This is a genomic window from Xanthomonas sp. NCPPB 4467, assembly GCF_041475665.2.
GTDB classification, from domain to species: Bacteria; Pseudomonadota; Gammaproteobacteria; order Xanthomonadales; family Xanthomonadaceae; genus Xanthomonas; species Xanthomonas dyei.
This window is the reverse complement of record NZ_CM191260.1, coordinates 1,093,237-1,150,907: the sequence shown is the minus strand read 5'-3', so window position 1 is coordinate 1,150,907 and position 57,671 is coordinate 1,093,237. Positions and strand designations below refer to the sequence as shown.

At 65.2% G+C, this 57,671-nt stretch carries 42 protein-coding genes, 2 pseudogenes and 1 riboswitch (2 of these 45 only partly in view); of the genes and pseudogenes, 11 read left to right on the top strand and 33 right to left on the bottom strand.

Features of this window, described 5'->3' with window-relative positions; genetic code table 11:
* Window positions 1–397 carry the 5' portion of a metal-dependent hydrolase gene (locus tag ACCQ06_RS04865; protein WP_316690556.1) on the bottom strand. It extends 704 nt beyond the left edge of the window, so 397 of the gene's 1,101 nt are visible here — the first part of the coding sequence; its start codon is at window positions 395–397; its stop codon lies off the left edge, out of view.
* Window positions 398–874: 477 nt separating this feature from the next.
* Between ACCQ06_RS04865 and ACCQ06_RS04860 the strand changes: the two genes are divergently transcribed.
* Window positions 875–1,360, top strand: a complete 486-nt coding sequence (locus ACCQ06_RS04860; RefSeq protein ID WP_316690552.1) for an OsmC family protein — start codon at window positions 875–877, stop codon at window positions 1,358–1,360.
* 357 nt (window positions 1,361–1,717) lie between these two features.
* Complete coding sequence (metK, locus tag ACCQ06_RS04855) at window positions 1,718–2,929, top strand: methionine adenosyltransferase (protein ID WP_104614888.1); 1,212 nt, start codon at window positions 1,718–1,720, stop codon at window positions 2,927–2,929.
* A 375-nt stretch (window positions 2,930–3,304) separates the two neighbouring features.
* Here the strand turns inward: metK and ACCQ06_RS04850 are convergent, their stop codons facing one another.
* The 8 genes from ACCQ06_RS04850 to ACCQ06_RS04815 form a co-directional block, all read right to left on the bottom strand.
* Window positions 3,305–4,834, bottom strand: coding sequence for a histidine-type phosphatase (locus ACCQ06_RS04850; protein ID WP_372365156.1), 1,530 nt, complete (start codon window positions 4,832–4,834; stop codon window positions 3,305–3,307).
* Entirely contained in the window at window positions 4,824–7,598 is a 2,775-nt protein-coding gene (locus ACCQ06_RS04845) for a TonB-dependent receptor (protein WP_316690547.1), read from the bottom strand. Before ACCQ06_RS04845 ends, ACCQ06_RS04850 begins: the two co-directional genes overlap by 11 nt.
* Before the next feature lie 573 nt (window positions 7,599–8,171).
* Window positions 8,172–9,377, bottom strand: a complete 1,206-nt coding sequence (locus tag ACCQ06_RS04840; RefSeq protein WP_481103660.1) for an OmpA family protein — start codon at window positions 9,375–9,377, stop codon at window positions 8,172–8,174.
* 360 nt (window positions 9,378–9,737) lie between these two features.
* Complete coding sequence (locus ACCQ06_RS04835; RefSeq protein ID WP_316692502.1) at window positions 9,738–11,732, bottom strand: esterase/lipase family protein; 1,995 nt, start codon at window positions 11,730–11,732, stop codon at window positions 9,738–9,740.
* Window positions 11,733–11,761: 29 nt separating this feature from the next.
* A complete protein-coding gene (locus ACCQ06_RS04830) occupies window positions 11,762–12,799 on the bottom strand; it encodes a DUF4105 domain-containing protein (protein ID WP_104614884.1) in 1,038 nt (345 codons plus the stop codon).
* Complete coding sequence (locus ACCQ06_RS04825) at window positions 12,796–13,368, bottom strand: TetR/AcrR family transcriptional regulator (RefSeq protein ID WP_104614883.1); 573 nt, start codon at window positions 13,366–13,368, stop codon at window positions 12,796–12,798. Before ACCQ06_RS04825 ends, ACCQ06_RS04830 begins: the two co-directional genes overlap by 4 nt.
* A gap of 80 nt (window positions 13,369–13,448) precedes the next feature.
* A complete protein-coding gene (ppc, locus tag ACCQ06_RS04820) occupies window positions 13,449–16,163 on the bottom strand; it encodes a phosphoenolpyruvate carboxylase (protein ID WP_316690545.1) in 2,715 nt (904 codons plus the stop codon).
* A 450-nt stretch (window positions 16,164–16,613) separates the two neighbouring features.
* Window positions 16,614–19,172: a S9 family peptidase gene (locus ACCQ06_RS04815; RefSeq protein ID WP_316690542.1), complete on the bottom strand. Its 2,559-nt coding sequence runs from the start codon at window positions 19,170–19,172 to the stop codon at window positions 16,614–16,616.
* Between the two features lie 180 nt (window positions 19,173–19,352).
* A riboswitch (S-adenosyl-L-homocysteine riboswitch) is annotated at window positions 19,353–19,467 on the top strand.
* Window positions 19,468–19,498: 31 nt separating this feature from the next.
* On the opposite strand from ACCQ06_RS04815, the gene ahcY reads away from it, so the two are divergent.
* Together ahcY and ACCQ06_RS04805 are read left to right on the top strand one after the other, a co-directional pair.
* Window positions 19,499–20,941, top strand: coding sequence for an adenosylhomocysteinase (ahcY, locus tag ACCQ06_RS04810; RefSeq protein ID WP_104614881.1), 1,443 nt, complete (start codon window positions 19,499–19,501; stop codon window positions 20,939–20,941).
* Between the two features lie 970 nt (window positions 20,942–21,911).
* A complete protein-coding gene (locus tag ACCQ06_RS04805; protein ID WP_316690540.1) occupies window positions 21,912–22,505 on the top strand; it encodes a porin family protein in 594 nt (197 codons plus the stop codon).
* 188 nt (window positions 22,506–22,693) lie between these two features.
* Here the strand turns inward: ACCQ06_RS04805 and ACCQ06_RS04800 are convergent, their stop codons facing one another.
* Window positions 22,694–23,251: a DUF3228 family protein gene (locus ACCQ06_RS04800; protein WP_316690538.1), complete on the bottom strand. Its 558-nt coding sequence runs from the start codon at window positions 23,249–23,251 to the stop codon at window positions 22,694–22,696.
* 58 nt (window positions 23,252–23,309) lie between these two features.
* Entirely contained in the window at window positions 23,310–23,855 is a 546-nt protein-coding gene (locus ACCQ06_RS04795; RefSeq protein ID WP_316690536.1) for a DUF2058 domain-containing protein, read from the bottom strand.
* 167 nt (window positions 23,856–24,022) lie between these two features.
* Between ACCQ06_RS04795 and ACCQ06_RS04790 the strand changes: the two genes are divergently transcribed.
* The 3 genes from ACCQ06_RS04790 to ACCQ06_RS04780 all read left to right on the top strand — a co-directional run bounded on the left by ACCQ06_RS04790 (window position 24,023) and on the right by ACCQ06_RS04780 (window position 28,902).
* The gene (locus tag ACCQ06_RS04790; RefSeq protein WP_316690534.1) at window positions 24,023–24,661 is read left to right on the top strand and encodes a hypothetical protein; all 639 of its coding nucleotides are present in this window, start codon (window positions 24,023–24,025) and stop codon (window positions 24,659–24,661) included.
* 571 nt (window positions 24,662–25,232) lie between these two features.
* Entirely contained in the window at window positions 25,233–26,603 is a 1,371-nt protein-coding gene (locus ACCQ06_RS04785; protein ID WP_316692501.1) for an alpha-amylase family protein, read from the top strand.
* A gap of 628 nt (window positions 26,604–27,231) precedes the next feature.
* Window positions 27,232–28,902: a histidine phosphatase family protein gene (locus tag ACCQ06_RS04780; RefSeq protein ID WP_316690533.1), complete on the top strand. Its 1,671-nt coding sequence runs from the start codon at window positions 27,232–27,234 to the stop codon at window positions 28,900–28,902.
* 144 nt (window positions 28,903–29,046) lie between these two features.
* Here ACCQ06_RS04780 and ACCQ06_RS04775 read toward each other — a convergent pair whose 3' ends face one another.
* Window positions 29,047–29,982 (bottom strand): Gfo/Idh/MocA family protein, encoded by a 936-nt coding sequence (locus ACCQ06_RS04775; protein WP_316690532.1) that lies wholly within the window; start codon window positions 29,980–29,982, stop codon window positions 29,047–29,049.
* A 368-nt stretch (window positions 29,983–30,350) separates the two neighbouring features.
* Between ACCQ06_RS04775 and ACCQ06_RS04770 the strand changes: the two are divergent.
* A pseudogene (locus tag ACCQ06_RS04770) lies at window positions 30,351–30,749 on the top strand (VOC family protein).
* Between the two features lie 92 nt (window positions 30,750–30,841).
* Here ACCQ06_RS04770 and ACCQ06_RS04765 read toward each other — a convergent pair.
* Window positions 30,842–31,819: an NAD(P)H-quinone oxidoreductase gene (locus ACCQ06_RS04765; RefSeq protein WP_316690531.1), complete on the bottom strand. Its 978-nt coding sequence runs from the start codon at window positions 31,817–31,819 to the stop codon at window positions 30,842–30,844.
* 131 nt (window positions 31,820–31,950) lie between these two features.
* The gene (locus ACCQ06_RS04760) at window positions 31,951–32,079 is read right to left on the bottom strand and encodes a hypothetical protein (RefSeq protein ID WP_267191093.1); all 129 of its coding nucleotides are present in this window, start codon (window positions 32,077–32,079) and stop codon (window positions 31,951–31,953) included.
* Between the two features lie 319 nt (window positions 32,080–32,398).
* Here ACCQ06_RS04760 and metF point away from each other — a divergent pair, with 319 nt between their 5' ends.
* Entirely contained in the window at window positions 32,399–33,226 is an 828-nt protein-coding gene (gene metF / locus ACCQ06_RS04755; RefSeq protein ID WP_104615852.1) for a methylenetetrahydrofolate reductase [NAD(P)H], read from the top strand.
* A 146-nt stretch (window positions 33,227–33,372) separates the two neighbouring features.
* Window positions 33,373–33,960 carry a hypothetical protein gene (locus ACCQ06_RS04750; protein ID WP_316690528.1) on the top strand — a complete coding sequence of 196 codons (588 nt, stop codon included), beginning with the start codon at window positions 33,373–33,375 and terminating at the stop codon, window positions 33,958–33,960.
* Between the two features lie 242 nt (window positions 33,961–34,202).
* Here ACCQ06_RS04750 and ACCQ06_RS04745 read toward each other — a convergent pair.
* From ACCQ06_RS04745 to ACCQ06_RS04725, 5 genes and pseudogenes are all read right to left on the bottom strand, one after another.
* A pseudogene (locus ACCQ06_RS04745) lies at window positions 34,203–34,487 on the bottom strand (P-loop nucleotide/nucleoside kinase family protein); the annotation flags it as partial.
* On the bottom strand, window positions 34,475–35,422 hold the full coding sequence (locus ACCQ06_RS04740) for a Nudix family hydrolase (protein WP_316690527.1): 948 nt from the start codon (window positions 35,420–35,422) through the stop codon (window positions 34,475–34,477). The pseudogene ACCQ06_RS04745 and the gene ACCQ06_RS04740, both read right to left, overlap by 13 nt.
* Before the next feature lie 128 nt (window positions 35,423–35,550).
* Window positions 35,551–35,916, bottom strand: a complete 366-nt coding sequence (locus ACCQ06_RS04735) for a VOC family protein (RefSeq protein WP_316690525.1) — start codon at window positions 35,914–35,916, stop codon at window positions 35,551–35,553.
* A 570-nt stretch (window positions 35,917–36,486) separates the two neighbouring features.
* Window positions 36,487–39,225 (bottom strand): preprotein translocase subunit SecA, encoded by a 2,739-nt coding sequence (gene secA / locus ACCQ06_RS04730; RefSeq protein WP_316690523.1) that lies wholly within the window; start codon window positions 39,223–39,225, stop codon window positions 36,487–36,489.
* 166 nt (window positions 39,226–39,391) lie between these two features.
* Window positions 39,392–40,336: a M23 family metallopeptidase gene (locus ACCQ06_RS04725; protein ID WP_104615847.1), complete on the bottom strand. Its 945-nt coding sequence runs from the start codon at window positions 40,334–40,336 to the stop codon at window positions 39,392–39,394.
* Between ACCQ06_RS04725 and ACCQ06_RS04720 the strand changes: the two genes are divergently transcribed.
* Window positions 40,337–40,783 carry a DciA family protein gene (locus ACCQ06_RS04720; protein WP_228324412.1) on the top strand — a complete coding sequence of 149 codons (447 nt, stop codon included), beginning with the start codon at window positions 40,337–40,339 and terminating at the stop codon, window positions 40,781–40,783.
* Window positions 40,784–41,107: 324 nt separating this feature from the next.
* On the opposite strand, the gene lpxC is transcribed toward ACCQ06_RS04720, so the two are convergent.
* The 14 genes from lpxC to rsmH form a co-directional block, all read right to left on the bottom strand.
* Window positions 41,108–42,019 carry a UDP-3-O-acyl-N-acetylglucosamine deacetylase gene (lpxC, locus tag ACCQ06_RS04715; protein WP_316690520.1) on the bottom strand — a complete coding sequence of 304 codons (912 nt, stop codon included), beginning with the start codon at window positions 42,017–42,019 and terminating at the stop codon, window positions 41,108–41,110.
* 230 nt (window positions 42,020–42,249) lie between these two features.
* Window positions 42,250–43,485: a cell division protein FtsZ gene (ftsZ, locus tag ACCQ06_RS04710; RefSeq protein ID WP_104615844.1), complete on the bottom strand. Its 1,236-nt coding sequence runs from the start codon at window positions 43,483–43,485 to the stop codon at window positions 42,250–42,252.
* 291 nt (window positions 43,486–43,776) lie between these two features.
* Window positions 43,777–45,012, bottom strand: a complete 1,236-nt coding sequence (gene ftsA / locus ACCQ06_RS04705; RefSeq protein WP_003485272.1) for a cell division protein FtsA — start codon at window positions 45,010–45,012, stop codon at window positions 43,777–43,779.
* Entirely contained in the window at window positions 45,009–45,866 is an 858-nt protein-coding gene (locus ACCQ06_RS04700; RefSeq protein ID WP_316690493.1) for a cell division protein FtsQ/DivIB, read from the bottom strand. Before ACCQ06_RS04700 ends, ftsA begins: the two co-directional genes overlap by 4 nt.
* Before the next feature lie 121 nt (window positions 45,867–45,987).
* A complete protein-coding gene (locus ACCQ06_RS04695; RefSeq protein ID WP_316690492.1) occupies window positions 45,988–47,043 on the bottom strand; it encodes a D-alanine--D-alanine ligase in 1,056 nt (351 codons plus the stop codon).
* Window positions 47,040–48,473, bottom strand: coding sequence for a UDP-N-acetylmuramate--L-alanine ligase (murC, locus tag ACCQ06_RS04690; RefSeq protein ID WP_104615842.1), 1,434 nt, complete (start codon window positions 48,471–48,473; stop codon window positions 47,040–47,042). The genes ACCQ06_RS04695 and murC overlap by 4 nt, the downstream gene beginning before the upstream one ends.
* Window positions 48,470–49,810: an undecaprenyldiphospho-muramoylpentapeptide beta-N-acetylglucosaminyltransferase gene (gene murG / locus ACCQ06_RS04685; protein WP_316690490.1), complete on the bottom strand. Its 1,341-nt coding sequence runs from the start codon at window positions 49,808–49,810 to the stop codon at window positions 48,470–48,472. Before murG ends, murC begins: the two co-directional genes overlap by 4 nt.
* A complete protein-coding gene (ftsW, locus tag ACCQ06_RS04680; protein ID WP_316690488.1) occupies window positions 49,807–51,186 on the bottom strand; it encodes a putative lipid II flippase FtsW in 1,380 nt (459 codons plus the stop codon). The genes murG and ftsW overlap by 4 nt, the downstream gene beginning before the upstream one ends.
* The gene (gene mraY, locus ACCQ06_RS04675) at window positions 51,186–52,271 is read right to left on the bottom strand and encodes a phospho-N-acetylmuramoyl-pentapeptide-transferase (protein WP_228324418.1); all 1,086 of its coding nucleotides are present in this window, start codon (window positions 52,269–52,271) and stop codon (window positions 51,186–51,188) included. Before mraY ends, ftsW begins: the two co-directional genes overlap by 1 nt.
* Window positions 52,261–53,787 (bottom strand): UDP-N-acetylmuramoyl-tripeptide--D-alanyl-D-alanine ligase, encoded by a 1,527-nt coding sequence (locus ACCQ06_RS04670; protein WP_228324419.1) that lies wholly within the window; start codon window positions 53,785–53,787, stop codon window positions 52,261–52,263. The genes mraY and ACCQ06_RS04670 overlap by 11 nt, the downstream gene beginning before the upstream one ends.
* Window positions 53,784–55,259 (bottom strand): UDP-N-acetylmuramoyl-L-alanyl-D-glutamate--2,6-diaminopimelate ligase, encoded by a 1,476-nt coding sequence (locus ACCQ06_RS04665; RefSeq protein WP_316692500.1) that lies wholly within the window; start codon window positions 55,257–55,259, stop codon window positions 53,784–53,786. Before ACCQ06_RS04665 ends, ACCQ06_RS04670 begins: the two co-directional genes overlap by 4 nt.
* A gap of 8 nt (window positions 55,260–55,267) precedes the next feature.
* Window positions 55,268–57,130 (bottom strand): peptidoglycan D,D-transpeptidase FtsI family protein, encoded by a 1,863-nt coding sequence (locus ACCQ06_RS04660; protein ID WP_316690485.1) that lies wholly within the window; start codon window positions 57,128–57,130, stop codon window positions 55,268–55,270.
* A 127-nt stretch (window positions 57,131–57,257) separates the two neighbouring features.
* On the bottom strand, window positions 57,258–57,521 hold the full coding sequence (gene ftsL / locus ACCQ06_RS04655; protein WP_005991913.1) for a cell division protein FtsL: 264 nt from the start codon (window positions 57,519–57,521) through the stop codon (window positions 57,258–57,260).
* On the bottom strand, window positions 57,518–57,671 hold the 3' end of the coding sequence (gene rsmH / locus ACCQ06_RS04650; RefSeq protein WP_316692499.1) for a 16S rRNA (cytosine(1402)-N(4))-methyltransferase RsmH. Its footprint extends 902 nt past the window's final position; only the last 154 of its 1,056 coding nucleotides appear in the window; its start codon lies beyond the right edge, outside the window; the stop codon is at window positions 57,518–57,520. Before rsmH ends, ftsL begins: the two co-directional genes overlap by 4 nt.

The window sequence follows — 57,671 nt, the reverse complement described above, 5'->3', positions numbered from 1 at the left end:
AGACGCTCGACCACATGGTCGGATGCGGCTGCAGCGGCCACCACAGCTGGGTGCCGTACACGGTGAAGGCGTCCAGCAGCGGATGGGTGATCAAGGCCAGCTGGATCGCCCAGAACCAGCGCGTGGGTGCGCTGGCCACGCGCCCGTTGCCGTAGCGCCGGAACAGCCACCAGATCAGCCAGCCGAGCAGCGGCAGCACGAACAGCGAATGGCTCACGCTGCGATGCACGGTCATCAGGGTGACCGGATCGTCGGTCAGCGACAGCAACGCCAGCGCATCGAGGTCGGGCAAGGTGCCAAGGGCCGCGCCAGCCAATAAGGCAGCGCGCCGCTGTCCGGGCGGCGCGATGGCGGCGGCGATCGCGCCACCAAGAACGATCTGGGTCAGGGAATCCATCGCCCGATGCTAGCAGGCCCGACATGCACGGATCGGCATCGCCCAACGCGCTTTCAGTCGGCACACAGCTGCCTCTGCGCGGGCCTGCATCGAAGATGCGCGCCGGGGCGACCAGCATCGCATCGCAGCAGCCGGCACGCTGCGCAGCTGCAGCGGATTGACGGGCGCGAGCGCGGCCTTGACGAGCGGGCGCCGTGTGTGGGGAACGCTACGCATCTGTCGCGGCAGATGCGTAACAAGTCCCTCGACCTGCTGCATGGCGACGCCGCGCAAGTGCCCCTCCTGCAACCTGGAGCAGACCGACAAAGAGCTGTCTCGGCGTAACGGCCAGCGCGACAGCAGCCTGCGCAACAAGGACCTGGCGCGGATGGTCCACCGTTGGGAAGTGCCGCCCCCGGGCGGAGGCCGAGGCGGTCGAGTCCCTTGTCAGCCAGGGTTGCAGGCCGCACTGTGCGCGCTCAGGCAAGGAGTGCGGCAATGCCAGACAAACAGCACCAGTACCGCGTGAAGGTCACCTGGACCGGCAACCAGGGCAGCGGCACCTCGGGGTATCGCGCCTACAGCCGCGACCACCGTATCGAGGCCAAGGGCAAGGCTAGTGTGATCGACGGCTCGTCAGACCCGGGCTTTCGCGGCGACCCGGCACGCTGGAACCCCGAAGACCTCCTGGTCGCCTCGCTGTCGGCCTGCCACAAGCTCTGGTATCTGGGGTTGTGCGCCGGTGCCGGCATCATCGTGCAGGCCTACGAGGACAATGCCGAAGGCGCCATGCTGGAGCAGGCCGATGGCGCCGGGCAATTCACCTCGGTGGTGCTGCGCCCGTTGGTGACCCTGGCGCCGGGCAGCGACCTCGATCAAGCCAGGGCGCTGCACCACACCGCGCATGAAAAGTGCTTCATCGCCCGCTCGATGAATTTCCCGGTCGGCCACGAACCCCAGCTGCAATTGGCCGAATCGACCTGAGCGGTGGGTTGCTCAAGGCTGTAGCGGTTCCTGTCGAGGGTAGATGCCCAACGCCGACCACAGCGTTTGCAGCGCGACACCGGTGCCGGCCAGATGTTCGAGCAGCTCGTGCAGTGGCAGACGCCCCCATTGCACGCCGTGCCGTCGCAGGGTCGGCACTGGCCGGCGGGGATCGGCATGCCTGGCTCGCGCATTGCCGCCTTTGCGCGATGCAGACACCTCACTGCCGGCTGCCGGGGCGTTTTGTCGGTCGCGCTTAACCCCACGGCATCGCGTTCAGGCGCACAATGCAACGGACACACGGGGCGTGTATCATCCGCAGCCATCTTTTCATCCGAATTAAGGGATATAAGCCTGATGTCCAGCTACCTGTTCACCTCCGAATCGGTCTCCGAAGGCCATCCGGACAAGATCGCCGACCAGATCTCCGACGCCGTGCTCGACGCCATCCTGGCCCAGGACAAGCGTGCCCGCGTGGCCTGCGAGACCATGGTCAAGACCGGTGTTGCGATCGTTGCCGGCGAAGTGACCACCAGCGCCTGGATCGACCTGGAAGCGCTGACCCGCAAGGTGATCCTGGACATCGGCTACAACAGCTCCGACGTCGGCTTCGACGGCGAGACCTGTGGCGTGCTCAACCTGATCGGCAAGCAGTCGCCGGACATCAACCAGGGCGTGGACCGCAAGAAGCCCGAAGAACAGGGTGCTGGCGACCAGGGCCTGATGTTCGGCTATGCCACCAACGAGACCGACAGCTACATGCCGGCGGCGATCCACCTGGCACACCGTCTGGTCGAGCAGCAGGCCAAGATCCGCAAGAAGAAGAACTCGGCGCTGTCCTGGCTGCGTCCGGATGCCAAGTCGCAGGTCACCCTGCGCTATGAAGACGGCGTGGCGACTGCGATCGACGCAGTGGTGCTGTCGACCCAGCACGACCCGGGCGTCAAGCAGAAAGACCTGATCGAAGCGGTGCGCGAGGAAATCCTCAAGCCGGTGCTGCCGGCCAAGTGGCTGCACAAGGGCACCAAGTTCCACATCAACCCGACCGGCAAGTTCGTGATCGGTGGCCCGGTGGGCGATTGCGGCCTGACCGGTCGCAAGATCATCGTCGACACCTACGGCGGCTGGGCCCGTCACGGTGGCGGCGCGTTCTCGGGCAAGGATCCGTCCAAGGTCGACCGCTCGGCTGCTTATGCCGCACGCTATGTGGCCAAGAACGTGGTGGCCGCCGGTCTGGCCGACCGTTGCGAAGTGCAGGTCTCCTACGCCATCGGCGTGGCCGAGCCGACCTCGATTTCGGTCACCACCTTCGGCACCGGCAAGATCGCCGACGAGCAGATCGAAAAGCTGATCCGCAAGCACTTCGACCTGCGTCCGTTCGGCATCCTCCAGATGCTCGACCTGATCCACCCGATGTACCAGCAGACCGCGTCTTACGGCCACTTCGGCCGCAAGCCGAAGGACTTCACCTACACCGACGGTGCCGGCGTGCAGCATTCCGCCACCTCGTTCTCGTGGGAAAAGACCGACCGCGCCGACGCCCTGCGCGCCGATGCGAAGCTGAAGTAAGCCGCCAAGCGCTTCGGAGCTTGAGTGTGTGTCGCAATGGGCCGCTGACGCGGCCCATTGCGTTTTAACGCCTGGCGCCAGCATCCGCCCATGCGGGGGCCGTCTCCCGGAGGGAGAGAGGATTCAAAGATCTTCTCCCCCCGGGAGAAGGGTTGGGTTGAGGGTACTGAGCGAAGCCGCGCTGCACGTTCATGAGGCTGCGCACGTCCCCTCATCCGCCCCTCCGGGGCACCTTCTCCCGAGGGGAGAAGGGATCAAAGCCCCTCTTCCTGCGGGAGAGGGGTTGGGGTGAGGGTGCGAGGCGAAGACCTCCTGTGCGGCATCGGTTGCTTCAGGCAGGAAGACGCGCTTCAAGCAGACGTCGCACTACCGCACCTACGGATCCAGCTTCAGCTGTTGCTCCAGCGCCTTTGCAAACGCCGGCAACGGGCATGCCATGCGCTGTTCGGAGGCGCAGACATCCAGGGTCAGCTCCTGTTGCAGCGGTGGGTGTGCCAGGTCCAGCGGTGCCAGGGTGCGCAGTTGATCCAGCGATTGCGCCAGGTAGCGGGCACGCACCACGCGCGTTCCGTCGGGTTGCCGCCACAGGCCGAGCAGCAACGCACCGCCCGGTGGTGGGTCGTCGGCGCCATAGCCGGGCAGATGGAAGTGCACGCCGAGCAGACTGCTCAGCGCGGCGATATGCGTGTCGCTGCCGACAAACAGCGACAGCGTGGGCGCGCGCGCATCATCAAAGCGTTGCAGCACTTCGCGTGCCAGCGGGGCGCCGGAGCGCTGGGCCATGTAGTGCGGGCGCGCGTAGATATCGAACAGCAGCGCGTGCAGGCGCGAGACCTGCGCCAGGCGTTCGGGGGTGGCGCGGCCCCAGCCGACCTGCGACAGCGGCAGGCCGTCGGCGTACTGCAGCAACAGCACCTCGCCGGTGCCGGAGGTCAGATCGATCGGCCCGCCTAGGGCTAGTCCACGCCCATTGGCCGATGGCGCCAGCGTGGACGGCATGCGCGCAAAGTCGCAGGGCGTGCGCGTGCAGCCCAGGATCTGCTGCATCGCCTGCAACTCGGCCGCATGGCCGTGCATCACTGCCGCAGGGCCGCCGGTCTGCTGCTGGATCGATGCCACTGCGGCTGCCGCATCGAATGGCACCGCGCCGGCTTCGATCGGCCGGAACAACGGGTCGTTGCTGCCCGCCTCGCGATGCCCGGCGACGATGCCGCAGCCGGGCGCCAGTGCATCGGCCAGCAAGGCACCGCTGTCGATGGTGCGCTGATCGGTATTGGCCCAGACCGACACACTCCCTGGCGCTGGGCATCCCGTGCGCGGCAGCAGGGCCTGCTGCGTCAACCATTGACGCAGATACGCGCCGCTCAATCGCACGGCCTTGCGCCCGCGCGGGGTGAGCAGGCTGGCCGGGGTGGACCACTGCGGCCAGCGTTGGTCGGCATACTGCGCCGCGGCCGCTTCGCCTTGCAGCGGCGCACGCACGCCGTGGCGGAACACTACGACCATGCGTTCCAGCTGCTCGCTCTGCCGATCTGCGGCGCTAGCGTGGCCGTGGACGCCAGTCTGCGATCGATCAGGCGCACTCCCTGGCGATGCGCTAAGCGACGGCGATGCGCAGCCACCCAACCCTGCCGCAAGCGCCAGCAACAAGCAGACACCTGTGATCGCAGGCGCGCGACCGCGACGCGGCCCCTGCGCTGCGCGCTGCGGAGGCGACGCGATCCCCATCGCATCGCCTCCGGCCTGTCCAGATGGCGCAGACATTGGCGGCGCCGTGTCGCCAGCCAACGTCACGCAGCGCAATGCGCCCTGCTTGGCGCTGTCGATCTGTCCCGCAGCGACGTTCTCGTGCCGCTGCACAGCCGCCGATACGCACCACCCTGCACGATCAGACTCAGAACACATATTTGGCGGTCACCAGGCTGGTCATACCCGAATCGACGATGTCGGAAATCGCCGTGGTGTCGTGCCCCACATGCGCCCAATAACTGTGCTGCTTGGTGAGGTTGGCAACCGACAGATCCACGCGCAGGTGATCGCTCGGCGCGTAGCCCAGATGCAGGTCCACGCGGGTGATCGGCTTGATCCACAGGTTGTCCCAGCGCGCGCCCTGGTTGAGATAGTCGTATACCGACACGTATTCGCCAGAGTAGTGGTAGCTCAGATTGACCGACCACGGCCCCTTTTCGTAGAAGACTTCGGCGTTGGCGAGCAGGTTCGGTGCATTCTGGATGCGTTCGTGCGCAAAGCCTGCTTCGCCCAGATCCACGCGCGTGGTCTGGCGGGTGACATTGGCGCCGATGCCGACGCCATCCAGCGGTGCGGGCAAGCCCTGGAAGGTCTGCCGCACGGCGGCTTCCATGCCCAGCACGCGGCCGTCGCCGCCGTTTTGCGGACGCACGAAGCGGGTGCTGGCACTGCCGCTTTCGCCGGCATTGGCCGCGTTGGAACCGCTCTCGTAGATGTAGTCGATCAGGCGCTTGTAATAGCCTGCCAGCATCGCATGGCCGCCCGCGTCGTTCTGCCATTCGCCGGACAGATCCACGTTGAGCGACTTGATCGGTTTCAGATCCGGGTTGCCTTCGGTGATGATGGTCTGGCCGTCGCTTGAAATATCCGTGGAGCGGCCACCGCCCAGCTGCACGAACGCTGGACGGGTGTAACTGGTCCACACCGAGCCGCGATACACCGCGCTGTCGCCCGCGGGCCGGTAGTTCACGAACACGCTCGGCAAGACCACGTTGTAACGCGTGTGGTTGTTGGCGAATGCGCCGACCTGCTCGGCCCCGTTGACGGCCGCCGGCTGCGCCCAGAACGTATTGGTGATTGCGGTATGTTCGAAGCGCACCCCCGGCAGGATTTCCCAATCGCCGGTACGCAGTGTCGCCATCGCATAGGCTGCGCTGACTGCCTCGGTGGCGCGCATGGTGTTGCAGTTGAGGTTGTTGACCGCCAGCTGCCCGCAACTATCGAAGCTGGCCGGCGTCAGCGTGCGTGCGATCAGGTCGTTGAGCGCGGCGTTGCTCAAGCGCACCGTGGGCAGTGCGTATTGCCCCGGATACACCGCATCGTAGCGCTGCGCGATCAACCCGGTGTCGCGCAACAAGGTGCCGTCGGTGTACTTGGCATTGGTCCAGTCGCGATCGGTGAAGCTGCGCGAGCTGTCGACATACTTCACGCCGAAGGCGATGCGGCTGAGCAGGCCGTCATCGAAATCGTAGCCCACATCGAACTTGCCGCCGCCCTTGTCCTGGCCGCTGTACTGTTTGGAAAGTTGACCGGTGCGGCGCGCGAACAGGCTTCCCACATCGGACGCCTGCGCCTGCATCGCCGGGGTCAGCAACGGGATCGGGAAGCCGTCGCCGTCGTAACTGATGAAGCGGTTGGCGCCGTAGGCGAAGTTGGTCGAGCTGTATTGATCGTTGCGTGCGGAAATTTCCACGTGATCCGGGCGATCGTTGTTGCCGGTGCCGTAGAAGATGTTCGGCGCGAACGTCCAATGCCCCAGCTGTTTTTCCGCACCCAGCTGGATGGTGGCAAGGTCTGCTTCTTCCGGGTTGGTTTCGTACCAGTAGCGCACTGCGACGCGATTGATCTGCGGCTGATACACACCACTGGTGCCGATCTGGGTGAAGCTGACATTGGCCGGCACGAACTGCGTGTACCCGGTGTTCTGCTCGGTCTTGGCGAAGGCGTAGGTCATGCGCGCATACAGATGCAGGCTGGGGTCCACACGCCAATCGAAGGCGGCATTGCCACCGTAGCGGCGGGTGTCGCCTTGCGAATACCCGATGTTGATGCCCGTGCTCTGCAGCACCTGCTGCGGGTCGCTCCCTGCGGCCAGATTGCCGCTGGCATCGGCACGCGCGAATTCCCAGGACCCATCGTTGCGCGCCGCCGAGGCGCCGGCCACTTCGCTGTTGACGAAATGACGTTCGTCGTAATACGCGCTGACCGCTACACCGAACTGCCCGGCATCGCCAAAACGTGCATGCCAATCGCCGGCGGCACCGCTTCCCAGTCCGGAATCGCCGTAATCGCGTGCGCGGCTTTCCATGCGTCCGCTCAGGGTCACGCTGCCGCCCTGGCGATCGGACGAGTCGAAGGCGCTGGGCGTGCGGTAGTCGATGGTGCCGCCGATCGCATCGCCATCCATGTCGGCGGTGGAGGTCTTGTTCAACACGATGGTCTGCAGCCCCGATGGCGGCAACAGACTCAATTGCACGCCACGGCTATACGGCATGCCCTGTGCCACGTTGATGCCATTGATCAGGTTGACGTTGTATTCGGCATTGAGACCGCGCACCGATGAAAACATGCCTTCGCCACGCGCCGCGCCATCGATGCCGCCGAAATACGACTGCCCGGTGTTGATCACATTGACGCCCGGCATCAGACCCAATGCTTCGGCCACGTTGTGCACCGCCGTGGTCTTGAGATCGTCGGCGGACAACACATTGACGGTGTTGGTTGCGGCCATCTGCATGTCGGTCGCGTTGTAACGGGTGGCGGCGACGGTGACCTTGTCCAACGTGGCCATTTCGCCTTGCGCAGGGGTTGCGGCAGCCTGTGCGGATTGCGCGGCAGCATGGCCGCAAAAAATCGACAACGACACGCACAAGGCCTGCGACAAGCGCGAAGGACGCAGCAACGAACAACGAGCGATCATGATCAAATCCGATGGGTGCAGCAACGCGCCATGGACTCAAGCCACAGCGGCGGCGCCACGATGTGTGAGAGAGCGACGTGGCCTGTGGCAGCGGACCTGCGTCACACCTGCAAGCAGGCGCCGCGCATGGTGGTGACGGCATATTTCAAAACCATGACGCACGCTACAGACATGACAAATGCGCGCAGCAAGCGCGCAAGTCGGCATAGTCGCTGGCGTATGGAAGCGCGGATCGCTGCCGGCATGCGCATACGGCTACTGGCGCGGGTGCACAGCCATCTTCGTAAAACGCGACATGACAGCGCATGCTGCCGAGGCGTCATGAATTGTCAGCGACGCCTGGCGCAGCAAGGCGCCTGCCGTGTTTGCAGACAGCGCCCGAAACGCGGTTGAAGGTGTCTGTGGGCAAAAGCGATCACGTCACGTGCTGGGTCGCGGCCGACACGACGATGACGTTACGACCACCCTGCGCGGCAGTGCGCGAAACCAGCATCGAGTGGCCGATGCCGATGCCGATGCCGATGCAACGCGCACGCCTAGCCGATATCGCTTACCTGATGCTGCAAGCCTCATTCACGAGCGTAAGAAGATTTCGACCCGCCGATTGAGCTGACGCCCCCCAGGATTGTCCTGCCCGTTGACGGTGTTGGGCGCCACCGGTTGCGATTCGCCATAGCCCTTTGCGCCGGCGCCCTGTGCGGCGCCGCGCGTGCGCAACGCGGCCAGTACCGCATTGGCCCGGCGCTCGGACAGCGCCTGGTTGTAGGCGTCATCGCCCTTGGCATCGGTGTGCCCGCGCACTTCCATCTCTTGGGTCGTCACCTTGCCGAGCGCGGCGGCCAGCGTGTCGAGCACGCGCGCGGCATCGGGCCGGATATCGGACTTGTCGAAGTCGAACAGGATGCGGTCGTTCAAGGTGATCAGATAGCCGCACGCTGCGCCGGGCGGGGCGAACTTTTGCAGCGGCGGAAAGCGGCCGGCCGGCGGTACTTTCGGCAGCGGCGGCATGCGCACTTCGCGCGGCGGGGTGCCGACCGTGCCGGTGCCGTCGCCGCGGTTCTGCACCAGACCATCCGGTCCGTTCCAGGTGCCGGAGCCATCGGCGTTGATGGTGACCAGGCCACGCGGGCCATTCCAGGTACCGCTGCCATCGCCGTGATTGTCGATCAGGCCGCTCTTGTCGCTGTTCCAGGTGCCTGCGCCCTTGCCATTCAAGCTGATCAAGCCGGCCGGGCCGTTGTAGGTGCCGCCGCCGTTGGACTGCACGTCGATGAGGGCGTCGTCGCCACCCTGCCCGGACGCGTTGATGGTGCCGCTGCCATCGGCATTGACATTGACCAGTCCGCCATCGAAGTTGGCGGTACCACTGCCGTCGGCCTTGAGGTTGAACAGGCCGCCGTCGCCGTTGCGCAGCAGGTTGCCGTTGGCGTCGACGCTGGTGATGCCGGCATCGTTGATCAGCGTGCCGCCATCGCCGCAGCGCGCAGGTGCGACGCTGATGCCTTCGATCGGGTCGAGGATGTCCTGCAGCGAAGCCTCCAGCGCGCGTTGCGCCGGAGTCACGCCGACGATCTCGGGGATGACGATGGTGGGGATGGCCGGAAACTCCGGCACGCTGTCATCCGCTGCTGCCGGCGCATCCGGCGCGCTCTTGGCCTGCGTCGACTGAGCTGCCGCTGGCGCAGGATCGGCAGCAGCGGCTGCATCCTTCGGACCTTCGGCACGGCCGCAACCGACCAATAACAGGGGCACCCACAGCACTGCCGACAGCTTGCGCATCGCCGCTTCCTTGTTCGAACCTGTACGAGACGTGCCTGATAGCACGAGCACGGTCAACAAGACGCCAAGGCTGGTACGGACGCTTGCCGAGGTAGCGGCGGCGCCAACGGCGAGTGCTTGCGCACGATTGCTGCGCCACCGAAGAGAGACCGACCGGGCAGTGGCACGGCAGCGCGACGAGCGACGACACAAGGATGTTGTCAGCGGGCTATCTGCTGGATGCAAGGCGGGCCGCAACCATCAAGCGTCAGTTGCGTCCGTCGCGCCCGTCACCAGGCACGGCGCGCGCATCTGCACTGCTGCTCCACTGCGTTTATCGGCGACTACCCGCAACGTGCAGCGATCACGCGTGTCGCAGCCTTACAACATCGCAGGTGTCGCCGCAGGCACGGACGATGAAACCTGCGCAGGCGCCTCGCCGGCCTCGGCCTGCAATTGCGCATGCAGGATGCGGCGAATCTCCAGAATCGCCTGCGGGGTTTCCTGCACGCTGTGCCAGGAAGTCACCACCAATTCGGACGCAGCGCCGTCCAGATGCGCGCTGCGATAGGGCACCAGTCCATCGTCGGACTCGGCCAGCGGCACCTGCGGTTTTTCGCGGCCGATGATGGTGTGGTACCGCACCTGTGGCGAGATCGGCAGATCCATCGTGGCGCGCACGAACGGGTCGGTATCGCGCAGGTTGTCGATGCTGGTGGGCGGCAGCAGGCGCCCCTTGTGCCGGTGCTCGCCGCCGTGCTCCGCACGCTCGCTGTTGGCCAGATCCTGCAGCACATCGCCGAAGTGATCCAGCAAGGCAACCGGCAGCCGCACCAGGCGGCCGAGGAAGCGTCCAAGCCCACCCTCGGCCAGTGGCGTGCCGCGATGCGGTGCAGCGATGAAGATGGCGCGGTCGATCTGCGGCATTGGCGAAAAATGCAGCAATGGCGACAATTTCGCGCGCACCCGTGCGCCGCGCTCGCCTTCCAGCCGATAGTCCTGCAGCAGTGCGTTCCACAGCTGGTCGCCGGACGCAGACACCAACAGGCGCCCGATCACCCCGCCCATGCTGTGGCCGATCAACACCATGTCCTGCGAGGCGATCGCGGTGCCGGACGGGTCGAAGTGGCGCAGGCTGCGCTCCACCAATGCCTGGATTTCCGCACGATTGACCGCAATCGGTGCGTTGGTCGGGTAATACACCTGCCAGATCTGATAGCGCTGACGCAGGGTTTCATCGCCCATCACTTCATTGGCCACGTTGACCCACGCCTCCGGGCTGCTGGCCAGCCCGTGCAGCATCAGCAGCACGCGGCGATTGGGGTCGTAGGGCTGCATCAGATACAGATGCGGGCGGTCGATGCCGCGCGCGCTGCCCAGCATCGAGCGCAGCGATTGCGCCGCGAAGCCCGACTTGGCCAGCCACAGCCCGTAGGCAGCGGTGAAGTTGGCCGCCAGCGGTACATGCTGACCATGCAACACCACTTCATTCTGGCGATACGGGTCGTACGGCACCACGGTCACCGCATCGGTCCGCAGCACTGCATCCAGGGTGTCGCCATCGAAGCGCAACAGCAGCGTTGCCGGTGCATACGGCATCTCGCTGAAGGTCGGCATGGGGCGTTCGGGCGGCGCACTTGCAGCGGCTGCTTGCTGCAAGGCCAGCCCGGCCGGGTCGCCGACGACCTGGGGGTCCACTTCGGCCACCAGTTCGGCACCGAAGCCATCGCGTCGGTAGGTGCTACGCAATCCATTGAAGCGCAGCGCCGAAGCGGCAAAGATCGCACGCGGCGTATTGCCGCCACCGGGCAACCGGTACGCGGACATATCGACGGCCACCTGCCAACGGCCCACCTGCGTCGGTGTGGGCACGGTGTCGCCGGCCTGCTGGGCGCGCGCAAACAAACGCTCGACCACCTGTTGCACGGCGTAGTTGTAGTAGTCGCGCACCTGCGTCTGGCGGTTTTCGAATGCGCGCGCGCTCGGCGCACGCGCAGTAAAGAACAGATAGGCATAGGCGTGGCGCGCGGCTTCCAGCCAGGCCTGCATCGCTGCGTCGCTCATCTGCGCCGGGTGGCGGCCGCTCAGGTCGATCGCGTGCGCGGTCCACAATTCGGCTTGCGTGGCAAGGCGGCGCTCATCGCCGATACCCGCCACATTCGTGAGCTGCTGCACGCAAGGCAGCGGCTGCGTGCGGCAGGCCTTGGGTTGCAGCCCGGCCACCTGCAAGGTCTCGCTGCCGGCCTGACTGAGCGCGCCGGTGCTGAGCACATCGCCACGCGTCTGCGCGATGTAGTCGCCGCTGTTGCGCGATTGCACCGTGACCATCGCGCAGCCGCTCAGCCACGTACACGCGAGGAGCGCCGCCAACCCCATGGCGGCGCGACGCAGACGCCTGTGCAGCGTCACCGCGCTGCACTCGTCGACGCGCCGGGCGCTGGCGCCTGCGGCATGCCGGCGCGGATGCGTTCGGAGAAATCCGCTGCGGTGTCGGCGGCGATGGCACGCGCGGTGAAATGCCCGCGTTGCTTCAACGTCGCAAAGTCATAGCCCGGCATCAGGCCATGATGGTCGTACGCATATTCATCGGCGTAGCCGGACAGCAGCAAGCGGTGATCCAGCGGCAAGGTGGGCTGCAGCTGGCGCACCAGGGCGAACACGATCGTGGTGCAATTGCTGGTCAGCGTGTTGTAGAAGGCCGGCTTGCGATTCAAATCGTTGGCCAGCCCCACGTAGCCCATGAACATGCGGCGCAGGCCGGCCTTGGGAATGGCCAGGCGATACAGATACATGTCTTCGCCGCGCGCATTGGTGCGCACGCGCAGGATGTCGCGCTCGTCGGCGGCCACCAGGGTTTCTTCGAAGCTGCGAAAGAACCCGCCCACCGCAGAAAACGATTCGCCGCGTTCCTTGCGGATTTCCAGCGAAAACACCACGTGCGAGCCATCGTCGAAGCCGAACGACACCAGCGTGTGCGCAATCGCCGGGCCCATCCAGTACGACAACGCCAGGTCGGCGCTGACCAGGCGATCCAGATCGTACTGGCGGGTTTCCCAGCGCGGGACGTAGTTGGTTTCGCTACGCCAATCGAAATTGCGCACGTTGTGCAGGGTGACGATGTTGCCGTGCACCTCCGGTTGCAGACGCTGGGCGACATCATCGGCCCAGTCGCGGTCCTGGCTGGGCTGCATGAAGCCCCACGACACCGCCAGCACCACGAACGCGGCACCGAAGATACCCACCAGCGCCCAGTTCTCGCGGCCACGGCGCAAACCCCACAACGCAGCCAGCGCCATCGCGCACCACGATGCCACCCAACCGCCACGCACGACGGCATTTCCGGTGAGCGCGAAATAGATCGCCAGGCCGCCCCACAGCGCCGCCAGTACCAGCGCCACGCGCAGCGCCCAGCGGCCGATCACCGCGCGGGTAGCCGGTGTCATCGAGTGCCGCCTTCCGGCACGTGCATGCCCAGCGCGTGCATCAGCAGGTCTGCCGAGCGATGGGCAAGACGTTTGCGCTCGGCTTCGTCGTGACCGCGCAGGCAACTGCCCAGCATGTCGATCACCAGCAGCAGTTGCTCGTCGTCGACATCGGCCCGGCACAGGCGGGCGTCGCGGGCGCGCTGCACGAACGGCAAAAAGATCGCCACCGCGCGCCGGTCGGCCGCTTCCACCGCCGGGTGTGCACGTTCCATCGAGCGCCAGAAATCCACCAGCGGCGCAGACTGGGCGATGTGCTCGGCCACGTCGTGCAGCAACACGGCCAACCCATCCGGGCGGTCGGCCAGATCGGCGGCCAGCCGCTCCAGGCCATCCAGCCCGCGCGCCATCAAGGCGGTCATCAGTGCCTCGCGGTCCGGGAAATTGCGGTACAGGGTGGCGCGGCCAAGGCCGGCACGCTCCACCACCAGTTCCAACGGGGCATTGACGCCGTGTTCGCTGAACACTTCGTCGGCGGCATCGAGAATCTGCCGGCGGCGCAGCGCGGCATCAGGGCGGGGAGTCGTCATCCCGGCATTATCGGACAGATTTGTCCGTTAACGCCAGAGTCCGCTTGACGATTCCGCCCCCTGTCCGACCAACGGTCGGATCAGCCGGTGTTCTGCACGCCTTGCGAGACGCCGTTGACGCAGGCGACCAGCGCGCGCAGCAAGTCGTCGTCTTCGCCATCGGTGGCACGCCAACGTTGCAGCAGGTCGACCTGCAACACGCTGATCGGGTCGATGTAGGGGTTGCGCAGGCGGATCGACAACGCCAGCCGCGGGTCATGCTGCAGCAACGATTGCTGTTGCAGCAGCGCCTTGACCCAGCGCTTGGTCAGCGCCAGTTCGTCGCGAATCTGCGGGAAAAACCGCGTATGCAGGTCGCCCGATAGACGCGAGAACAGTTCGGCGATGTTGAGGTCGCCCTTGGACAGCACCATGGCGATGTCGTCCAGGAAGGTGCGGAAGAACGGCCAGTCCTGCGCCATCTCGCGCAAGCTGTCTTCATGCCCGGCATCCACCGCCGCCTGCAAGCCGCTGCCCACGCCGTACCAACCCGGAATCACTGCACGCGCCTGGCTCCAGGCAAACACCCACGGAATCGCGCGCAGATTCGACAATGCCGCGTCCTGGCCCAGCCGGCGCGATGGACGCGAGCCCAGCGTCATGCGTTCGATCACATCGATCGGCGTGGCCAGGCGGAAGTACTGCATGAAATCCGGCGCACCGACGAAGGCGCGATACGCCACCGTGCTGCGTTCGGCAACCAGATCCATCACCGGCCGCCAGTTGTCCTCGCGCGGCTCGGGTGCGCGCGGACGCAGGCTGGACAGCAATACCGCGCCGGTCATCTGCTCCAGCGAGCGCAATGCCAGCGCACGAATGCCGTACTTGCGATGGATCACCTCGCCCTGCTCGGTGACGCGCAAACGACCATCGACGCTGCCGCGCGGCGCGGCATCCAGCGCGCGGCTGGTCTTGCCGCCGCCACGGGCGATCGAGCCGCCGCGGCCATGGAAAAATGTGAGCCGCACGCCGAGCTCGGCGGCTGCTTCCAGCAGCTCGACCTGCGCGCGCTGCAGACCCCAGCGCGAAGCCGCGATGCCGCCGTCCTTGCCGCTGTCCGAATAGCCCAGCATCACCATCTGCGTGTCGCCACGCGCGGCCAAATGCTGGCGATACACCGGGTCGGCCAACAGGTCCTGCACGGTGCCGGTGCCGCCACGCAGATCGTCCACGGTTTCGAACAGCGGCACGATATCCAGCGGCACCGCACCGGCGTCATCGACCAGGCCACCACGCCGCGCCAGGGCGAGCACGGTGAGCACATCGGCGCGGTTATGCGCCATCGAGATGATGTAACTGCCCAGCGCATCGGCACCGTGGCGCGTGCGTGCATCGGCAAGTGCGGCGAACACCGCATCCAGCCGCGCGTTGCCTTCATCGTCCACTTGCGGCAATGCCTGTTCGCCGGACGCGTATGGGCCCAGCAGCGCGGCGCGCTGTGTAGAGTCCTGCGCGTCCCAGTCATCCTGGCCCAAGGCATCGGCCACCGCGCGCGCATGCACGCTCGATTCCTGACGCACATCCAGCCGCGCCAGATGGAACCCGAAGCTGCGCACGCGCCACAACAGCCGGCGCACCGCAAACCACCCGGCGTGCAGACCCTGGTTGGCCTGCAGGCTGTCCAGGATCAGTTGCAGATCGTGTTCCAGCTCCGATGGTGCGCTGTAGGCGCCATCGGCATCGTCCAGCGTGGCCTGCAGACGCGCGCGCATCAGGTCGTTGAGCAGCCGGTACGGCATGTCGCCGTGGCGTGGGCGCGAGCGCGCAGCCGCGTCCGGCAGCAAGGCGCGGTAACGCTCCAGTTGCGCGTTCAACGCCGGGCTCACCGCCACCAACGTGGTCGACTGGCTGAGCAGGCTGGCCAGTTGCCAGAGTTCTTTCTGGTAGCGGTCCAGCACCGCGCGGCGCTGCGCATCCAGCGTCCCGGCGATGGTGGTGGCATCCACATTGGGATTGCCGTCCATGTCCCCGCCCACCCAGGTGCCGAAGCGCAGCAGGCGCGGCAGGGTCGGCACGCTGCCGTAGGTTTCTTCGATGGCGTGTTCGAGGGTTTCGTACATCACCGGGATAACGCGATAGAGCACCTGGGTGAGATAGAACCCAACGTGCTCGCGTTCGTCGTCCACGGTGGGACGCACCGGCGAGGAGTCGGCGGTCTGCCACGAAGCGGTCAGGGCCATGCGGAAACGCGCCGCATCGCTGGCGCGCTCGTTGGGCGTGCGCATGCCGTCGAGGTTGTCGACCAGGCTGGCGACCATCAGCTGTTCTTTTTCCAGCAGCGCGCGGCGTACCGCTTCGGTCGGGTGCGCGGTGAACACCGGCTCCACGTCGATGCGCGGTAGCCACTCGCTGAGTTCGTCCAGCGTCACGCCCTGCGCCTTGAGCCGGCGCAGAGCATCGTGCAGGCCATCGGGCTGCGGCGTATCGATGCCGCTGCGCTGGTACTCGCGGCGGCGGCGGATGCGATGCACGCGCTCGGCGATGTTGACCACCTGAAAATACGTGCTGAAGGCCCGTACCAGCGACTCGGCATCGCGCGGCTCACGCCCGGTCAACTGCTCGCTCAGCGTGGAGGGCGGCGCATCGCTCTCGCGCCGCGCAATGGCGGTGGTACGGACGCGTTCGATTTCATCGAGGAATTCCGCAGACACCTGCTCGGCGAGCAGATCGCCAACCAGTGCACCCAGGCGACGCACATCGTCGCGCAAGGGAAGATCGGGGGTAGCGAACACAAGACTGCTGCGGTACTCGTTCATCGGAAACGCACACCCTCATCAAAGCGCAAAGTCGTCGAAGACTAACCCAAAAGGATTAGAGGGTTGCGACAGGCGCGACGGTTTCAGCACGAACCATCGCACCCAGGCACGACGACTTGCGTAGCAGCGCACCCGGCCGCGATGAGGCGTGATCGACGCACTCTCCGATCGCGCACGCCGACGCCCGCGTGCAGCGCCCCTCCGCACTACACGCCACACACATCCTGCGACCACATAGGCAACACCACTCGTAGGAGCGCACCCGGGCGCGACGCGGCTTGACCGCCGCACTCTACGATCGCGCACGCCGACGCACGCATGCAGCGCCCCTCCGCACTGCACGCCACACACATCCTGCGACCACATAGGCAACACCACTCGTAGGAGCGCACCCGGGCGCGACACGGCTTTATCGGTAACACCTCATCGCGCGCAGCTCCGCACCCTCGATCAACGAGTACCCGGAGCGCCGGTCTCTTTCACCGGCTCGCCCAGATTGCTGTTCAACCACTGCTCGCTCTCGGCCAGCATCTGCAGGATCGATTGCCGCGCGCGATACGCATGCGATTCGTTGGGCAGCAGTACCAGCTTCGCGGTGCCGCCAAGGCCCTTGATCGCGGCGAACAGGCGCTCGCTCTGGATCGGGAAGGTACCGGTGTTGTTGTCGTCCTGGCCGTGGATCAGCAGCAGCGGGTCCTTGATCTTGTCGGCGTAGTTGAACGGCGACATCGCCTGATACACCGATTGCGCCTGCCAGTAGTTGCGTTCTTCGGCCTGGAAACCGAACGGGGTGAGCGTGCGGTTGTACGCGCCGCTGCGGGCGATGCCGGCTTTGAACAGGCGCGTATGCGCGAGCAGATTCGCGGTCATGAAGGCGCCATACGAATGCCCACCGATGGCGATGCGCGCGCGGTCGGTGACCCCGCGCCGCACCACTTCATCCACCGCCGCCTGCGCATCGGCGATCAGCTGCGGCACGTAAGTGTCGTTGGGTTCGGCATCGCCTTCGCCGACGATCGGCATGGTCGGGTTGTTGAGCACCACATAGCCGATCGCCAGAAATGCCTGCGGGCCCCAGTAGCTGATCGCATTGAAACGATACGGCGAGTCGGTGACCTGGCTGGCGGTGTCGGCGCTTTTGAACTCGCCCGGGTAGGCCCACATCAGCAGCGGCCGCGGGCCGTCGCGTTTGGGGTCGTAACCGGGCGGCAGCAACAGTGTGGCGGTGAGGTCCACGCCATCGGCACGCTTGTAGCGGATCTGCTCCTTCTGCACGCCACGCAACTGCGGCAATGGATGTGCGAACTGCGTCAACGCACGCGGTGCAGGCGCCGCATCGCCCAGTGCCTGCACGAAGTAGTTGGCCGGTTCTTCAGGCGATTCGCGGCTGAGCAGCAGTTGCGTGCCTTGCGCATCCAGCAGCGCCAGAGGCGCGGAATAGGTGGGCGCCTGCGAATGGAACAACCGCGTGGCGCGCTTGCTTTGCAGATCGAAGCGATCCACAAACGGGCGGTCGCCTTCCGGCGAGGCGCCCTTGCCGAGCAGGAACAGGCTATTGCCGTCGGCACTGGTCTGCAGCAGCGGACGGCCCTTGCCGTCGGCCACCGTCGCCGGGGTTCCCGGGTCGTTGTAGCGGTCCTGCGAGGAGCGGTCCCACAGCAGCTCGGGCGCTTGCTTGGGCTGATCGGGGGCGATGCGCCATTGTTTGATGCGGCGGGTCTTCCACCAGCTTTCGCTCAGGATCGCCAGATCGCCACGGCCCCACTGGATACCGTCGAATCGGCTTCCCAGCTGCGCCAGCGTCACCGGCGCACGCGTGAACGGCGCGGCCTGCATCCGCACCGCATCGCGGATCTTGCTCTCGCGTGCCGGGTCGCCGCCGTCCTGTGCCTCGGCCCACACCAGCGTGGCCGGCGCATCGGCGCGCCAGGCGATATCGCGCACGCCGGTGGGCACCGCGTCGTTGCCGGTCGGCAGGCCTTCCACCAAGGGCACCTGGGCGATCTGGCGCACCAGCCTGCCCTGCAGATCCAGCACCTCGATCCGTCGGGCGAAGTTGTCGACCGGCACCAGGTACGAGAACGGCCGCTCGCTGCGTTCGCTCAGGATGTAACGGCCATCCGGCGATACCGAGAGGTTGAGGTAGATACCGGGCGCGGCAATCGGGCGCACCTGCCCGCTCACCGTGACGATGATCGGCTGGCCGGTCGCGTAGTACTCGAACACGCGCGCATCGGCCTCGTTGCGCAGCAGGTCCTGATAGGTCGGCAGCGAGCGTACTCCGGCCGCGGCGCTGGTCTGCTGGATCGCCGGGCCGTCCGGTGTCGCATCGCGCGCCGGCGGTGCACCCTGCCCGTCCACTTGCCGTTGCAGCAGCAACCCGCTGCCATCGGGCAACCAGCGCAACGCGTCGTTGACGCTGGTGTTCAAGCCGGCCACCAGACGCCGCGCCTGCCCGGCGGCCACGTCCACCAGCCACAGCTCGTTGGCGCCGCTGGCGGCATCTTCGCGCCGGAACGCCAGGTAGCGCTGATCCGGCGACCAGCTCTGGTCCGCCAGCGACAACGGCGACGGCAGCCCGGCAATCTGGCGCTCGCTGCCGTCGGCCACCGCCAGCAGCCACAGCTTGCTGGCGAAGGAGAAGCGGCTGGCCGCGTGGGTCTTGGGGTGGATGCGCACGCCGGCCAGCTTGAGTTCGGGCTGGGCCACCTCGGCGATATCCGGCAACGCCGGCAACTGCAGCATCGCGGCCAGGTCGCGCTTGGGCGACAACTGCAGCAGCGGCGCGCGCGGCGCGTCCACCACCGCCTGCAGCGCCGGGGACGGCAGCCGATAACCGCTGCTGGCCGCTGCCGCCGGCGGGGATGCCGGCACGCCGGCCGCCGAGGCCAGCAGCGGCGCACCCAGGACCGTCAGCAACAGCGCACGCGCCAGTGCCCGGCCGGTCACCACAGCATCGAGCGGATGGCCGCCGGGCCTGGCAAGCGGCGACGCATCGAGCGCCGGCATACCGCGCCCTTCATCGCCGTGCCGGCACCCGTGGTGCGCTTTCCGTTTGGCCTGCATGTCCGTTCCCCGCTCTGGATCGACTCCGGACCATAGCAGCCGCTCGTCGGCTGCTCCCCCTGCCGTTGGTTGGGGTGAGCGGCAATTCATGCCGGACGGGGGTGCTGCCGATATAATCTGACCCTCGTCGAGGGGCGCTGCGACCGCTATGGCAGATCGATCTGCCAACTGCACCAACCGTGCAGACACATACGGCCAGGCTCGACAGGGATTTCTCGTTCAACGGCGCCCGGAATTGCAGACATTCGCCTGCCTACCGGAGCAATTGCATGAACGCTGTCGCAAAAACCGCTGCAAACGACGACTTCAAGGTCGCCGACCTCTCCCTGGCCGATTGGGGTCGCAAGGAGCTGGACATCGCCGAGCACGAGATGCCGGGCCTGATGTCGATCCGCCGCAAGCACGCACAGAGCAAGCCGCTGAAGAATGTGCGCATCACCGGCTCGCTGCACATGACCATCCAGACCGCGGTGCTGATCGAAACGCTCAAGGACATCGGCGCCAACGTGCGCTGGGCCTCGTGCAACATCTTCTCCACCCAGGATCACGCCGCCGCCGCCATCGCGGTCAGCGGTACGCCGGTGTTCGCCTGGAAGGGCGAGACGCTGGAAGAGTACTGGGACTGCACCCTGGACGCGCTGACCTTCACCCTGCCCGACGGCACCCTGACCGGCCCGGAGCTGGTGGTGGACGACGGCGGCGACGTCACCCTGCTGATCCACAAGGGCTATGAGCTCGAAAACGGCAGCACCTGGGTCGACGAGCCGGCGTCCTCGCACGAAGAAAGCGTGATCAAGGCGCTGCTCAAGCGCGTGGCCGTCGAGCGCCCGGGTTACTGGGCCCGCGTGGTCAAGGACTGGAAGGGCGTCTCCGAAGAGACCACCACCGGCGTGCACCGCCTGTACCAGATTGCCGAAGCCGGCAAGCTGCTGATCCCGGCCATCAACGTCAACGACTCGGTCACCAAGAGCAAGTTCGACAACCTCTACGGCTGCCGCGAGTCGCTGGCCGATGGCCTGAAGCGCGCGATGGACGTGATGCTGGCCGGCAAGGTCGCCGTGGTCTGCGGCTACGGCGACGTGGGCAAGGGCAGCGCCGCCTCGCTGCGTAACTATGGCGCCCGCGTCATCGTCACCGAGATCGACCCGATCTGCGCCCTGCAGGCGTCGATGGAAGGCTACGAGGTCAACACCATCGAATCCACCCTGGGCCGCGGCGACATCTATGTCACCACCACCGGCAACAAGGACATCATCACCGTCGAGCACCTGCAGGCGATGAAGGACCAGGCCATCGTGTGCAACATCGGCCACTTCGACAACGAGATCCAGGTCGATGCGCTGAATGCACTCAAGGGCGTGGAGAAGATCAACATCAAGCCGCAGGTGGACAAGTACGTGTTCCCCAACGGCAACGCGATCTTCCTGCTGGCCGACGGCCGCCTGGTGAACCTGGGCTGCGCCACCGGCCACCCGAGCTTCGTGATGTCCAACTCGTTCGCCAACCAGACCCTGGCGCAGATCGACCTGTGGGAAAAGCGCGACACCTACGAGAAGAAGGTCTACATCCTGCCCAAGCACCTGGACGAGGAAGTGGCCCGCCTGCACCTGGAAAAGATCGGCGTCAAGCTGACCACCTTGACCAAGGATCAGGCCGATTATCTCGGCGTGGACGTGGCCGGCCCGTACAAGCCGGACCATTACCGCTACTGAGTGATGGGGCGAGTGATCGCCCTTGCAACGATTTGAAACAGACGGGCGCCGCAAGGCGCCCGTTTTCGTTTGCGATGACCTAATCGGGCGTTCGATCGCGGCCACATTGCCCGCCACACTCGGCAAACGAATCCCTTGGGCGTGGGACGCGTGTGCCAGCAGCAAGCCATGCCTGGGCACGACAACAGCCTGTCGCATGCCGCCCATCGAACGTGCCGAACCTGTCCATCTGCAGCAGAGCCGATATCGCGCCTTGCACAAATGGAGCTGCGTCATTGAAAACATCCACCGAATATGTCGAGGCCATCATCGAAGACAGCATCCGCTGTTGTGTGTCCGCCGGGCCCGCTACCCAAGCAACTTCTCGTTGCAGGAATCCAGACAGGCCAGGGCATCTGTATCACCTACGACACGCAGGGCGCACTGTGCGAAGCACCGACATATCTTCAATCGCTGCAATTATCTTTCGCCGACGCGCTCGGTGGCTGGACGCCGGCTGACGTGTTCGCTCATCTACGTGACGAAGGACAGCTTCACGGGCCGATACGCACACGCACCTGGCGTGGGCAGGACCAACCGGAAATCGGGATTGGCTAGACCATGAGCAACACACACGCGTCCAGCGCCCGCAAAACGTCATGCTCCCATCCACTGGTCAGCCATGCCGTTGCGGCAGCATGCGTGCCACCCGCTCTGCCGTGATCTCAAGAACTGCGGTATCGGCGAGGTTGATAGACACTCGATAGGTCTGCACAAGCGCAGTTTCGCGTCATGCGCGATTGAATGGATCGGTCGAGATGCACGGCCGAACGCCCTTGCTTCATGTCTCATGGTGCGCGGTTGCGCACGTGCGCCGATCGCTAACAACTTTCCAAACTCCGCTCACTAGTCTCGCGCTGCCACGTTAGTGCCTCGCGCAGCGTGCATTCGTGCCTCCTTCAGCGTGATGACTCAATCAAGAGAACTTTTCATGAAAAACACCATGGTCGCGTTAGTCCTTTCGGTCCTGGCGTTGACAGCCGTGTCCGACGTCTCTGCACAGACCGCTCCCGGCAACGGATCGGGCTGGTTCGTCAACGGAGGCGTTGGCCGCACCTCGCTCAAGAGCGGGCCGTACGATGGCAGCGATACCGGTTACACCGTTTCCGCCGGCTATCGCTGGAACATGCTGTTTCCTTGGCTTTCCGTTGGCCTTGAAGCTGGCTACAACGATCTTGGCAATATCCAGGCCAAGAATCTGTTCAACAGTGGCGCAGTCGTGGAAGACGAGAGCCAACTGCGAGGGTGGACGGTCGGTGTGAATCAGCACTTCGCACTGGGCGACAAATGGTATGCCAGCATGCGCGGCGGGCTGTATGGCTGGAAGGGTCAAGGTTTGAGCAATGACACCGTGTCGGACCGCTCCGACCTGGACAAGCTATCGTGGTATGCAGGTGCCGGCGTTGGCTACAACCTGGGCGAGCATTTCAGCGTTGGCGTCAATTACGACCATTACAACGCCAAGAAATTCGACGTGGACCTGAGCACCGACATGGCCTCAATGAATGCCGAGTACCGGTTCTAGAAAAGCGCCGAACGACAAACAACGACTGTCGTCCTGACACAAACACACACAGCTCGGCGCCGCCCTTGAATACGCCCTGCGCAGGCGGCAATGCGGCGCCGCACAGCAGATACACGCCTGGACTCCCGGTCAGTCGACCTTTCATGCCGCGCGGGAAACCGCGCGGCGCAAGTCAAGGTAGGCGCTCGCTATGGCCTCCAATTCGCATTGCGCTCCCAGAACGCCACGCTGTGCCGATACGCGGCGCGGTCCAGCGGTACGCCCGAGCCGCCCTCTTCCACGCCGAGCGCATTGCGCAACATGGTGATCGGCGCCATCGGGATTTCGTCCGGCTCGGCGGTGTAGAGGCAACCGACCACGCCCCAGTCCGCATCGATGGGTGCGCCTTCTTTGGCCAGCTGATCGCGGCTGTACAGGATCGGCAGCATGTACTGCGCGACCGGCGGCTCGACACCTTCGAACCAGCGCACCAAGACCGGCAATTCCTGGGTGTTGCGCGCTTCGTAACCGGAGCGCAGCAGGTGCCGGTTGTCTGCGCTGATCGGTACCGTCAGGCAACGGGTGCTGGTCCAGTTGCGGTGCACATGCAGCTGGCAGAACGGCGCGTAGCCTTCGATCACGCGCAGCGGTGGCGTGTCGTTGAGATGCTGGATGAACTGCTCGGCGGTGCAGTCCTGGATCGCATTGCGACGGCCGTCGCGCGGAAACAAACGGGTGCGGGCAAACGGCGTGAGAACGATCGACATGGCAACGGGGTCGGCGGCAAAGAGCGCCAGGGTAACGCGCAGTGCTGCGCGCGACCACTTACCAGATCAGATCGTCGGGCACCTTGAACTGGCTGTAGTAATCGTCGTCGCTATCGCTCGATGGCGGCGCGGGGCTGCGGGCGTGATCCAGCACCACAGTGCCTGGATCGCGGCTGTAGACCTTGTCGGCAGCCACGCGCGGAATCAGCTCGAAACCGTCGCCGTGCCGCACGATCACCAATGCGCCACTGGCCAATTGGCTGCGCAACGCGGGACTAACCAGCACGCTGCGGATGACGCTGCCATCGTTGAAGCGATAGTCGATCTCGCCTTCGCGCTTGACCTTGCTGGTCTCCACGATCTGGCGCACCTGCGCCAGCACTTCCTGCTTGCGCAGCTGCGCGTTGCGTTCTTCGGCCAGCGCCCGATCGCGCTCGGCACGCTCGGCCTGCAAGCGCGCCGCATCCACCTTGTCGGCATCGGCAGGGGTGACCGCTCCACCCTTGGCGTGCCGTTGCTTGACCTGCTCGCGCGCAACCTTGTCCACCTGGGCTTTTTTGACCAGGCCAGCCTTGAGCAGCTGTTCTTGCAGTGGATTACGCATGGGCGACATCGACAGTGGACTAGCGGCTAGTTTAACGCGACCGGCGCCAGGCACCTGCGTGGCCGGTCCGGCCCGTCGCTATCCCCCGCCGCGAGGCGCCCGACAGGTGCGCGACCGGCTAAACAGCGCTTATGATGTACCACTTCCATATAGTTCAAGGACGAATGATGATCATCTGGGGATCGGGCGGCGACGTCATCGCACTCGGCGCCACCGACGGCGCGCATTGCGACCAATGCGCGCAACAGCGCAGTTTTCGCAATGTCCTGCATTACCGCTATGCGCACCTTTGGTACATCTTCAGCTGGGTCACCAAGAAGCAGTACCTGCGCGTGTGCGACGGCTGCAACCACAGCACCCTGCTGGACACCAAAACCTTCGAAGCGTCCCAGGGCAAGCCGCCGATTCCTGCCTACCGCAGGTTTGGCGGGCTGGTGCTGCTCGGGTTGATTGCGATCCTGGTGGTTTTTGGCGCCTACAGCGCCTCGCAGACATCCAAGCAGGACAACGCGCTGCTGGCGCAGCCTGCGGCGGGCGACTTGTACACCGTGGACCTGCAGACGGTGGTGCCCGGCGCCTACGATGGACACGCCTACGGTGTGGTGCGGGTGCAGAGCGTCAGTGGCGAAACCATCACCCTGGCCCTGCCGCAAAAGGGCTTCAGCAAGTGGAAGGGCGCCGAGCGCGATGCGGGCGGCAGCGCCGCCAAGCAGCCGGCGTATTACACCGACGAACACATCGAGCTACCGCTGAGCAAACTGCAGGATTTGCACACACGCGATGAGCTCCGCCACGTGTATCGCTGAGTACCGTTCGCCAGCCGGTGCAGAACGCACTGCACCGGCGCACTGCGCTGCAATACATGGTGTTTACGACGTTTCTGCCCAGTGTTGTTGCGTAGACCGCTCAAGGCAGCTTCAAATACGCTGCAACGTCGAGCGCAATCACGCTGCCTAGCGAACACCGCTAGCACTGACTGCAGCATCCCACGACTGCGATGGCCATCGTCGATGGCAATACGTCGCTAACCACCCGCATTAGCCGCGCAGACACCCCAGCGCGATGCAACGCGCACCAGCCGCAGCGGAAGGGACGCGTTTGTGCGACCAACCACGCTGTTGCCGTCGAACCCTGCGCCCAGTTTGGCGGTTCGCCGCATTGAATACGTATGCACAGCACCGATGCTGCGGCGCGATGCGCGCTTAGCATCACCGCGCGCTGCACGCCGTGCGCGCGCTTTCCGGAACAGGGGCCGGAGGCCTTGATGTGGGCATCGCGGACTGCGCGGATGCTCGCGCTTACCGACTGGAGAACCATCCGATGCGCAATACGCCTGCTCATGCTCCACCCTCGCTCATGCAGCGATGCGGCCGCCTGCTGCTGACAGCGCTGGTCTTGCTGCTGACCACCGCTAATGTGCAGGCCGATGTCATCCTGCATGCCTTCAACTGGCCATACGCCACCGTGGAAGCACGCGCCAAACAGATCGCCGATGCCGGCTATCGCAAGGTGCTGGTGGCCCCGGCCTATCGTTCGCAAGGCAGCGCGTGGTGGGCGCGCTATCAACCGCAGGATCTGCGCGTGATCGACGGCCCGCTGGGCGACACCGCTGCGTTTTCGCGCATGGTGCAGGCGCTGGCCAACAATGGCGTGGAAACCTATGCCGACGTGGTGCTCAACCACATGGCCAACGAAGCGGCGACGCGCTCGGACCTCAACTACCCCGGCAGTGCGGTGTTGTCGCAGTACGCAGCCAACCCGGGACGTTACGATGCGCTGCGCCTGTTCGGCACCTTGCAGTCGAACTTTCTGAGCGCCAGCGACTTTGGCCCGGCGCAGTGCATCACCAACTACAACGACGCCTTCCAGGTGCGCAATTACCGCATCTGCGGCGGCGGCAGCGACCCGGGCTTGCCGGATCTGGTCGGTAACGACTGGGTGGTGCAACAGCAGCGCGCCTATCTGCAGGCACTCAAGGGCCTGGGCGTGACCGGCTTCCGCGTGGATGCGGCCAAGCACATGACCTTCGATCATCTGAACCGCGTGTTCGATGCCGGCATCCGCTCCGGCGTCTATGTGTTCGGCGAAGTGATCACCGGCGGCGGCACCGGCAATGGCGATTACGATCAGTTTCTGGCGCCATATCTGCAATCCACGCCGCATGCAGCCTACGACTTTCCGTTGTTCAACGCAGTGCGCAATGCATTCGCGGTCGGTGCCAGCATGCAGCAGCTGGTGGACCCGGCCAGCAGCGGCCAGGCATTGCCGGGCAATCGCGCGGTGACTTTCGCCATCACTCACGACATTCCCAACAACGACGGCTTCCGTTACGCCATTCTCGACCCGGTCGACGAAACCCTGGCCTATGCGTATCTGATCGGCCGAAACGGCGGCATGCCGATGGTCTACACCGACAACAACGAGAGCGGCGACAACCGTTGGGTCAACGCCTACCAGCGCGACGATCTACGCCGCATGATCGGCTTCCACAATGGCGTGCAGGGCACCGACATGCAGGTGTTGTCGTCCAGTTCCTGCCACATCCTGTTCCGTCGCGGCAGCCTGGGCATCGTGGGCATCAACAAATGCGGCAACCCGGTCACCACCACCGTCGGCATGAACAACAGCGTGCTTTACTGGAATGCAGACTACGTGGACGCGCTGGGCTCGGGCAACGTGGTGCGCATCACCAGCGGCTCCTACACGTTTACCCTGCCGGCACGCGGCACGCGGATGTGGCGGCGCTAATCCCGACCGCAGAAATGCGCCGACCGGCGTTGCCTGCATGAGCAGGTGATGTACATCGCACCTGCGCACCAGTAAGTAACCAGATATCGCAAGCAGGCGACCAATAGGAGCGCTGCGTGATCGCCACGTGTTGTTGAACGCATCAACCAACCCCTGCGCCGCATTCCGCGTGCGCAGGGGTTGTGCGTTTGCAGGCAGCACGACCGCTTCGCATCGCGCAACGGCACTGCCCGCATGTCGCCGCGCTCGATGACGCGCAGGCATGACGCAACCGGTGCGATCGACACATTCTTGCTCAGCAGATGAATCGATCGATAAAAACAGCGTTCGCGTCGCAACGAAACGCCCGGCTCGCCGGACCTACTGGCAATCGGATGCATGCCGCCCCACCTGCCCACATGGCGTGCAATCGGTTGACCGCGAGCCGATGGCCTTGCCGCATGAGCAATGATCGACACAACGTCGCAAGCAACCGTCACATGGGCCGACGGCGCGAGGCACCGACGGATACGCGGCCACGCCGCATCCATCAGCGGTTGTCTGGCAGCTGCGCACGGGCTGTGTCGGCAACTCGTGTTGCAACGCTACCGGACTCACCCACCAGTGGTGCATTACCGGAGCCCAGCCGATGCCTTTGTACTTCGTCCGTCATGGCGAGTCACTCGCAAACGAACAGAACTATTTTGCAGGCGCGCAGAACTCGCCACTCACCCCGCTGGGCCGTCGCCAGGCGCGCCAGGCAGCCGATTACGTTCGTCGACGCGGGCTGCACTTCGATCAGGTCCACGTGTCCACGCTCGAACGCGCGCAGGTAACCGCGGCCATCATCCTGGAAGGCGTCACCGGGACACCGCAGGTGATCACCAGCGCTGCATTGGTAGAGCGCGACTTCGGCATCTTCGCCGGCAAAAACAAAACGCTGATCAAGAAGTCGATCGGCCACCGCCTCTACGACGCCTGCTTCCACGATGCCGACGGCGCGCCACCCGATGGCGAACACTGGATGGACATGTATGCCCGCTGCAAGCACTACTACGATACCGTGCTTGCGCCATTGGACAGGCAAGGCAAGCAGGTGCTGGTGGTGGCGCACAAATACATCGTCGAGGTGTTTGCGCTGATCGCCTCCGGCCTGCCACCTGCCGACTACATCGACTTCCGGCTGCCCAACTCCCGGCCGCTGTCGTGGGACGAGCTCAAGCAGATGACTGCGCGCAGTTCCTCACGCATGAACTATCTGGGCGAGCAAACCGAAATCCATCTCCTGCAATGGATGTTACTGGCCGCGCTAGGTGGCTTCGCGCTGTCGTGCGCAGGCGTGCGTGTGCTGCATATTGCCAGCACTACGGCCATCGTCGTCTTGCTGGCAGTCAATGCGTTTTTCCTGTCGGTACGCATCGAGGCCGGCGCCTTGCGGTTGACGCGAGGGCCGGAGAACATTGCGCTGTGCGTGATCAGCGTGGCACGCGCGCTCTGCGCCATGCTGTTGCTCACACAGTTCCAGAACGAATGGATCCATGTGATCGGCCTGCTATTGATCGTGCCGCCAGCGTTGTCGGTGCCGACCTTCTCGCTGGCGCGCGGCGGCGATTACTTCTTTGCAGCGCGCTATACGTTGGTGTTGTCGGTGCTGCTGCCGCTGCTGTTGCTGGTGTTGGTTGTGGATCACCGCGAGCTGCTGGGCAACGCGCATGCGCTGGAGCGGTTCTTCGTGGTGCTGCTGCTTGCCTTGGCGCTGCCCTCGCTGGCCGCACAGGGATGGCGGCGGGCGCGCCCGATCGCGGCCGGCAAGCTCGCAACCAACTGGGGCTGGGTGGGCGCATTGACGATGGTGCCGATGGCCTTGCTGGTCGGGCTGCGCACCGAAGGAACCGCACTTGTGCACGCATTGATGGATGGCGGTTGGCACGCCTGGGGAGCATTGCTGCTGCCGTTTACGCTATTGCTGGCGTGCCGCGTGGGCAGTGCCATGTACTTGCGCGCGCACCAGCGCGTGACCGGCAAGCAGATCGACGCCGGCATTGCGGCGGATATTCACCTGCTGCAGACCTCGCCCAATATCTTCCTGTGGCTCAGTCTGTTGTTACCTGGCACGTTTACGCATGCGCCCACGCTGGTCGCAGGCACCTTGCTGGGTTTCTTCGCGTTTGCGTTGCTCGATGAGACGTGGGTGGTCAGGCGCTTCCGCGCGCAGATCACCCCAGCGCTGCGCAAGCCGGCGAGTCCACCCATCGCGGTGGCGGGTGTCCGCAATGCCGATAACGTCGAGCAAGACGACGTGGCGCTGGAAAGCCGTTGATCGGCAGCGGCAGCAGCGGCGGCGTCCCTGCGCATGTGGCGCGATGGCATTGAAGTCACCGTGCAAATACCCGACCCCGACAAAACAACACCGACCAACGGCCGGTGTTGTTCATCCTTAGGTTCGCCGCGATAGCGCGATCGATTACCAGGCAAACGGCGCGGTGACCGTGCGTGCCCCGAGCAAAAACGCATCGGCCACATGCACGAACGGAGCGACATCCACCTCCGATTCGCCGGCACGCACCAACTGCACAAACCGCCGATACAGGCCGTCGTATTCGCTCGATGCGGGCACGGCCTGCGCCTGCCCGTCGATGTGCAGTTTGGCACCGCCTTCGCTGAGCATCAGTACGCTCTGGGTGGTTTCCACTTCGATATCCCAGCGTTGGTGGCCGGTCTGCAGGAAGTCGAATTCCGCCGTCACCGGCACGCCGGTGGTATCGACAAACGCGAGCCTGGCATACAGCGGCGCCTGACGGTTTTGCGGTGTGTGCAGCTCGGCCTCGCGCAATGCGAAGCTGCGCGGCAACAGGTGAGTGACGATGGACAACGCATTGATGCCGGGATCGAACACGCCCATGCCGCCGGGTTCGAGAATCCAGTCCTGACCCGGATGCCAGTGGCGGATGTCTTCCTTCCAGGTGATGTGGGCACGCACGATCTGCTTGTCGGCCAACCACGCGCGCGCAGGCTCCACGCCGGCCGCGCAACGCGAATGCCAACTGGTGAACAGGCTGCGCTGCGCCTGCTGCGCCACCTTGCGCAGGTCGTCGATCTCGGCAAGCGTGGCGGCCGGCGGCTTTTCCAGAAACACATGCCGGCCAGCGCTCAACGCTGCCTGCGCCAATGCATGCCGCCCCACCGGTGGCGTGCACAGGGCGACGGCTTCAAGCTCCGGATGCGCGGCGAACGCTTCATCCAGGGTGTGATACGCCGGGACGCCATCGACCGTGCCATGCCGGCTCACCGTGGCCACCAGCTGCACGTCCGGGCGCGTGGCGATGGTCGGCACGTGCTGGTCGCGGGCGATCTTGCCGATCCCGACAAGGGCAATGCGCAATGCGTCTGGATGCTTCATCGAAACCTTCGTGCTGATAGAGGAGGTGGACCCGCCGCGCTGTGCTGCCTGCGGCGAAGGGAGCGGGCCGACGCAACGTCTGGGCAGACCTCCTGCCACACGTGCGACGGCGCAGTGTACGACCCGGGCATAGCCCGCTGCGAGACATCGCTCCTGCTTGTTTTGCTATACCTGCGTGGCTGCCATGCAGCGGCTTCGTCAGTACTGCGCAGCTGCACCACCTGCTGAAAGATGCGATACACGCCGCCGCGCCGATTGCGGCACGCGTCTTGACGGCCCGCGGCCATTGCAGCGATTAACGCCCTGCATCCGTACGGATCGGGGTCGCCGGCCGGCACACAGGCGCCACTCATCGCAGGACTGCATCGATGCTGCATCACGTCTCCATTGATGTTGGCAACATCGCGGCATCGGCGTCCTTTTACGACGCCGTGCTTAGAGCACTCGGCTAGGTGCGGGTGTGGTCGGACCTGGAGCCGGGCACGCCGGATCAGGCCGTCGGCTACTGGAGTCCCGGTGGCGAGGACTGGCCGGCTGTGAAACAACAACAGGCAACGCAACGCGCACCGAGCCGCGGATTCCATCTCGCATTTGCGGCCAGCACCGCCACTGCGATAGACGCCTTCCATTTTGCCGCACTGGAGCACGGCGGTCGCAGCAACGGCGTGCCGGGTTTGCGTCCCGACTACGGCGACGCGTATTACGCCGCGTTCGCCATCGACCCCGATGGCCACCACATCGAAGCGGTAGTCGACAGCACCGGATAAGCGCCTGCCAGCGGTATCGGCTCGCATCGTCATGCTGCTGCGCTTGCGGTCGTCCGTTGTCTGCGGAACTCGCAGCGACGACCGAGTGCGGACTACATCTCCAGCACCACCTTGCCCAGATGGCTGCCCTGCTCCAGATAGCGATGCGCCGCAGCCGCCTCACCGAGCGGGAAGCGCTTGTCGATCAGCACGCGGATCTTGTCTTGTTCGATCCACGGCCACACCACGCGCTCGACCTCCGCGGCAAGGCGCGCCTTTTCGTCGGCATTGCGCGGACGCAGGGTCGAGCCGGTGAGGATGGCCTGCTTGCGCATCAGCTGCGGAATCGGCACCTCGATGGTCGAGCCGGCCTGCGAGGCGATGTAGACGATGCGCCCGCGCGGGTTGAGCGCTTCCAGCGTATCGGCAAAGACCGCAGCGCCCACCATGTCGAGCGCCACGTCCACGCCGCCATGCGCTTTGGCCACGTCCACAAACGATTCGCTGGTGGAATCGATCGCCACATCGGCGCCCAGCTCGCGCGCCTGCGCCGCCTTGCCGGCCGAGCGCGCAGTGGCCAACACGTGCGCACCGGCGGCCTTGGCCATCTGGATGGCGGTGACGCCAATCCCTGAAGTCGCACCATGCAGCAACAGCCATTCGCCGGCCGCCAAGCGGCCATGCTCGAACAGGTTGGTATAGGCAGTGAAGATGGTTTCCGGCAACGCGGCCGCCTGCACCAGATCCATGCCGGCAGGAATCGGCAGCACATGCCGCGCATCGACCGCCGCATATTGCGCATAGCCACCGCCGCCCAGCAGCGCACAGACACGCTCGCCCACCTTCCAGCGACCGGCCGGCTCCACGATCTCGCCGGCCACTTCCAGACCCAGCGTTTCCGGCGCGCCCGGCGGCGGTGGATAGTGCCCGGCGCGCTGCAGCAGATCCGGGCGGTTGATGCCCGCCGCATGTACGCGGATCAGCACCTGCCCCGGCGCCGGACGTGGGCGCGCCTGTTCGGTGGCATACAGCGCGTCGGCGTCGCCCTTGCCATCGCGGATGGCGATGGCGGTCATCGTGGTGTCGGACATCAAGGCGCTCCGTTAAAGGTGCGCCCAGTGTAGGCAGGCAGATGTCAATACGTGGCGTAGAGCATGCGATGCGGCTGCACACCAGGCCTGCATCGCGCGCGACTGCGTGCAGCGGACGCGCGTGGCGATGCTCACTCCTGGTCGGGAGCGACGCCCTGGTCGATGTACTGGCGGATCGCTTCGAACACCTTAGACGTACCGTCGTCCTGGCCTGAGGGCAGACGCGCCGCAAAGTCGCTCAGCAACTTGCTGCCATCCACACCGGGCTGTTAGAAGGCGAGCGCCAGATCGCCGACACTGCGCGCCAACGCCACCCAGATGCGGCCCAGCGATTCGGCGATAACGTCCATTTCCTGCTCTTGCATGTCGCGCTCCGATCAAGTGGCGCGGGGTACCCAAGCCTGCCGCGCACGCCACGTCATGCGGCGATCGCACGCAAGCAGACCCGACCATGCAACCGCTGCATTGCGCACCTGCATGCTTGCGATTGCAGCCAACCAATCGAGACATTCGCAACCAAATATGCATTCATCGCGATGAAGCGATATTATGCGGACACGATCCGCCGGACCCGCCGCGATGACGCATCTCAGCTTCGAGTTTTACCCGCCCAAGACCGACGACCAGCGCGCACAGCTGGACCGCACCGCGACCAAGTTGAAGGGCTATGCGCCCGAATATGTGTCGTGCACCTTCGGCGCCGGCGGCTCCACGCTCAGCTACACCTCCGAGACGGTGCGCCACCTCAAGCAGAAGCACGGCTTCGAAGCCGCGCCGCACCTGTCCTGTGTCGGCGGCAGCCGCCAGGAGATCCGCGAACTGCTCAAGCTGTATCGCGCCATCGGCTGTACCCGCATCGTCGCGCTGCGCGGCGATCTGCCCTCGGGGATGGGGCACCCTGGCGATTTGCGCTATGCCTCGGAACTGATCGCCTTCATCCGCGCCGAGCACGGCGATGCCTTCCGGATCGAAGTCGGCGCGTATCCGGAAACCCATCCGCAAGCGGTCGATGCCTTGAGCGACCTGCGCTACTTCAAGGCCAAGGTCGATGCCGGCGCCGATGCGGCAATCACCCAGTATTTCTACAACGCCGATGCCTACTTCCATTTTCGCGATGCGGTGCAGCGCATGGGCGTGGAGGTGCCGATTGTGCCCGGCATCATGCCGATCTCCAATTTCTCGCAGCTGCGGCGTTTTTCCGAGCAATGCGGTGCCGAGATCCCGCGCTGGATCGGCAAGAAGATGCAGTCCTACGGCGACGACGCCGATGCGGTGCGCGCCTTCGGTGCCGAAGTGGTGGCCAGTTTGTGCGAGCGCCTGATCGCCGGCGGCGCACCGGCGCTGCACTTCTATACGCTCAACCTGGCCAAGCCGACCACGCAGGTGCTGCAGTTGCTCGGGCGCTGAGGGCGGTCGCGCGCTATAACCACTTGCCGCAAACCGCCAGTAGAAATGCTTCAACGCACGCGGGCGCGGCCAGCTATGCCATACGCGCAGGCGTGCGCTCTTTCGCGTTCCTCGCCAGCTCACGCGCGCCCGGCTACGCTGCGCGGATGTCTCGCCTCCTGCCAGTGATGTTGTTGCTGCTTTGCCTGCCTGCCGCCAACCGCGTGCAGGCACAGGAGATCCGTCGCTGCGTCACGCCGGACGGGCAAACCATGTTCACCGACCGCCGTTGCGAAGACGTGGGCGCTGCAATGCGCGCCCCGCCAGCTGCGCACACGCAGGGCAACACCGGGCTGCACCGCTATGGCTGCCCACGCAAGCTGAGCGAGCTGGTGTCGCTCCTGCAAAGCGCCGTGGACAGTCGCGACGTCAATCGCCTGTCCAGTCTCTACCTGTGGAGCGGGCAATCCGACGCAGCGGCCAACCAGGTGCTGAGCCGGCTGGAAGCCATCGTGCAACGCCCGCTGCTGGACATCGCACCGATGTATCCGCAGACCGATACGCCCACCGGAGATGCAGACACCGCCGCGGCAACCCCGTCGCTGGACGGCAGCACGATCGATGCGCCACTGCCCGCGCCCACACGCCCACGCCCGTGGGGCCTGCGCCTGGAACAGAACCTCGCCAGCGGCACGCCTGCGCGCAGCGTGTTGCGCTTGCGCCGGCAATACAACTGCTTTTGGGTGACGTTTTAAGGCGGTTTACGAACACACTGCGTGCATCACACGGACGTTGCCCCGCATGCTCAGCATTGGCACGCGCTGCCGCAGTTCTTTGACCACGCTGCCTGCTCCGCCAAACGACACATCGCTGTTTTGTCAGCAGCCACACACTGGCAGCGAGGTTGGATCGGTCCATCACACACGTGGGTTGCAGCGCCAGACCGTCTCTACTGCGAACACCCTCACGCGGCTTTGCGTGCGCAGCGCTTCCCCGCGCGCCAGGATGCACGGGTGACCGGCAACGGATTCACGCAGTCGGCGACCACCACATGGTCTTGGCGTAGATTGGCCTGCGCAAGTGCGTAAGCGATCAGGTAGCCCGCCGGCCCGACCTCGGTCGCGAGTTCACCACTCTCGCGCAGTGCCTGCTCGATCGTATCGATGCGCAGATAAAACGCGGGGCATTGCATCAGCAAGGCCTGAGCGATGACGCTTTTGCCCACGCCCGACAATCCACCGAACACCACCAGCGTCGGTGGCGATTCGCTCACTGCGGCCACAGCGAGCGAATCGCCGCAATACCTTGCGCGCCATGCGAGCGTGCTTCGCGCAGGTCGGCCGCCTGCATGCCGCCGAGCGCGTAGATCGGCAACGACACCTGCTCGCGCAGGGTTTCGAAGCCGTCCCATCCCAGCGGTGTCGCACCCGGATGCGATGCGGTGGCCTGCACCGGGCCCAGCACCGCAAAATCGCAGCCAAGCCGCTGCGCATGGCGCAAATCCTCCACCCCATGGCACGAGGCGGCCACCAGGTGTTCGGCGGGCAGCGGGCGCTCCTGCAAACCGGCCAACTGCTCCGATCCCAGATGCACGCCGATACCAAGTTCCGCAGCCAGCGCGATATCGCGATTGAGCAGCAGCTGCGCGCGCGCACGACCGCGCAGGTTCATCACCTGCTGCAACAACGCCTGCCAACGCGCTGGCGCAACCTGCCGCCCGCGCAGCTGGATGCGGGTCACGCCGTCCTGCAGGGCGCGCTCCAGACTTTCCAGCCAGCGCGCATCGTCGTCTGGCTCGGGCGTGATCAGATAGCGGTCGGGCTGACGCAGCACACCCACCACCGGCACGTCGGCCGGCGGCATCGAATAACGCGCAAGTTTGTCGGCCGCCACCCAGGTCATGGCCTGGCCTTCGCGACCGCGCGGGCTGCCTTTCCAGGATGCGATGTGCCGCACTTCCAGGCGCAGGCGCTTGTCCGGATACAGCTGCGGCACGTCCATGACCCACTCGCCGACCTGGGCCTCGATACCGAGTTCTTCATTGAGCTCGCGCACCAGCGCCTGCTCGGAGGTTTCGCCGGGCTCGCGCTTGCCGCCGGGGAATTCCCACAGGCCGGGCATGTCGCGGGTTTCGGTACGCCGCGTCAGCAGGATGCGGCCGCGCGGGTCGGTGATCACGCCGGCAACGACGTGGATGGATCGAAGGGAATCGGGCATGCAACAAGAGTGCCGCGAGTCAGCGGTTCAGCGCAATCGCTTGAGGGCGGGGATTGCGAATTCGGGATTGGTCAAAGCGCAGCACGCGTGCTTCTGCCAATCCCGACTCCCCAATCTCCAATCCCGGCCTACAACGGCTGCCCGATCCGCCACAACACGCCACTGGGATCATGCAGGGTGAAATCGCGCGCGCCCCACGGTCGGTCTTCCAGCGCACTAAAGCTCACCCCGAACTGCTCGTCTACCCCCAAGTCATGCACGTGCTGCCACCACCCGTCAGCATCGTCCACCCACAGATGCAGCATCAGGTTTTCGGCCAGCTCGCGCAGATAGAGATCCTGCAGCAGGAACGCACAGTTCGCACCGTGTCGAAAGCAGGTCACGTTGCCCACCTCGTCCTCCTGCACGAAGCCCAGTGCGCGATAAAAGCGCTGCGACAACGCGTAGTCGCGCGCAGGCACGAACACCTTCAGTTGCTGGCTGGACAACGACATGACCGCACTCCACGCAGGACGTGGGCCTGAGCATACGCCCGCAGTCGCGCAGGCGGAAAAGCATGTCTACGGCGGGGACAATGAGTACCGCAACAAATACGGGAGCGTAGAGCGGACCTCGCCGTGCTGACACTCATCGGGAGAGCGCTCGCCAAGCGTGCTCTCCGTCCACACTCTAGTTTCTTGAAACCGCCGTCGACTCTCCGCGAGCACCGCCCCGGCAGGAGGCGCCAAAGGCGCGGGGCTCGGAAGCCAGGCCATGTCCCCGCCTCCGCCACACGTATCCGGCTTCCCAGGAAACCCACGGATACGCGTCGTCAGCAGAGCTCGCTTGGTAGAGGGCGCATGCCGAAGGCGCAAGCATCAAACGCGAAGACGCACCCCTGGGTACGCCATTCCGTCACCGGACTTTCGAAAACCCCCAAGAATCCCTTTCGTAGGTAGAGCCCCCTTGGTAAGGGGCGCGCGCCCAAGGCGCGGGGATCGGAAGCAATACCGTGAGCCCGCTATCCGCGTTGCGGATAGCGGGTGCGCAGCCCGCTTCGCGGGCTGCGCCACGGTCAGCTAAGCTCAGCTGAGCTGACCGTGGCAGTGCTTGTACTTCTTGCCGCTGCCGCACGGGCATGGATCGTTACGGCCCACCTTGGGTTCGTCGCGGGTGACCTGCGACACCGGTACCGGTGCGCTGCCACCCTGCATCTGCTCCACTTCCTCGTCGGCGCCGTAACCGCCTGCATCCTGGTGCTGGAACTGCGAGGCCATCAGGCGTGCTTGCGCCTGAAGACGTTCCTGCTCTTCCAGCTCGGCCACTTCCTCTTCGCTGCGGATGCGCACGCGCGCCAGCAGGTTGACCACTTCGCGCTTGACGTTCTCCAGCATTTCGGAGAACAGCTCGAAGGCTTCCTTCTTGTATTCCTGCTTGGGCTGCTTCTGCGCGTAACCACGCAGATAGATGCCTTGGCGCAGGTAATCCATCTTGGCCAGATGCTCCTTCCAGCCCTGGTCGAGCACCGTCAGCATCACGTGCTTTTCCAGCGCGCGCATGGTGTCGTTGCCCACCGCCGCTTCCTTCTCGGCAAAGTGCGCATCCACCGCAGTCTGCACCTTGGCGGCAATCTGCTCGGCGTCCAGTTCTTCCTGCGTGCGTGCCATTTCGCGCAACGCCATCGGCATGCCCAGCTCCGATTCCAGCGTGGCTTCCAGTCCCTGCAGGTCCCACTGTTCGTCCACCGAATTGGGCGGCACGAAGCGAGCCACCAGGTCATAGATCACATCGCCGCGGATGCCATCGACGTTGTCCTTCACCGACTCGGCGTCCAGCAACTCGTCGCGCTGCGCGTAGATCACCTTGCGCTGATCGTTGTTGACGTCGTCGAAGTCCAACAGGTTCTTGCGGATGTCGAAGTTATGCGCTTCCACCTTGCGCTGCGCCTTTTCGATCTGCCGGCTGACCAGGCGATCTTCGATGACGTCGTCTTCCTTCATGCCCATCATGCGCATCGCCTTCTGGACCCAGTCCGAGGCGAAGATGCGCATCAGATTGTCTTCCAGCGACAGATAGAAACGCGACGACCCCGGGTCACCCTGACGACCGGCACGGCCGCGCAACTGGTTGTCGATACGCCGCGATTCGTGGCGCTCGGTCCCGATGATGTGCAGGCCGCCGGCCGCCTTGACCGCGTCATGGCGACGCTGCCAATCGGTCTTGATCTTGAAGCGCGCGTCTTCGCTCGCATCCTCGCCCAGCGCGTGGTACTCCGACTCGAGCGAACCGCCCAGCACGATGTCGGTACCGCGACCGGCCATGTTGGTGGCGATGGTCACCGCGCCCGGCTGACCGGCGTTGGCCACGATGGTGGCTTCGCGCTCGTGCTGCTTGGCATTGAGCACTTCGTGCTGCACGCCGGCCTTGCGCAGATGCTCGGACAGCATCTCCGAGGTTTCGATCGAGGTGGTCCCCACCAGCACCGGCTGGCCGCGCTTGGCGCAGTCTTCGATGTCGGCCAGCACCGCGTTGAACTTGCCCTTGCGGTTGAGGAACACCTGGTCCGGATGGTCCTTGCGCACGGTCGGGCGGTTGGTCGGAATCACCACCACTTCCAGGCCGTAGATGCTCTGGAATTCGTAGGCTTCGGTGTCGGCCGTACCGGTCATGCCGGACAGCTTCTTGTACATGCGGAACAGGTTCTGGAAGGTGATGCTGGCCAGCGTCTGGTTCTCGCGCTGTACCGGTACGCCTTCCTTCGCTTCAACCGCCTGGTGCAGGCCGTCGGACCAGCGACGCCCGGACAGGGTGCGGCCGGTGAATTCGTCCACGATCACCACTTCGCCATCGCGCACGATGTAATCCACATCGCGCTGATAGATCGCATGCGCACGCAGCGCGGCGTTGAGGTGATGCACCACGCTCAGGTTCTGCGCGGCGTACAGGCCGTCTTCGGCATTTTCCAGGATGCCGGCCTGCATCAGCAGTTCTTCGGCGTGGCCCATGCCCGCCTCCGACAGATGCACCTGCTTGCCCTTCTCGTCGATCCAGTAATCGCCCTCGCCTTCCTCGCTTTCCTGCTTGGTCAGCTGCGGCACGATGCGGTTGACGCGGATGTACAGCTCCGGCGATTCGTCGGCCGGGCCGGAAATGATCAGCGGGGTGCGCGCTTCGTCGATCAGGATCGAGTCGACTTCGTCGACGATCGCGTAATGCAGATTGCGCTGATAGCGGTCCGCGCGCGACAGCGCCATGTTGTCGCGCAGATAATCGAAGCCGAACTCGTTATTGGTGCCGTAGGTGATGTCGCTGCCGTAGGCCTCGCGCTTGTCGCTATGCGGCATGCCCGGATACACCACGCCCACGCTCAGCCCCAGCCAGTTGTACAACTTGCCCATCTGCGCCGCGTCGCGACGCGCCAGGTAGTCGTTGACGGTGACCACATGCACGCCCTCGCCCTGCAGCGCGTTGAGGTACACCGGCAGGGTCGCCACCAGGGTCTTGCCTTCGCCGGTGCGCATCTCGGCGATCTTGCCCAGATGCAGCACCATGCCGCCGATCAGCTGCACGTCGTAGTGGCGCATGCCCAGCACGCGGCGGCTGGCCTCGCGACACACCGCAAACGCCTCGGGAAGGATCTTGTCCAGGGACTCGCCGGCGGCAAGCCGCTGCTTGAACTCCGGGGTCTTGGCTTGCAGCTCGGCGTCGGAGAGCTTCTCGATCGTCGGCTCCAGCGCATTGATCTGGGTGACGAGGCGGGTGAGCTGGCGCAGCTGGCGTTCGTTACGACTGCCAAAGACACGGGTAAGCAGACTGTTGATCATTGAAGAAACCGGTTGAAAAGGAACGGTTTGACCGACGCCGGTCCCCAAGACCCGACCGCCGTAAACGAAACAGGGCGCACTGCGCCCTGTCATGGCAACACCCTATTGTAGCTTGGGGCGAGCCTTCACGAATCAAGCACCTCCATCGGAGCGTGCCATGCCTTCGTCAACCGCGCCCTCGGCGCCCCACTGGTGTATTGGTGTCGCCCAGGAACTTGCGCGGATTGACCACGCGGCCATCGGCCCACACCTCGAAATGCACGTGCGCACCGGTGGAACGACCGCTGGAGCCGGCCCTGGCCACCTGCTGGCCGGCACGCACCAGATCGCCTACCTTCACCACCAGCCGCGAGTTGTGCGCGTAGCGGGTGACGTAACCGTTGCCGTGATCCACTTCGACCACATTGCCGTAGCCGCCACGCACACCGGCGTAGCTGACCACGCCGTCGGCGACCGACATCACCGGGTCGCCCACGTTGGCATGGAAGTCCACACCCTTGTGGAAGGCCGAACCGCCGTCGAACGGATCGGCGCGGCCGCCAAAGCCGGAGGTGATGTAGGTGTTGCGGATCGGCATCCGCGAGGGCACCGAATTCTGCTCGAGCTGATGATCGAACATCAGCGCCGCCAGTACGTTCAGTTGTTGGCCGGAGGCGGAGAACTGCTGTTCGACTTGCCCTAGCGTCTGCTTGAGCGATTCGACAGGCATATCGCTGACCGTCTCATCGCCGCCACCGACGCCGACCGGCTCGTCGAAGTCGAACTCGCCGTCCTTCAACTTGCCCATTTCGGTCAACCGCTCGCCCAACGCATTAAGGCGGGTAGCCTGCGCTTGCAGCTCGCCCATGCGTGCGGCCAGTGCATTGACCTGCGCCTGCGAGGCGCGCTGCGCCTGGGCCAGCTCGGCCTGCTGCTGCGCGACCTTGGCCTGCAGCGCGGAATTGGTCACCATGCCGGTAGCGGCGCTTGCACCGACGCCGATCAGCATGCCCAGGCCGAGCACGGCACCGAGCACCACCATCGGTCGGTCCGACGCAAAACCCTGGAACTGTCGAGCCACACGCTGGGCCCTGGTTTGCCGAGATTTGATTACAACTTTTTTTAACGCCATATGAGTGTCATGTCCAAGCCCAAGTCCAACGCACGCAACCCTTCCGCTCCGCAGCAGGCCATCGAGGCCGCGCTGGGTGAAAAGGCTGGCGACCCCTTGCGCCGCGCCTTGTGGCTCGATGCGCTGGACCGGCAGTTGCGCCCCCTGTTACCGCCCCATCTGGCCACCCGTTGCCGGTTGGCCAATGTCCGAGGCGAACAGCTCGTTTTTCTGGTTGATTCACCGATCTGGCATGCCAAGGTGCGGCTCGCCGAGACCCAACTTCTTGATGCCGCCCGGTCCATCGGGTTGAAGGCCACCGCAGTGACCGTCAAGACGGCAAGCACTCCACTGCATTCCCCAATGCAGCAGAACCGCGACCGTCCACGGCCGGTGTCCGAAGCCACGCACAAGGGTCTGCGCGAGGCACTGGCCTCCTTGCAGGACGTCTTGCCGACCAAGCGATGACGTCCTTGCCGCCATCTCCGGGCGGCCAGCAGTGCGTGAAAAGATTGCGAAGACCACGCACGACCCGACGCATCCTAGCGGTCATGGCGCCCGCAGGAGTTAGAGAAGTCTTAAAAAAGAGTTAAGAACGGGACCTAAATCCGAGCTGGTTCACGCTTTCGGTGCCGATTGCGGCATTCCCTGACACATAGCCGCGGGGTAGACACAGTCGGCGAACGGCCAGCGGCGGGGTGCGGGGGCGTTTAGCCGATCTCATGCAGCTACCCATCGCCATCGGGCAGAAGCCGCGCGAACCTGAAGGCGGCGCGGCGGGTCTTGCCTGTCTCAGGCGTAGACGGGGCTGGCGTAGGTCACCGGCGGTTGCTCGGTTCCTTCGGGGAAGCTGACCCATTCCCAGGCGGCCTGGTCCGCCAGCAGCGCGCGCACCAGCTTGTTGTTGAGCGCATGCCCGGATTTGAAGCCTTCGTAGGCGCCCAGAATGGCGCCGCCGGCCAGATAGAGGTCGCCGATGGCATCCAGGATTTTATGGCGCACGAATTCGTTGGTGTAGCGCAAGCCGTCTTCGTTGAGCACGCGGAACTCGTCCAGCACGATGGCGTTGTCCATCGAACCGCCCAGGCCCAGATTGCGCTCGCGCATGTACTCAAGGTCGCGCATGAAGCCGAAGGTGCGGGCGCGCGAGATTTCCTTGACGTAGGCCGAGGTGGAGAACTCGATTTCCTGGCGCGATTGCTTGGCCGGGATCATCGGGTGATTGAATTCGATGGTGAAGCCCAGCTTGTAGCCGTCGTACGGCTCGAAGCGCGCGACCTTGTCGCCCTCGCGCACTTCCACCGGCTGTTTGATGCGGATGAAGCGCTTGGCCTTGTTCTGCTCGACGATGCCTGCCGACTGCAGCAGGAACACGAACGGGCCGGACGAACCGTCCATGATCGGCAACTCGGCCGAGGACAGTTCGACGATGACGTTGTCCACACCCAGGCCGGCCAGTGCCGACATCAGGTGTTCGACGGTCTGGATCTTGGCGCCGTTGCAGGTCAGACCGGTACACAGCGTGGTCTCGGTGACCAGCTCGGCATCGGCGGGGACTTCGATGACCGGTTCCAGGTCCACACGCCGGAACACCACGCCGTGATCGACCGGGGCCGGTCGCAGCGTCATGTACACCTTGTCGCCGCTATGCAGGCCGACGCCGGTGGCGCGAATGGTGTTTTTAAGAGTGCGTTGCTGGGTCATATGCGAAGTCTGGAGGAACAATGCAGACAGACGCTGAACCGACTGTCTATTGGGTAAACATTATCCGAATTTTAACAAATTACGCGTGATGAGAGGTGTCATGCCACTGTCTTGCCATTGCAAAAGCTGCCGGATCGTGACCGATCCGGCAGAAAAGGACATGGCATTACAGCCCCGACAGCGGTCGGGTGGGGCGGGCTACGCCGCCGTGGCGACGCAGCCGACGCCCATCAGTCGGCCTGGCGGCGCAGGAACGCCGGGATATCCAGGTAATCGTTGGGCAGGTCTGCGGCCGGCGGTGCAGCATTGCCGGCACTGTGGCCGCTGCCGACCGAGTCGCTGCTCGGACGACGCAGGCCCAGGCCCATGCTGCCGCCGACGGCCTTGGACACCGCGTCGCCGCTGGTGGTGTCGAAGTCGCCGAATTCCGGTTGGCCGGTGGTGGCATTGCGCACCAGCTTGATCGGCGCGCGCTGGTCCGGACGCTGGGTCTGGCGGGCAACCGCACGGTTCAGGCCGGTGGCCACCACGGTCACGCGCACTTCGTCCTGCATGTCCGGGTCGAGCACGGTGCCGACGACCACAGTGGCATCTTCCGAGGCGAACGCTTCGATGGTGCGGCCGATCTCGTCGAACTCGGCCATGGTGAAGTCCGGGCCGGCGGTGATGTTGACCAGGATGCCGTTGGCACCGGCCAGGTTCACATCGTCCAGCAGCGGGTTCTGGATGGCGGCTTCGGCAGCGGCCTGCGCGCGATCGTCGCCGCGTGCCGAACCGGTGCCCATCATGGCCAGACCCATTTCCGACATCACGGTGCGCACGTCGGCAAAGTCGACGTTGATCAGACCCGGACGCACGATCAGATCGGCGATGCCCTGCACGGCGCCCTGCAGCACGTCGTTGGCAGCGCGGAAGGCCTGGATCATGGTGGCGTTACGGCCAAGCACGGTGATCAGCTTTTCGTTTGGAATGGTGATCAACGAATCGCAATGCTGGCTCAGTTCCTCGATGCCCTTGAGCGCTACCTGCATGCGGCGACGGCCTTCGAACGGGAACGGCTTGGTGACCACGGCCACGGTCAGGATGCCCATCTCCTTGGCCAGCTGCGCAACCACGGGGGCCGCGCCGGTACCGGTGCCGCCGCCCATACCGGCGGTGATGAATACCATGTCCGCACCCTGTAAGGCGTCCATGATGCGCTCGCGATCTTCCAGCGCCGCCTGACGGCCGACTTCCGGATTGGCGCCTGCGCCCAGGCCCTTGGTCACGTTGGTGCCGAGCTGCAGCTGCAACTTGGCGCCGCAGTTCTTGATCGCCTGCGAGTCGGTGTTGGCGGTGATGAATTCCACGCCATCGACGTTGGTGTTGACCATGTGCGCAACCGCGTTACCGCCGCCGCCGCCCACGCCAACGACCTTGATGACCGCGTTGGGAGCCATCTTTTCGATCAGTTCAAAATGTGCCATGTCAGTGTCCTCTTGAGATGCCGTGAATGGGGAATCGGGAATGGGGAATCGGAGTGCTCCGTTCGCCAGCCCAACACCCGCATGTCGGCGAATGTTGTTGTTTGAATACCGGGAATGGGGGAGTCGGGAATGGGGAATCGCAGCAACGAATCACCTTCACGCCAACCACTGCCTCCTCGGCGGAACCACAAAAAAATTACGTCCTGCCCGCTCTCACCGCTCTCCACTCAAACCTTCCGCAACCGCTCTGCCTTTGCTTCAACCAATTCCCGAATCCCAAATCCCGATTCGTCAGAATTCGCCGCGATACCAGTTCTTCAATTTCTTGAACAAGCTTCCTGCGCGGCCGGTCGGGATCGACGGGCGGCGCGGGTGTTCGATCTGGCTGCCCATCAGCAACAGGCCCACGCCGGAGGCGTGCACCGGGTTGCCGACGACTTCGCCCAGGCCGGTGACGTGCTGCGGAATGCCCACGCGCACCGGCATCTGCAACATTTCTTCGGCCAGTTCGACCACGCCTTCCATCTTCGACGCGCCACCGGTGAGCACCATGCCGGCGCGCACCATTTCTTCGAATCCGGAGCGGCGTAGTTCGGCCTGCACCATTTCAAAAATTTCTTCGTAACGGCCCTGCACGGCCTGCGCGAGCGCATGACGCGGCATGCGGCGCGGCGGGCGGTCGCCCACCGACGGCACCTGGATGCTTTCTTCGGCGGTGGCCAGCTGCGCCAGGGCGCACGCGTAACGCACCTTGATCTGCTCGGCCTCTGGTGTGGGCGTACGCAGCATGTGCGCGATGTCGTTGGTGACGTGGTCGCCGGCGATCGGCAGCGACGCGGTGTGGCAGATCGCGCCTTGCACGTACACCGCCAGATCGGTGGTGCCGGCGCCGATATCCACCAGCACCACGCCCAGTTCGCGCTCGTCGGCGGTCAGTACGGCAACCGACGAGGCCAGCGAGGACAGCACCAGATCGTCCACCTGCAGGCCGCATTTCTGCACGCATTTGGTGATGTTGGCCGCAGCCGATTGCGCGCACACAACCAGATGCGCATGCACCTCCAGGCGCACGCCGGTCATGCCGACCGGGTTGCGGATGCCTTCCTGCGAATCGTCCAGCACGTACTCTCGCGGGATCGCATGCAGGATGCGTTGGTCGGCAGGAATGGCCACGGCCTTGGCGGCGTCGAGCACGCGCTCCAGGTCGCTCCAGGTCACTTCGCCATCGCGGATCGGCACGATGCCGGGCGAGTTCTTGCACTGCACGTGGTTACCGGAGATCGATGCGTACACCGAGCGGATTTCGCAGCCGGCCATCAGCTCGGCTTCTTCGACTGCGCGCTGGATCGACTGCACGGTGGATTCGATATCCACCACCACGCCGCGCTTGAGACCGCGCGACTCATGCGAACCGATGCCGATCACTTCGATCGGATTGCCGGGCGAGTACTCGCCGACCAGCGCGACGACCTTGGAGGTGCCGATGTCCAGTCCAACGATGAGGGATTTGTCGCCTTTGCGATTCATGTATGCAGACTGCGTTGAAGAGTGAATGACGGAAGCGCAGAGGCCAGACGATCGATCAGGCGATGCGGAAAGCGCGCGGCGATGGGATGTACCTCGGCCGGCGGCGCGCCGGGTGTTACCGGCGCAGTGGTCTTGGATTTTTTGGCGTCGTGCGGGGTCTCGCCCGGTGCACGTTCGACCGTAAAGCCGTTGGTGTAACGCAGGTCGGCACGCGCGATCGGGCGCTGCGGGTCGGCCAGCTGCGGCAGCACGCGCGCGAACCGTTGCAGACGTGCGCGCGCATCGTCACGTCCGATCATGATCTGCAGACCATTGCTCAGCCCCAGCGACCAGCTGCCACGCGCGTCCATCTCCAGACGTTCCACATCCAGGCCGGTCGGCGCAAACAAGGCGCGCGATTCGTTGTACAGCGCGACCACATCCTGGGTCTTGCTGTCCGGCCCGCCGAGCTGGGGCAACTTGAAATCCTTCAACAACGGTGGAGTGCGGAATAACCGGCCCTGTTCGGACAGCATGCGGTCGGTGCCCCAGCGCGCGAACGGCTTGTGTTCGGTCACGCGCACTTCCAGCACGTCCGGCCAACGCTTGCGCACCTGCGCACTTTCCACCCACGGCAACTGCGCAATGGCGTCTTGCGCCTGCTGCAGCTTCACCGCAAAGAAGCCGGCGCGCGCGTACGGCAGCACCACCGCGCGCAATTGTTCGGCCGGCACCCGTTTGAAATCGCCGGATACCCGCAACTTCGCCAACGGCCAGCGCTCGGCACCCACCCACCCATTGAGCACGGCCACCACCGGCAACGCGACCAGCGCCACCGCAATCAACCAGGCCAGGATGCGCAGGGTGGCGTTCATTGGCACGCTCCGCGCGCTGCGGGACCGGGGACCGGGGACCGGGGACCCGTAAAAGCCCGAGCAAACGCGCGGATGCTTTTGTTGTTCCCGGGTCCCGGGTCCCGGGTCCCCTGTCCCGGATTCATAGCGTCTGCTCCAGCACGCGCCAGACCAGTTCTTCGAAGTCGATGCCGAGCTGACGCGCGGCCTTGGGGACCAGCGAGTGGCTGGTCATGCCCGGAGCGGTGTTCACTTCGAGCAGATACAGCTGGCCGCTGCTGCGATCGCGCATGACATCGACGCGGCCCCAGCCGCGTGCGCCGGCAGCGCGAAAAGCGTCCAGTGCCAGCTGACCGATCTGCGCTTCGGCATCGCCTTCCAGACCCGGGCACAGGTACTGGGTGTCGTCGGCCACGTACTTGGCGTTGTAGTCGTACCACTGGCCCTTGGGCACGATGCGGATCGACGGCAGCGCGGTCTCGCCCAGAATGGCCACGGTGAGTTCGTCGCCTTCGATCAGTTGCTCCATCAACAGCGCACCGTCGTAGCGCGCAGCCAGCAGCACCGCTTCTTCGAGCTGGGCCTGATCGAACACGCGGCTGATACCGACGCTGGAGCCTTCGTTGGCCGGCTTGACGATCACCGGCAAGCCGATCTGCTTTGCAACAGCATGAATTTGATCGCCGCTGGCGCCGGCAGCCAGACGCGCGTAACGCGGCGTCGGCAGATCCAGCGACAACCACACCTGCTTGGTGCGGATCTTGTCCATGCTCAACGCCGAGCCGAGCACGTTGGAGCCGGTGTACGGGATGCCGAAGGCTTCCATCAAGCCCTGCACGATGCCGTCTTCGCCGCCGCCGTTATGGCCATGCAGCACGTTGAACACACGGTCGAAGCGCTGCGCGACCAGCGCCTGCGCCAAGGCGGGAATGCCGTCCACCGGCTGCGCATCGACACCGCGCGCGCGCAGCGCGTCCAGCACGTTGCTGCCGGAATTCAACGACACTTCGCGCTCGGACGAGGTGCCGCCAAGCAGCACGGCGACGCGCCCGAACGCGGCGGGGTCGCTGGTTCGCGACGGTGCGGGACCGGGGACCCGGGACCCGGGACCCGTAACAGCAGAAGACGCGGGCTGCACGATCTGCTCTTCACCGGTCCCGGTTCCCGGGTCCCGGGTCCCGATAGAGGACGCGCTCATGCCTGCTCTCCGACAAAGCCGTGATGGATGATGTGCTGGGCCACATAACCGATGTCGCCGGCCCCCATCATCAACAGCAGATCGCCGTCCTGCAGCACGTCCGGCAACACTTCGGCCAGGCCGGCAATCTGCCCGACCACGACCGGCTCGCTACGGCCGCGCGCACGGATGGCACGCGCCAGGGCACGCGAGTCTGCACCGGGAATCGGCGCTTCGCCGGCCGGATAGACTTCGCTCAACACCAATGCATCGACGGTGCTGAGCACGGCGGCGAATGCGTCGAACTGATCGCGGGTACGGCTGTAGCGGTGCGGCTGGAATGCGACGACCAGGCGCTTATCCGGCCAGCCACCGCGTGCGGCGGCGAACACCGCTTCCAGCTCGCGGGGATGGTGGCCGTAATCGTCGACCACCCGCACGCGCGCACCGGTGCTGGTGGTGACTTCGCCCAGATCGTTGAAACGCCGGCCGATGCCCGCAAAGTTTTCCAACGCGCGCGCAATGGTCTGCGGCTCCACACCGAGCTGCCAACCGATCGCGGCAGCGGCCAATGCGTTGAGCACGTTGTGACGGCCCGGCAAGGCCAGCGTCACCGGCGTGGTGGAGCCTTCGGGCAGGCGCAAGGTGAAGCGCATGCGCGGGCCGTCCTGCACCACATCTTCGGCGCGCACGTCGGCGTTTTCGCTCATGCCGTAGCTCATCACGTGGCGCGGCGTCTTGCCGGCCAGCGCGGCCACTTCCGGGTCGTCGATGCACAGCAGGGCCAGGCCGTAGAACGGCAGGCGCTGCAGGAATTCTGCGAATGCCGCCTGGATGCGCGAGAAATCGTTGCCGTAGTTTTCCAGGTGATCCGAGTCGATGTTGGTGATCACCGCCATCAACGGATTCAGACGCAGGAAGCTGCCATCGCTTTCATCGGCTTCAGCCACCAGCCACTGGCCGCCGCCGAGCTTGGCATTGGCGCCGGCCGCCAGCAGTTGCCCGCCGATGACGAAGGTCGGGTCCAGGCCACCTTCGCTCAGCACGGCCGCGGCCAGGCTGGTGGTGGTGGTCTTGCCGTGCGTGCCAGCGACTGCAATGCCGCGGCGGAAGCGCATCAGCTCGGCCAGCATCGCCGCACGCGGCATGATCGGAATGCGCTGGCTGCGCGCTTCCATCAGCTCGGGGTTGTCTTCGCGGATCGCGCTGGACACCACAACGCAATCGGTGCCGAGCACGTTGGCGGCCGAGTGGCCGCGCATTACGCGCGCGCCGAGCTTGGCCAGGCGGCGGGTAGCCGCATTGTCGGCGTTGTCCGAGCCGGAGACTTCATAGCCCAGCGTCAGCATGACCTCGGCAATGCCGCTCATGCCGGTGCCGCCGATGCCGACGAAATGCACGCGCGGAAATGCGCGCACCAGATCGCCACTGTCCTGCAGACGGCGGATCACCGGGCAGCTCCAATGGAGGTGGCGGGACCGGGGACCCGGGACCGGGGACCCGGGAAGAGCGAAGCAGCGCCAGCGCGTTGCGCCTGCCCATAATGATTATCTGCGTGCATACCTGTCTGCTGTGGATTCTGTTCTTCACGCCCCCCGCGTTGCGGATCGCGGGTCCCGGTACTTCCATGCCGTTGATCGTGCTTGCCACCGGTCCCCGGTCCCCGGTCCCCGGTCCCGGCTTCATACAAAACAATGTCGGCGATACGCTCGGCGGCATCCGGCTTGGCCAGGGTGCGGGCGGCTTGCGCCATCGACAGGCGGCGTGCAGGGTCGGTGAGCAGGGTCTGCAAGACCTGCTGCAGGCGCACGGGCAAGGTGTCGTCCTGCTTGAGCAGCACGGCGGCGTCGGCGCCGACCAGGTATTCGGCATTGCGGGTCTGGTGATCGTCGACGGCGGCGGCAAAGGGCACCAGCACGCTGCCGACACCGGCAGCACACAGCTCTGCCAGGGTGGAGGCGCCGGCGCGGCACACCACCAGATCGGCCCAGGCGTAGGCGGCGGCCATGTCGGCGATGAACGGTTCGACGCTGGCATTCACTCCGGCCTGCGCGTAGGAAGCCTCGGCTTCGGCGCGCAGTTTTTCGCCGCACTGGTGGCGCACTTCGACATCCGGATGCCCGAGCGCGGCCAGTGCCGACGGCACGGCTTGATTCAATGCGCGTGCGCCCTGGCTGCCGCCGAGCACCAACATGCGTACCGGGCCACCCCGCCCAACCAGGCGTGCGGCCGGTGCAGGAAGCGCGGCGATTTCTGCGCGCACCGGATTACCCACCGCTTCTTCGCCAGCGAAACTGCCGGGGAAACCGGTCAGTACGCGGCGCGCAAAACGCGACAACACCTTATTGGTCATGCCAGGCGCGCGATTTTGTTCGTGCACGAGCAAGGGCACGCCGAGCAGGCGGGCAGCCAGGCCGCCTGGGCCGGCCGCAAAGCCGCCGAAGCTGACCACCGCGCGCGGCTGCCGCTTGCGCAACACAAAGCCGGCAGCGCGTACCGCGCGCATCACCCGCACCGGTGCGCCAAGCAACTTGATCACGCCCTTGCCGCGCAGGCCGCTGATGGCCAGCGTGTCGATCTGGATATCGTGCTGCGGCACCAGCCGCGTTTCCATCGCACCGTCGGCGCCCAGCCAGGTCACCGGCACGCCGCGCGCGCGCAGCACCTTGGCCACGGCCAGACCCGGGAAAATATGCCCACCTGTGCCGCCTGCAAGGATCATTACAGGTTGAATTCCCGCAGATGGATGCACGGGTTTTTGCGAGGGATTCGCGTCATGCACGCTCATGCAATCCTCCCGAAGGTCGGTTCCACACGCGGCTGCATGCGGCTGGTGCCACGCAGGATGGCCGATGCCGGCACCACCGACGGTGCTGCCGTTGACGTCGCTGCCACCGGTGCAGGCGCAGCAGCGGTCTCGCGCTGCGGCTTGCGTCCCGCTGTATAAGCAGGCGGCACCGGATCGACCACCGGCTCAGCCGGCTCGACCGCCGCAGTGCCCGCGCCCTGCGGCGACAACTTGCTGCGCAGGCGCTCGGCGCGATCCATTTCATAGGACACGCGTAGCAGCAGGCCCATCGCCACGCAGGTCATCAGCACCGACGAACCGCCGGACGAGATCAGCGGCAGGGTCAGGCCCTTGGTCGGCAGAATCCCTAGGTTCACGCCAATCGACACGAAGCTCTGCATCGCCACCCACAGCCCGATGCCGAAGGCCACGTAACCGGAGAAATGGCGCTTCATTTCCACGCAGCGCATGCCCACCCAGAACGCGCGGCCGACCAGCAGCGCGTACAGGGACACGACACCGCAGACGCCGATGAAGCCGAGTTCTTCGGCGATCACCGAGAAGATGAAGTCGGTATGCGCTTCTGGCAGATAGTTGAGCTTCTGCACCGAGGCGCCCAGGCCCACACCGGTCCACTCGCCACGGCCGATCGCCATGAGCGCATTGGACAGCTGGTACCCCGAGCCGAGCTGATCGACCCACGGGTCCATGAAGGAGGTCACGCGCCGCATGCGGTACGGCTCGAATATCACCAGCGCCACCAGTGCCGGCAGCAGCAGCAGGATGGGCAGGATGATGCGCCCGATCGGGGCGCCGCCGAGCACCAGCATGCAGGCAGTGACACTCAACAGCAGCATCGACGAACCGAAGTCCGGTTGCAGCAACAGCAGTGCCACCAGAAATCCGACCACGAACACCGGCTTGAGCATTGCCTGCCAGGTTGCATTGACCTCGTCGCGGAAGCGCACCAGGTAACTGGCCAGCCAGATGATGTAGAGCACCTTGACCGCTTCGACGACCTGAAACTTCGACACGCCCAGGTTGATCCAGCGCCTGGCGCCGTTGACGCTGCTGCCCAGGCCCGGCACGAACACCACGATCAGCATCACAAAACAGCCCAGCAACAGCATCTGGTTGTGCTGCTCGATGGTCTTGAGTTCGGTGCGCATGGCCCAGAACGCCAACCCGATACCGACGCCCAGAAACAGCAGGTGGCGGGTGAGGTAATAGAACGGGCTCTCCGACAGTTCGATCGAACTGGATGCCACCATCACCACGCCCAGCGAGGCGAGCGTGGCCGCCGCGCCGAGCAGCCACGGGTCGTAACGGCCGCCGATGGCGTCCAGTCGTGTGGCCTGGCGGGACATGTCGTTCATCAGCGCACCTTCAACGTGGCAAGGCCGATCAGCACCAGCACCACCGAAATGATCCAGAAGCGCACGATCACGCGCGGTTCCGGCCAACCTTTGAGTTCGAAGTGGTGATGGATCGGCGCCATGCGGAACACGCGCTTGCCGGTCATCTTGAAACTGGCCACCTGGATCATTACCGACAGCGTTTCGATCACGAACACGCCACCCATGATCACCAGCACCATTTCCTGGCGCACGATCACCGCGATGGTGCCCAGCACCGCGCCCAACGACAACGCGCCGATGTCGCCCATGAACACCATGGCCGGGTAGGTGTTGAACCACAGAAAGCCCAGCCCTGCCCCGGCGATCGCCGAACAGATGATGATCAGCTCGCCGGCGCCGGGAATCAGCGGGATTTTCAGGTATTCGGCAAACACCACGTTACCCGAGGCATACGCAAATACGCCCAGTGCGCAGGCCACCAGCACGGTGGGCATGATCGCCAGACCATCCAGACCGTCGGTGAGGTTGACCGCGTTGGAGAAGCCGACGATCCAGAAATAAGCGATCACCACGAAGCTCACGCCGGCCAGCGGCAGCGCGATCGACTTGAACATCGGAATGTAGAAGGTGATCGCCGCCGGTACGTCGGCGGTATAGAACAGGAACAGGCCGGCGGCCAGGCCGAAGATCGACTGCAGCAGATACTTCCAGCGCGACTTCAGACCATTGGGATCGCGGCGAACGATCTTGATCCAGTCGTCGTACCAGCCGATCGCACCGAAGCAGAGCATCACCGCCAGCACCAGCCACACGTAACGGTTGCGCAAGTCGCCCCACAGCAACACCGACAAGGTGACGGTGAGCAGGATCAGCGAGCCGCCCATGGTCGGGGTGCCGGCCTTGGAGAAATGCGTCTGCGGGCCGTCCTGACGGATCGGCTGGCCACCCTTGAACTGGGCCAGCTTGCGGATCACCGCAGGGCCCATCCACAACGACAGGAACAACGACGTCAGCGCCGCCAGAATGCCGCGGAAGGTCAGATAGTTGAACAGCCCGAACAGGCTCTCCAGTTGCTGCAGCCAGCGGGCCAACTCAAGCAGCATGGGAGGCATCCTCCGACGGTGCGAGCAGCGCGGCGACGATGCGGTCCATGGCGCTGCCGCGGGAGCCTTTTACCAGAAGGGTGGTGGAGCCGGGACCGGGGACCGGGGACCGGGGACCCGGGAGGGCATCCATAGACTGCGATTGCTGATCGTGAATCAAAACATTTCCCTGCATATTTTCTGGTGCGTGCTGTTGCTTTTCCCCGGCCCCGGCTACACCCAGGTCCGCGTGCAATGCATCGATCAATTCCGCATGTGTGGCAAACACGCGACCGCCCTCGCCGAACGCCTGCGCGGCAGCGGCACTGAGCTCGCCCAACGCGTACAGACGCTGCAACTTGGCCGCGCGTGCGCGACGTCCGGCCGCGGCATGCAGCGCCGCACCTTCGGCGCCGAGTTCGCGCATGTCGCCCAGCACCAGCCAGCCAGCGCCAGGCGCGGCGGCCAGTGCATCGATGGCCGCATCCAACGAGCCGGGGTTGGCGTTGTAACTGTCGTCGATCAGCACTGCGCCACCGGGCAAACGATGGGCGATCTGCCGGCCAGCCACTGGACGCGCCCGCGCCAGGCCAGCGGCGATGATCGGCAGCCCGATCCCGGCGCCCATCGCCAATCCGGTCGCAGCCAATGCGTTGAGCACGTTGTGGCGGCCCGGCAATGGCAGCGCAATCTGCGCCTCGCCCTGCGGGGTTGCCAGCGTGAACCGTGCGCCATCGGCCTGCAGTTGCAGATGACGTGCGGTGATATCGGCGCTGGCCTGCAGGCCATAGCGCAACACGCGACGGCCCTGCACCGGCTGCGCGTGCAGTTGCTGCTCGAACCAGGCGCCGAAGGCATCGTCGGCATTGATCACCGCCACGCCATCGGAGGGCAGCGCGGCGTAGATCGCACCCTTGGTCTGTGCGACGCCGAGCAGGCTGCCCAGGCGCTCCAGGTGCGCCGGCGCGATGTTGTTGACCAGCGCAACATGCGGCCGCGCGACGTCGGTGAGGTAGGCGATATCGCCCGGCTTGCCGGCACCCATTTCGTAGATCGCAACATCTGCGTCGTCCGGTGCGGCGATCACCGCCAGCGGCAAGCCGATTTCGTTATTGCGATTGCCCGGCGTGGCATAGACGGTGGTGTCATCGACACGCCCTGCTTCGGTCAGGATGGCCAGCAGCAGTGCCTTGACGCTGGTCTTGCCGTTGGAACCGGTCAACGCGATCACGCGGGTGGCGCGATCGCGCTGCATGCCGGCGGCAATGCGTGCCAGCGCCAGCTCGGTGTTCTGCACCAGCACCTGCGGCACGCTCAACGTCGGCAGTAGATGATCCACCAGCAAACCGCTGGCACCCTGCGCGAGCGCATCGGCAGCGAAGTCGTGCCCGTCGAACCGCTCGCCGCGCAGCGCCACATACAGGCTGCCGTTGGACAGCGTGCGCGTGTCGTTGCCGACCGCATCGATCATGGCATCGTCGCCGTGCAGCTCGCCGCCAGCCCAATGCGCGATCAACGACAGCGGGGTGAGCTTCATGCGCGCACTCCCAGCACGGTGCGCGGCAGCAAGGCCTGCGCCGCCACCGCTGCATCGTCGAAGGCATGCTGCACGCCGGCCACTTCCTGGTAGGGCTCGTGGCCCTTGCCGGCGATCAGCACGATGTCCGACGCGCTGGCCATGGCGATGGCCTGATGGATCGCGGCGGCGCGGTCGCGCTGCACGATGGCCGCATCCGGGCGCGCAAAACCGCGCACGATATCGGCAACGATGACATCGCCGTCTTCGCCGCGCGGGTTGTCGTCGGTGACGATCGCCACATCGGCATTGAGTTCGGCAATGGCGGCCATCTGCGGGCGCTTGCCGGTGTCGCGTTCGCCGCCGCAACCGAACACGCAGATCAGCCGGTCCTGCGCATGCGAGCGCAGGCTGGCCAGTGCCTGTTCCAGCGCGTCGGGCGTGTGTGCGTAATCGACCACCACCAGCGGTGCGCCGTGCGCGCCGCCGAGACGATTCATGCGGCCGTGGATCGGCTGCAGCTGGCCCAGCACCTGGGCGATCTGCGCCGGCGCATGGTCCAGCGCGTGCAAGGCACCGGCGACCGCCAGCAGGTTGTCCACGTTGAAGCGACCCAGCAAGGACGAATGCACGGCGTGGACGCTGGCATCGATCCGCAGCGCGAAGCTGATGCCGTTGTGATCCAGTTGCAGTGCGTCGGCGCGCACCGTGGCGCCAGCCTGCCCGCGCGAACTCACGCCGATCGCGCGCAGCGCAGGATCGAGCGAGGCCAGCAGCGTGCGGCCGAATGCGTCGTCCAGATTCACCACCGCAGTCTGCAACCCAGCGCGCGTGAACAGCTTGGCCTTGGCCGCGCCGTACTGCGCCATATCGCCGTGATAATCGAGATGATCGCGAGTGAGATTGGTGAACACAGCCACGTCGAAATGCACCGCATCCACGCGGCCCTGATCGAGCGCGTGCGAGCTGACTTCCATCGCTGCGGCTTGCGCGCCTTCATCGCGCAGCTGTGCCAGCAACGCGTGCGTGGACAGCACCAGCGGCGTGGTGAAACCGGTCGGGACGGCGCTGCCATACAGGCCGACGCCCAGCGTACCGAGCGTGCCAGTGGGCGTGCCGAGCAAGGTCAGCGCCTGCGCCAGCAACTGCACGGTGGAGGTCTTGCCGTTGGTGCCGGTGACGCCCACCATCCGCAATGTGTGCGACGGATGACCATGAAACTGATCGGCCATGCTGCCAAGCCGCGCACGCAAGCCGGGCACGGCGATGGCGTCGGCAGGCGCCGGCAGATCGGCAGGCGCGGGCGGCTCGAACAACACCGCTACCGCACCATTGGCGCGCGCCTGCTCGACGAAGCCCAGCCCATGCGCGCCGAAGCCTGCGATCGCCACGAACGCATCGCCTGGGCGCACTGCACGGCTATCCATCACCAGGCCGGACACCTGCACATCGCGCGCAAGGGTCAGGTCCGGCAGCAGCTGCGACAGCGGCATGGCGCGGCTCACTGACGGCTCTCCTGCAACGGCGCAGGCTGCGCAGGCGCTGGCGGCGGTGCGATCGCGGTCGGAATGCCGGCCGATACTTCGTCCACAGGGTCCGGTACCAGCGCCGGGTCCAGATCTGCCGGTTGCGGCTTGACGATCGGTTGACCGGTCTTGCCGGCGGCCTGCGCGGCCAGCCACGACTGGATATCGTCCGGCGGCACGTCCATCAACCGCAGCGCACCTTCCATCACCTTGTGGAACACCGGTGCCGACACCAGGCCGCCGTAATACACCTTGCCCTGCGGATCGTTGATGACGATGACGGTGGCAAAGCGCGGGCGCGTGGCCGGCACCAGACCGGCGAACAGCGCGTTGTAATGCCCGCGCTCATAGCCGTTGGCGCCGTTCTTGCGCGCGGTACCGGTCTTGCCGGCCACGTGATAGCCCAGGATCGCCGCGCCCTTGGCACCGCCCTGGGTGACCACGGTTTCCATCATGTCGATGACCTCACGCGCCACCTCGGGGGTGACCACCTGACGGGTCTCGTTGTGCTGGCCACGCACGAAGGTGGGCGGCGTCAGCTTGCCGCCGTTGCCCAGCGTGGCGTACGCCTGCGCAATCTGCAGCGGCGTCACCGACAGGCCGTAGCCGTACGACATCGTGGTCTTGGACGGGCCGCTCCAGCGCGCCGGCTGCAGCACCACACCGGCCGATTCTCCCGGAAACCCGCTATGCGGCGCGCTGCCGTAACCGAAGTTGCGGATCGACTGATAGAACGTCTGGTCCGGCACCTTGGCCGCGATCTTGGCCGCACCGATGTTGGAGCTGCGGGTGATCACGCCGGTGACGTTGAGTACGCCGTTGTTGCGCGGCACATCGCGAATGGTGAAGCGTCCCACCGACATATAGCCGGGGTTGGTATCGATGACGGTGTCCTTGGTCACCACGCCGGCAGTCAGTGCCGTGGCCACGGTCAGCGGCTTCATCGTCGAACCCGGCTCGACCAGATCGGTGACCGCGCGATTGCGCCGCGCCGACGGATTGATGCCGGTCACCGAGTTGGGGTTGTAGGTCGGCAGGTTGACCATCGCCAGCACTTCGCCGGTGGCGACATCCATCACCACCATCGACCCGCCAGCGGCATTGTTTTCGACCAGCGCGTTGCGCAGTTCCTTGTAGGCCAGGAACTGGATGCGGCGGTCGATGCTCAGCGTCAGGTCCTTGCCCGGCTGCGCCGGACGCACCAGATCCACGCTCTCCACGATGGCGCCGCGCGCATCGCGCACCACCTTCTTGGAGCCGGGCTTGCCGCGCAGCCATTCGTCGAAGGCCAGCTCCAGCCCTTCCTGGCCGCGGTCGTCGATATTGGTGAAGCCCAGCACGTGGGCCATCGCTTCGCCTTGCGGATAGAAGCGACGGAACTCGCGCTGCGAAAACACGCCCGGGATCTTCAACTCGACGATCGCATGCGCCTTGTCCGGGTTGATCCGGCGCTGCAGGTACATGAATTCCTTGCCGGCCTTCTGCGCCAGCTTGGCATTCAACTCGTCCAGCGGCTGGCCGAGCGCCTTGGCCAACTCGGGAATGCGGTCGGGGTTGCGCAGCAGTTCCTGCGGATTGACCCAGATCGATTCCACCGGCGTGGACACCGCCAACGGCTCGCCATTGCGGTCGGTGATCATGCCGCGCGAGGTGGCGATCGGCAGCTCACGCAGATAGCGCGCTTCGCCCTGGCGCTGATAGAAATCGCGGTTGACCAGCTGCACGAATGCGGCGCGCCCGATCAACGTCACCGAACACAGGCCCAGCGCGATACCGACCAGGGTCAGCCGGCCGCGCAGGTTGAAGTTGCTGCGGGGGCGGTTGCGACCGGCTTTCATGGCGCACCTCCGTGTGCGCGGAGTGCCCGTGCAAAACGGCTGTCGTGCCGTTGTGTCATGGGCGAAGATGCATGTGCGCCACCCTGCGGGCAGCTTGCCCGTACACAACGGCTGCTGTGCGACTTGGTCATGGGCGCACCACCACGATGTCGTTGGTCTCCGGGAACTTCATCCCGATGCGCGCACGCGCGACCTGATCGACACGGTTGCTTTCCGCCCAGGTGGCCTGCTCCAGCTGCAGCCGGCCGAATTCGATGTTCAACTCGTCACGCGTGTGTTCGAGCTTGGACAACTGCACGAACAGCTTGCGGTGCATGTGGCGCATGTACACCACCCCGATCGCCGAGGCGATGCTGCAGGCCAGCAGCACGATCAGCAGCAGGCGGCTCATTGGACGTCTCCGTTCGGAGACGCCGGGAATCGGGAATCGGGATTTGGGAATCGGGGAGCAGCGCTGTCGCCGTTATCCATTCCCGATTCCCGATTCCCCATTCCCAGCTTCTCGGCCAAGCGCAACACCGCGCTGCGAGCGCGGGGGTTG

Excerpts from the sequence above, each read along its gene's own strand:
- ACCQ06_RS04860 (WP_316690552.1), top strand. The coding sequence starts at position 875 with ATGCCAGACAAACAGCACCAGTACCGCGTGAAGGTCACCTGGACCGGC.
- metK (WP_104614888.1), top strand. The coding sequence starts at position 1,718 with ATGTCCAGCTACCTGTTCACCTCCGAATCGGTCTCCGAAGGCCATCCG.
- ACCQ06_RS04850 (WP_372365156.1), bottom strand. The coding sequence starts at position 4,834 with ATGTGTTCTGAGTCTGATCGTGCAGGGTGGTGCGTATCGGCGGCTGTG.
- ACCQ06_RS04845 (WP_316690547.1), bottom strand. The coding sequence starts at position 7,598 with ATGATCGCTCGTTGTTCGTTGCTGCGTCCTTCGCGCTTGTCGCAGGCC.
- ACCQ06_RS04840 (WP_481103660.1), bottom strand. The coding sequence starts at position 9,377 with ATGCGCAAGCTGTCGGCAGTGCTGTGGGTGCCCCTGTTATTGGTCGGT.
- ACCQ06_RS04835 (WP_316692502.1), bottom strand. The coding sequence starts at position 11,732 with ATGGGGTTGGCGGCGCTCCTCGCGTGTACGTGGCTGAGCGGCTGCGCG.
- ACCQ06_RS04830 (WP_104614884.1), bottom strand. The coding sequence starts at position 12,799 with ATGACACCGGCTACCCGCGCGGTGATCGGCCGCTGGGCGCTGCGCGTG.
- ACCQ06_RS04825 (WP_104614883.1), bottom strand. The coding sequence starts at position 13,368 with ATGACGACTCCCCGCCCTGATGCCGCGCTGCGCCGCCGGCAGATTCTC.
- ppc (WP_316690545.1), bottom strand. The coding sequence starts at position 16,163 with ATGAACGAGTACCGCAGCAGTCTTGTGTTCGCTACCCCCGATCTTCCC.
- ACCQ06_RS04815 (WP_316690542.1), bottom strand. The coding sequence starts at position 19,172 with ATGCCGGCGCTCGATGCGTCGCCGCTTGCCAGGCCCGGCGGCCATCCG.
- ahcY (WP_104614881.1), top strand. The coding sequence starts at position 19,499 with ATGAACGCTGTCGCAAAAACCGCTGCAAACGACGACTTCAAGGTCGCC.
- ACCQ06_RS04805 (WP_316690540.1), top strand. The coding sequence starts at position 21,912 with ATGAAAAACACCATGGTCGCGTTAGTCCTTTCGGTCCTGGCGTTGACA.
- ACCQ06_RS04800 (WP_316690538.1), bottom strand. The coding sequence starts at position 23,251 with ATGTCGATCGTTCTCACGCCGTTTGCCCGCACCCGTTTGTTTCCGCGC.
- ACCQ06_RS04795 (WP_316690536.1), bottom strand. The coding sequence starts at position 23,855 with ATGCGTAATCCACTGCAAGAACAGCTGCTCAAGGCTGGCCTGGTCAAA.
- ACCQ06_RS04790 (WP_316690534.1), top strand. The coding sequence starts at position 24,023 with ATGATCATCTGGGGATCGGGCGGCGACGTCATCGCACTCGGCGCCACC.
- ACCQ06_RS04780 (WP_316690533.1), top strand. The coding sequence starts at position 27,232 with ATGCCTTTGTACTTCGTCCGTCATGGCGAGTCACTCGCAAACGAACAG.
- ACCQ06_RS04775 (WP_316690532.1), bottom strand. The coding sequence starts at position 29,982 with ATGAAGCATCCAGACGCATTGCGCATTGCCCTTGTCGGGATCGGCAAG.
- ACCQ06_RS04765 (WP_316690531.1), bottom strand. The coding sequence starts at position 31,819 with ATGTCCGACACCACGATGACCGCCATCGCCATCCGCGATGGCAAGGGC.
- metF (WP_104615852.1), top strand. The coding sequence starts at position 32,399 with ATGACGCATCTCAGCTTCGAGTTTTACCCGCCCAAGACCGACGACCAG.
- ACCQ06_RS04750 (WP_316690528.1), top strand. The coding sequence starts at position 33,373 with ATGTCTCGCCTCCTGCCAGTGATGTTGTTGCTGCTTTGCCTGCCTGCC.
- ACCQ06_RS04740 (WP_316690527.1), bottom strand. The coding sequence starts at position 35,422 with ATGCCCGATTCCCTTCGATCCATCCACGTCGTTGCCGGCGTGATCACC.
- ACCQ06_RS04735 (WP_316690525.1), bottom strand. The coding sequence starts at position 35,916 with ATGTCGTTGTCCAGCCAGCAACTGAAGGTGTTCGTGCCTGCGCGCGAC.
- secA (WP_316690523.1), bottom strand. The coding sequence starts at position 39,225 with ATGATCAACAGTCTGCTTACCCGTGTCTTTGGCAGTCGTAACGAACGC.
- ACCQ06_RS04725 (WP_104615847.1), bottom strand. The coding sequence starts at position 40,336 with ATGGCGTTAAAAAAAGTTGTAATCAAATCTCGGCAAACCAGGGCCCAG.
- ACCQ06_RS04720 (WP_228324412.1), top strand. The coding sequence starts at position 40,337 with ATGAGTGTCATGTCCAAGCCCAAGTCCAACGCACGCAACCCTTCCGCT.
- lpxC (WP_316690520.1), bottom strand. The coding sequence starts at position 42,019 with ATGACCCAGCAACGCACTCTTAAAAACACCATTCGCGCCACCGGCGTC.
- ftsZ (WP_104615844.1), bottom strand. The coding sequence starts at position 43,485 with ATGGCACATTTTGAACTGATCGAAAAGATGGCTCCCAACGCGGTCATC.
- ftsA (WP_003485272.1), bottom strand. The coding sequence starts at position 45,012 with ATGAATCGCAAAGGCGACAAATCCCTCATCGTTGGACTGGACATCGGC.
- ACCQ06_RS04700 (WP_316690493.1), bottom strand. The coding sequence starts at position 45,866 with ATGAACGCCACCCTGCGCATCCTGGCCTGGTTGATTGCGGTGGCGCTG.
- ACCQ06_RS04695 (WP_316690492.1), bottom strand. The coding sequence starts at position 47,043 with ATGAGCGCGTCCTCTATCGGGACCCGGGACCCGGGAACCGGGACCGGT.
- murG (WP_316690490.1), bottom strand. The coding sequence starts at position 49,810 with ATGAGCGTGCATGACGCGAATCCCTCGCAAAAACCCGTGCATCCATCT.
- ftsW (WP_316690488.1), bottom strand. The coding sequence starts at position 51,186 with ATGAACGACATGTCCCGCCAGGCCACACGACTGGACGCCATCGGCGGC.
- mraY (WP_228324418.1), bottom strand. The coding sequence starts at position 52,271 with ATGCTGCTTGAGTTGGCCCGCTGGCTGCAGCAACTGGAGAGCCTGTTC.
- ACCQ06_RS04670 (WP_228324419.1), bottom strand. The coding sequence starts at position 53,787 with ATGAAGCTCACCCCGCTGTCGTTGATCGCGCATTGGGCTGGCGGCGAG.
- ACCQ06_RS04665 (WP_316692500.1), bottom strand. The coding sequence starts at position 55,259 with ATGCCGCTGTCGCAGCTGCTGCCGGACCTGACCCTTGCGCGCGATGTG.
- ACCQ06_RS04660 (WP_316690485.1), bottom strand. The coding sequence starts at position 57,130 with ATGAAAGCCGGTCGCAACCGCCCCCGCAGCAACTTCAACCTGCGCGGC.
- ftsL (WP_005991913.1), bottom strand. The coding sequence starts at position 57,521 with ATGAGCCGCCTGCTGCTGATCGTGCTGCTGGCCTGCAGCATCGCCTCG.